This is a genomic window from Gemmobacter aquatilis, assembly GCF_900110025.1.
Classification (GTDB): Bacteria; Pseudomonadota; Alphaproteobacteria; order Rhodobacterales; family Rhodobacteraceae; genus Gemmobacter; species Gemmobacter aquatilis.
In genome coordinates, this window is sequence record NZ_FOCE01000003.1 from 1 (window position 1) to 53,371 (window position 53,371).

The following is a 53,371-nucleotide window of genomic DNA, read 5'->3' on the forward strand; positions in this document are numbered from 1 at the left end:
CGCGCGGTGGTGGACCGCATCATCACCAACCTCGGCGTGCTGGATGTGGTGGAGGGCGGACTGAAGATCGTCGAACTGGCAGATGGCGTCACCGACGCCGACCTGCGCGCCGCAACCGAAGCCACCATCGTCAACTGACACCTATGGCGCAGGGCAAATCGCCCTGCGCCTGCCGCACGCAAGTTGCGCGCCAGCGCACGACGGCCCGGCTTGCCAGCCACCCCTGCCCGACGCCAGATTAAAGGCCACGCAGAACAGGAGCGCCCCATGTCCACCCCCACCTTCGACATCACCCGCGAAACCACCGCCACCAAGGGCCGGTATGTCATCCGGCAGAATGGCGCCGAGGCTGAACTCACTTGGTCCATCGCCTCGCCGACGCTGGTGATCGCCGATCATACCAGCGTGCCCGACAGTTTCCGCGGCACTGGCGCGGGCCTCGCCCTCGTCACCCGGCTGATCGAAGACGCTCGCAAAGACGGTTTCAAGATCATGCCGCTCTGCCCCTTCGTGAATGCGCAACGCAAACGCCACCCCGAATGGGCCGATGTCTTCGCCGTGTGATTTCACTCTGGCCCAAATACTCCCGCCGGAGGCACGCGCAGCCACCGGCTGCGCCCGAGCTGATCCGGGCCCTGCCCGGTCAGCGAGACAAAGGCCTGCGCGCTGCGCGCGCTCCGCTTTCTTCACCCGCCGACGGACAGAACCTTGAACACGCAGGGGTCGGAGAACAACTCGGGCGGCGTCAGGCACAGGCCCTGCGCCACCTGCCAGGCCGCCAGCACCTTGGGCACATAATCGCGCGTCTCGGTATAGGGCGGTATGCCGTCATTGGCCTCCACCGCCCCCTCGCCCGCATTATAGGCCGCCAGCACCAGCAACGGATCGCGGTCGAAATGCTTCATCAGCCAGTCCAGATAGGCTACGCCCCCCTTGATGTTCTGGCCCGGCGCCATGGCATCGGTCACGCCAAAGCGCTCTGCCGTGGCCGGGATCAGCTGCATCAGCCCCTGCGCCCCGGCATGGCTGACCGCTTGCGGGCGCCCGGCACTTTCCACGCCGATCACCGCCAGCGCCAGCGCAGGCGACACTTCGGTGCCGATCGTGGCTTTCAGGATCTCTGTTCCATAGCTTTGCGCGATTTCCTGCATGTGCTGCAGCCGCGGCGCGGTGACCTGCGCCCCACCCGGCCCCTGCGCCAGCGCGGCCAGCGCCTGCGGCAGATGCCCCTGCAGATCCTTGCGGGCGGTGGGCACCACCTCCCAGAACCATGCGTAACTGGAACCTGATCCACCGGGCGAAGCGGGGGCAACCGGCCCGGCAGGTGCCGCAGCCACCGGCGGGGCCTGCTCGGCAACAGATTCGGCCTCTTTATCTCGATCTACTCTGGGCGAGGCCGCCAGACGCCGGGCCTGCTCTGCAGGGTCGATCTGCACCGTGATTCGCTTGCCTACGCCCCCCATGGGCGGTTTGACCCTCCGGAAGGTGAAATTTTCGAAGCCCTCGGCGGTCTGGGCGGCCACCGGCGCACCACCAGACAGAATCGCACCTGCGATCACCAGCCCCTGAACCACCCGCCTCATGCGGCAACCTGCCCGTTTTCTTGTTTATCTCGCCAGTCTCGCAAAAAAACGCGATCCGTGCCAGCAAAACGGCACCCAAAGCGGCATGGATCGTGACGGTTTTGCCCCATTCTTGCCCAAAACGACCCCACATGGCGCGCACGCCCCCGATCAGAGCGACCCTTTCTGATTTAGTTTACTTAAAAAACAGTGCTTTAGAAGAATATCGCTGATTTTCTGCAGATTGTTTTTCCGGCCTTATTGCCTCCCAACTCCCGCCACCATCAGGGGGCTATATACACACATGCCGCAACGAAATGCGGATCGGAACAGAGGCCGATCAAGACGCAGCGGGGCGGTGGAAACAGAGCAACACATGAAGCAAGGAACAGACATCATGAAACTCCTGAACATCTTCAAATCCTTCAAAAACGACGAATCGGGCGCCGTGACCGTTGACTGGGTCGTGCTGACCGCCGCCATCGTGGGCCTGGGTATCGTTGTCATCAACACCATCTCGCCGGCGATCGACTCGACCGCCTCGCAGATCGCCGCCGACCTCGACTCCGCCGCGACCCGCTGATCCGGTCTGTCTCCGGACATCCGAGACCTGAAAAGCTGCGGCTCTCCGAAGGGGGCCGCAGCTTAATCCAGTTGAAAGGCGTCTGTTGAAGCGCCGTTTTGGCAGGTGCGCCCATTTGTGGGCAGGAAAGGACATGCGCAGTGAAGCAGGACATTCTGGCCTTCATTGCCGACGATCAGGGCGCCGTGACGGTGGATATGGTCATCCTCGTTGCCGGTATCGTGGTCCTGTCGCTTGGCGTCTTTTCCATCGTCACCGAAACGACCTTGGAAGCCGCAGCAGGGCGCATCAACGATCTGATCGTGAGCCTGTTGCCAAGCTGAACGCCTGGCGCAAATTCGGAAAGGGATATGATGCGGACGGTTTTCATTGCGTTTCTGGCGCTTGGCCTGGCACTGGCAGGGTTTGCCGTCCACATGGCCCAGAACTATATCGGCCAGACTCAGGCAAAGCTGGTTCAGGAACAGAAACTGCGCGCCAAGACCGGGCCACTGGTCGAGGTCTATGCGGTCAACAAGCCGCTGAACTATGGCGACCCGCTGACCAAGGATGACCTGCAACTGGTCTATCTGCAGGAAAGCGCCTTGCCCGAAGGCGTGTTCAAATCCGAGGAAGAGGTTTTCCCCGAGGGCGTGGACAAACCCCGCTTCGTGCTGCGCCAGATCGAGAAATTCGAGCCGGTGCTGGCGGTGAAAGTCACCGCGCCGGGTGAAGCCGCAGGCCTGACCGGGATGCTGGCCGAGGGTGAGCGCGCCTTTACCATCAAGTTCGACGACACGTCCGGGGCTTCGCGCTATCTGCAGCCGGGCAATCGGGTCGATGTCTACTGGACCGGCCGCACCGATGCCGGCATGGAAGTGACCCAGTTGATCGAAACATCCTTGTCGATCATCGCGGTGGATCGCCCTGATCCGAAAAATGCCGACGAAAAGCCCAACATGAATTCGGCCCCCAAGGCGATGACCGTTGCCGCTTCCCCCGCGCAGGTGGCACGGCTGGCGCAGGGCCAGGCGACCGGGCAGCTTTCCGTCTCGCTGGTGGCCCATAACGAGGCTGCGGCCGCAACGGATGTGATCGAGGTCGATGGCAACTCGCTGCTCGGGATCGTGACCCAGACGGCGGCGCCGGTCGAAACGCAGAAGGTATGTACCATCCGCACCCGCAAGGGCGCCGAGGTGGTCGAGATCCCGATCCCCTGCACGAACTGACATCCCGGCCTGCAAAAGCGCATCCCCGATCTGGGGGTGCGCGCTATCCTTTTCGCTAGGGCTAGGGCGCGCTGCGACTTATTCACAGGAACAACGCGCGGCAAGGTTTTGATTCTTGCAATAAAATGCCAGTTCCGGCATTTTGATCATCAATACGGGCGAAAAGACCCGCTTGTGAGGCGTGATCGGAGAGGCCGGTCACATGCAGTTGCGTGAAATCTTCGTGGCGGGTGTGTTGGGGCTGGCCCTCAATACAACCTGCCTGACGGCTGCGGGGGCACAGACCCTGCGGGTGATGGAAGGTGTCGCGCAGGCGCCGCTGAACGTGCCGATGAACCGTGCGGTGGTGGTTGAAAGCGACACACCCTTTGCCGAGCTTTCCATTGCCAATCCGGGCATCGCCGACATCTCTACCCTGTCCGACAAGTCGATCTATGTGCTGGGCAAGGCCCCGGGGCGTACCACGCTGACGCTGCTGGGCGCAGATGGCAGGCTGATCTCGAACGTCGAGGTGCAGGTTGCCCCTGACGTGGCCGAATTCAAGGAACGCCTGCGCCAGATCCTGCCGGGTGAGACGATCGAAGTGCGCACCGCCAATGACGGCATCGTGCTGTCGGGCACCGTCAGCTCCACCGCTAAACTGGACCGGGCGCTGGATCTGGCCGAACGCTATGCGCCTGAACGCGTGTCGAACCTGATGAGCGTGGGTGGCAATCAGCAGGTGATGCTGAAGGTCCGCTTTGCCGAGATGCAGCGTTCCGTCGCAAAGGATCTGTCGTCGTCGCTGGCGATTTCGGGGGGTGACTCGATCGGGGTGAATGCCGAAACCGGCACATGGCTGAACGGCGACAACGGGTTGAGCAATACCACCATCACACCGCGTGACGGAGTGCAAGGCGCCATGGCGCTTGGCTTCACCGCCGGTTCGCTGCAATTCGGCGTGCTGCTGGAGGCGCTGGAATCGAAGGGCGTGGTACGCACCTTGGCCGAACCGAACCTGACGGCCCTGTCCGGGCAGGAGGCGAAGTTTCTCGCCGGTGGCGAATATCCGATCCCGGTCTCGGACGATAACGGCATTACCATCGAATACAAACCCTTCGGGGTCGAGCTGAACTTCACCCCGGTCGTGGTGGATGGCGACATCATCAACCTGACGATCAACGCCGCCGTGTCGTCGATCGACAGCAATATCTCGGTCCAGACGGCGGGCATCAACGTCAATGCCTTCCAGCGCCGCGAAACCTCGACCACGGTCGAGATGCGCGACGGTGAAAGCTTTGCCATCGCCGGCCTGCTGCAGGACGATTTTCAGGATCTCAACAGCCAGATCCCGTGGCTGGGCGATGTGCCAGTGCTGGGCGCCCTGTTCCGCAGCGCGGATTTCAAGCGCGAGCAGTCGGAGCTTGTGATCATCGTCACCCCGCATCTGGTGACGCCGACAAAGGGTCAGGCCCTTGCGCTTCCCACCGACCGCGTGCGCATCCCGACCGAGAAGGAGTTGTTCCTGTTCGGCAAGGTGCAGGGCGGCAACGGCGCGGCCGGCGAAGTGGCCCGGCAGGATTTCAGTGGCCCCTATGGCTATGTGATGGAGTGAGTCCCATGCAGGGCCAGATGCGCGTTCTTCTGCTTGCCGCAATGGTGGTCTCCCTCGCCGCCTGCGCCAGTGGCAACCGGGAAGCCGGGGCAAATGTCGATGACGGCACCTTCGGCAATGCCACGATGAACAACACGCTCGTCCAGACGGGCACCATGGATTATCGTATGGCTCTGGGGCAGCGCTTTGCGGGCGAAGTGCCCTCGACAATCACATTCCCGTTCAACTCGTCGCAGCTAACCGCCGAGGCGCGCGCCGCGCTGGACCATCAGGCCAACTGGATGCGGCAATTCCCCGAACTGCGCTTCTCGGTCTATGGCCATACCGATTTGGTCGGCTCCAATGCCTATAACAAATCTCTGGGTCTGCGCCGCGCGCAGACAGCGGTGGCCTATCTGGGCAGCCGTGGGATTTCGCGGTCGCGGCTTGATGCGCTTGTTTCCTATGGCGAAACCCGCCCTGTTGTGGTCACCCAGGCGCCCGAGCAGCAGAACCGCCGCACCGTGACTGAGGTCGCAGGCTTCGTAAAGGGCAGTGCGGCGCCGCTGAATGGCAAGTATGCCGCGATCATCTGGCGCAATTACATCGCACTTGGCCAGCGCCCGCACCCGTCGAACCACGTCGTGCAGACCGAGCTTTCGGACAGCAATTAAGACGAAAACGGCGCATTCAACCGGAAACTCGCCGTTTCCAATCTAGAAAAAGTCCCAGAAACTCGGGTTTTTAGCCCCAATATCGCCAAGTTTGGCAGGCAGTTTCGCTTCAATAGAACCAACCGCGCGGAGAATCCCGCGCAGGAGGGGGAAGTGCGAAACGGGCCATCCGCGACGCTGCCTTCCCCTCCGACAAGGAAGGACATGAGGCGATGACGAGTGTGGCAAATCTTCAGCCTGAACCGGCCCCGATCCTGGCCTGCACCATCTCGCGGGATGTGCAGAATTTCGACCTGCTGATCGAGGATATGGAACAGGAACTGGGCGAGAACTGGGGTGACCTGTCGTTCGAGGATGCCACCCTGTTCTTCGAGCAACCGGATGCCGCCGCGCTGCAATTCGTTGCCGTGGCAGTAGACAACGAAGACGAAGCCGATCTGACCCGGATTTCCGACATCATCCGGGTCGCGAAGGATCGCGGCGTGCGTGTGATCCTGATCGCCGATCAGGTCAGCCCCGCCGCCCTGCATCAACTGCTGCGACTGGGAGCGGATGATTTTGTGCCCTATCCGCTGCCAAATGGCGCGCTGCACGAAGCGATCGAGCGTACGCGCAAACCGGCAGAGCCGCAGCCCGTGCCTGCCCCGGACAATACGCTGCCCGAGGCGATCCATACCCCTGCCTTCAAGGCCAAGGGCGACCGTGACGGTGTGCTGCTGCCGGTTCATGGGCTGGCCGGAGGGGTCGGGGCTTCGACTTTCGCTGCGAATCTTGCATGGGAATTGGCCAATGCCGAGAAATCCAACCCGCCGCGCGTCTGCCTGATTGATCTGGATCTGCAGTTTGGCTCGATTTCCACCTATCTGGACCTGCCGCGCCGCGAAGCGGTGTTCGAGTTGCTGCAAGATACCGAACATGCCGACAGCGACAGCTTCCTGCAGGCGATGCTGACCTTCAACGACCGGCTGCACGTCTTCACGGCCCCTGCGGACATGCTGCCGCTGGACCTGATCGGGCCGGATGACGTGTCCCGGCTGCTGACCATGGCGCAGGCGAATTTCGATTTTGTGGTGATCGACATGCCGAAGACCATCGTTTCTTGGACGGAAACGGTGCTGACGCGAGCGCATGTCTACTTTGCCCTGATGGAGCTGGACCTGCGCTCGGCCCAGAATGTGCTGCGGCTGGTGCGGGCGCTGAAGGCCGAAAACCTGCCGCATGAACGGCTGCGCTACGTCCTGAACCGCGCCCCGCGCTTTACCGACCTGACGGCGAAAAGCCGGGTGAAGCGGATGGCCGAAAGCCTCGATATCGCGATCGAGGTGCAGTTGCCCGACGGCGGCGCACAGGTGACACAGGCCAATGACCACGGCCTGCCCATCGCGGAAACCGCAGCCAAGAACCCGTTGCGCAAGGAAATCGCGAAACTGGCGAAATCGCTGTTCGACGTGAACAAGGCGGCAGAGGCGGCCCGAAGTTAAGATCCGGGACGATTTGGGTGTGATTGGGGTGTGAGAGATGTTTTCCAGATTCAAGAAACCTGAGGCGACCGGCACAGGCGCCGCGCCGATGGCTGCCGTAGGCGCGGCTACGACGATTCCGAAAACCGCAGGCGGCGCCACAACCAAGGCCCCCGCCCCCGGTCTGATGCCTGCACGCCCGGCGCCCAAAGCCCCGGCGGATGCTGCGGCTGCCGACAAGGAACGCAAACGCAAATCCAAACTGCAGGAACTGAAGGTCGAACTGCACAAGCGCCTGCTGGAAAACCTGAACCTTGCCGCGCTGGAAAAAGCCTCCGAAGCCAATCTGAAAGCTGAAATCGCCCTGATCAGCGCCGAGGCGCTGGACGAGATGTCGGTCGCCCTGAACGCCCAGGACCGCCTGACCCTCAACCAGGAGCTTTATGACGAGGTGATGGGCCTCGGCCCGCTGGAGCCGCTGCTGAAAGACGAGACGATCAACGATATTCTGGTGAACGGGCCACAGCGCATCTTTGTCGAACGCGGCGGCAAGCTGGAACTGACCGACATCACCTTCAAGGATGAACGCCATCTGCTGCGCATCATCGACAAGATCGTGAGCGCCGTGGGACGGCGGGTGGACGAATCTAACCCCTATTGCGACGCACGTCTTGCCGATGGCTCGCGCTTCAACTGCATGGTGCCGCCGGTGGCGGTGGATGGCTCGCTCGTCTCGATCCGCAAGTTCAAGAAGGAAAAGCTGGGTATCAACGATCTGGTGCGCTTCGGCGCCTTCACCGAGGAAATGGCGCTGTATCTGGAAGCCGCCGTTTCGACGCGGCTGAACATCATCGTGTCAGGCGGTACGGGTTCGGGGAAAACCACGACGCTGAACGCGCTGTCCTCGTTCATCGACAATGCCGAACGGGTGCTGACCATCGAGGATACGGCGGAACTTCAACTGCAACAGGTGCATGTGGGCCGGATGGAAAGCCGCCCCGCCAACGTCGAGGGCAAGGGGGCCGTGACGCAGCGCGACTGCCTGCGCAACGCCCTGCGGATGCGCCCCGACCGGATCATCGTGGGCGAAACCCGCGGCGAAGAGGTGATCGACATGCTGCAGGCCATGAACACAGGCCATGACGGTTCGATGACCACGATCCACGCCAACAACGCCCGCGACGGCATCAGCCGTCTGGAAAACATGGTCGCCATGGCCGGGATCGAGATGCCGCTGAAAGCCGTGCGCAGCCAGATCGCCAGCGCCGTCAACCTGATCGTGCAGGCCTCGCGCCTGCAGGACGGCTCGCGTCGCATGACCTCCATCACCGAAATCACCGGGATGGAAGGCGAGGTGATCTCGATGCAGGAAGTGTTTCGCTATGAACGCCTTGGCCTTGCGCCAGATGGCAAGATCATCGGCCGCTTCAACGCGACCGGCGTGCGCTCACATTACACCGAACGGTTCAAGCAGTGGGGCTTCCACCTGCCGCCGTCGATCTACGAACCCATCGTCTGAGGTCTGAAGATGAGCATCGATCCCGCAATCATCGTCTATGTCCTGATCTTCGTCGCCGTGCTGGCGCTGGTCGAAGGCCTCTATCTGACCGTCTTTGGCAAGTCGATCAGCCTCAACAGCCGCATGACCCGCCGCCTTGCGCTGCTGGAAAAGAACAACAACCGCGAGGAAGTTCTGGCCCAGCTCCGCAAGGAGATGAGCCAGCACATGAATGCCCGCTCGATCCCGATCTATTCGATTCTGGCCGACAAGGCGCAGAAGGCCAATATCGCCTTTTCGCCGGTGCAGCTGATCGGGATCATGGTCCTGCTGTCGGGCTTCGCCTATGTGGGCCTGGCCTTCGGCACCCCGGCCGCCCCGCCGGTGCGGGCCCTTCTGGCTGTGGTCATGGGGGTTGGTGGCGTCTACATGTGGGTGAACAAGAAGGCCAAGAAGCGCGTCTCGCTGATGGAAGAACAGCTTCCCGACGCGGTGGAGCTGATGGTGCGCTCGCTGCGCGTGGGGCATCCGTTTTCGTCGGCCCTGTCGATCGTGGCCAAGGAAGTGCCCGATCCGCTGGGCACCGAATTCGGCATGATCGGCGACGAGGCCGCCTATGGCCGCGACGTGGCCGAAAGCCTGAAAGCCTTTGCCGAACGGATGGACAATCAGGATCTGCGCTTTCTGGCGGTGGCGGTAACCATTCAACAACAGTCCGGCGGGAACCTGGCCGAAATTCTCGAAGGCCTGGCCAAGGTGATCCGCTCGCGCTTCAAACTGTTCCGCCGCGTCAAGGCGATCACGGCCGAGGCGAAATGGTCGGGGATGTTCCTGTCCTCGTTCCCGGTTCTGGCGCTGCTGATGATCCTGATGCTGAAGCCCGACTATTTTGACGAGGTGAAGGAAACCTCGGCCTTCGTGCCGGCTGCGCTGATCGTCGGCGTGTTTCTGGTCGTTAACGTCATCTTCATGAAGATGATGGTCAATATCAAGGTTTGAGGGGATCGCCATGTTCGACACCGTGACCCAGATGCTGCAAGACCGTCTCGGCCCGCTGGGGCCGACGCTGGTGCTAATGGTGCTGGCGGTCATCCTGATGGCCGCAACCTTGCCGCAACTGCTCAGGAAACAGGTCGATCCGCTGACAAAGCTGAAACAGCAGCGCACCTCCGGACTTGGGACTTCCCAAACCCTGCGCAATGGCGGCGGCGTTGACAAGCTGGAGAAATACGCGGCTTTTCTGGAGCCGCAGGACAAGGAGCAGATGTCGGCGGCGCGGCTGAAGATGATGCGCGCGGGCTACAAGGCCAAAAACGCCGTGCGGATGTTCCACTTTGCGCAGTTCTCGCTGGGCATCGGGATGCTGGTCTTGGGTCTGGCCTATACCATGCTGCTGAAATCGCAGCGCGGCGAAATGCCGACCCAGACGCTGATCCTCTACACCATCATCCCGGCAGCGGCGGGCTATTACCTGCCCACCTATTGGGTGCAGCGCCGCCTGCAGATGCGCCAGGCCGAGATCATTCAGGGCTTCGCAGATGCGCTGGACCTGATGCTGGTCTGCGTCGAGGCGGGCCAGTCGCTGGACCAGTGCATCAACCGCGTCGCCAAGGAAATGCGCGCGGGCTACCCGGCGCTGGCCGACGAATTTGAAACCGTCGCGCAGGAAGTGAAGGCGGGCAAGGAAAGGGTGCAGGTGCTGAAAGACATGGCCGAACGGGTCGGCGTGCCGGATGTGGCCTCTTTCGTCACCACGCTGGTGCAATCGGCCACCTTCGGCACCTCGATCGCCGAGGCGCTGCGGGTCTATTCGGCGGAAATGCGTGACAAGCGCGTGATGCGGGCCGAAGAGAAAGCGAACGTCTTGCCGACGAAGCTGACACTGGGCACAATGATGTTCACCCTGCCGCCGCTGATGATCATCCTGATCGGCCCGTCCATCCATGGCATTGCGACGCATCTCGGCGGCGGGGGCTAAGACCGGAGCCGACTTGAAGACCACCCTGCCGCTGATCGCCAGCCTTGCCTTTCTCGCCGCCTGTCAACTGACGGGCGGCGCGAGCACATTGGCCGCCCATGAAAACCGCGCGCCCCCCGCCAATGCCCGCGCGCAGGGGGTGGACGGGCTGCTGGTCGGCCATCGTCTGATGGCCGCGGGCGAGCCGGAACTGGCCTTGAAGGCCTATTACCGCGCCGCTGCCGAACAGGGCATCGACGCCGATGTGCTGTCTGCCGTCGGCAGCGCCAATCTGGCGCTGGGGCGCTTGGGTCAGGCCGAACAGATGCTGCGCCGATCATTGGAGATGGACCCGGCTTTCGTGCCCGCCCTGAACAATCTGGGCGTGGTGCTGATGGAGCGGGGCAATGTCTCCGAAGCGCGGGTGATCTTTCAGCAGGCCTATGCGCTGGACAGTGGCAACACGGACTCCATCCGCGAAAATCTCAAGCGCGCGATAGCCATGATCGAGAATCCCGGCTATTCTGCACCTCCCGAGGACGTTCAGAGTTTCGAGCTGGTACGGCGCGGGCAGGAAGACGATTTTGTCGTGCTGTCAGCGCTCTGATCCGGCCGAGCACGGACCGAGCAGAACAAAAGGACGCGAAATGCGCCACCCTGTCTTTGCCGCCCTGTGCCTGACCGGCACGGCGCTTCTTTCCGCCTGCGGGCGCGACACCGATGCCGAGGTGGAAAAGGTCATCAAGGATGTGAACGTCATTGATGAAAGCAACCTCAGCGACATCATGCTGACGGTGGGCGATCCGAACGAGGCGGTCACCTATTTTGCCAACACCCTGAAACAGAACCCCGATCGGCCCGATCTGCGGCGCGGGCTGGCAAAATCGCTGGTGCGGGCCAACCGGCCACAGGACGCGGCCGAGGTCTGGGGCGCGCTAGTCAATTCCGGTCAGGGCACCAACGAGGATCGCGTGGGCTTTGCCGATGCGCTGATCCGTTCCAATAACTGGGCGCAGGCCGAGGCAGAGCTGAACAAGATCCCGCCCACGCACGAAACCTATGAACGGTATCGGCTGGAAGCTATGGTCGCCGACAGCCGGAAAAATTGGAAAAAGGCCGACAGTTTTTATGAAATCGCGGCGGGGCTGACCACGAAACCCGCCAATGTCATCAACAACTGGGGCTATTCCAAGCTGACGCGCGGCGAATATGCCGGGGCGGAAAAGCTGTTCACCGAGGCGCTGTCTTATGATTCCACGCTGTTCACCGCCAAGAACAACCTAGTTCTGGCGCGCGGGGCGCAGCGGAAATATGACATGCCGGTGATCCCGATGACCCAGACGGAACGGGCCGAACTGCTGTATACGCTGGGTCTGGCCGCCGTGAAACAGGGCGATGTGAATGTCGGGCGCGGCTTGCTCGAACAGGCGGTGGAAACCCATCCGCAGTATTTCGAGGCGGCGGCCCGCAGTCTGGAAGCCCTTGAAGGCCGGGTAAAAAACTGATGATCGCGCTGTCTTCTGCCCTGTGGTTCCTGCCCGTCTGCCTGCCGATTGCGATCTGGGTGGCGTGGTCGGACATGAAGTTCATGAAGATCCCCAACAAGGCGGTGATCGCCATGGCGGTTGCCTATGCGGTGGTGGGCCTGCTGGCCTTTCCGCTGCAGGCCTGGCTTTGGGGCTGGGCGGTGCTGGGCATCGTGCTGCTTGCCGGTTTCGTTGCCAATGCGGCGGGTCTGGTCGGGGCGGGCGACGCGAAATTCGCCGCCGCCATGGCGCCGGTGTTTTCCACGGGCGATCTGCGCCTGATACTTGCGTTGTTCGCCGCCTGCCTGCTGGGTGCCTTTGCCACGCATCGGCTGGCCCGGCTGATCCCTCCGGTCCGCCGCGCCACCGCCGATTGGGAAAGCTGGACGCGCAAGGATTTCCCGATGGGGCTGGCGCTGGCGGGGACGCTGATTTTCTATCTTTTCGCCCCAATTCTGGCCCAATAAGCTGTTTTTCTGCGGTTTGAGAAACCGGCGCCCCTGCGCCGTGTCCTGCCTATGAGGTGCCGCAGATGAACGCCCCACTCTCTCCGACTGTGGCCAAGGTGGCCGCCCCGGTTTCGCCGCGCTCGCTGGCGGAAACCGGGCTGTCGATCGTGATGATGCGCGACATCCTGTTGAAAACAATGTTCCGCACCAATATCGACCTCGTGTCGGATCTGGCCCGCGCGGTCTGCCTGCCGGTGCCGATCACGCAGGAGATCATCGACCTCGCCCGCGGTCAGCGGCTGATCGAGGCGACCGGCACGCTGCACGCCAATTCCGGCAACGAGATGGGCTATCAGCTGACCGAGGGCGGCAAAGCGCGGGCGCTGGATGCGCTGGCGCAATCGGAATATTACGGCGCGATGCCCGTGCCACTGGCAGACTATGCCGCGCAGGTGAAGCGGCAGTCGGTGCGCAACATGAAGCTGGCGCGCGACGAGCTGATGAAGGGCATGGGCCATCTGATCCTGCCCGACGATCTGATCGGCAACCTTGGCCCGGCGGTGAGTTCGGGGCGTTCGATTCTGATGTATGGCCCGCCGGGCAACGGAAAATCATCCATTTCCAATGGCATACGCGATGCTTTGGGCGACAAGATCTATATTCCGCGCGCAGTGGAATATTCCGGCCAGGTGATCACGGTCTATGACCCCATCGTCCATTCGCTGGCGGAGGAGGCGGTGGACGACCCCAACAGCCTGCGCCGCACCTCCAACCGGTTTGATCAGCGCTATGTGCTGTGCCAGCGGCCTTCGGTGATCACCGGGGGGGAATTGACGCTGGACATGCTGGATCTGACCTACAACCCGGTGGCGCGGACCTATCAGGCGCCGTTGCAGATGAAATCCAACGGCGGGATTTTCATCGTGGACGACCTTGGCCGCCAGTCGGAACCGCCGCAAAAGCTGGTCAACCGCTGGATCGTGCCGCTGGAAGAAAGTCGAGATATCCTGCAATTACAATCGGGTGAGAAGTTCACGGTGCCGTTTGACACGCTGGTTATCTTTTCGACCAACTTCCATCCGAACGAGATTTTCGACGGCGCGGCGCTGCGGCGGATCTTTTTCAAGATCAAGATCGACGGGCCAAGCCAGGAAAACTTTCTGAAGATCTTCGCGATGATCGCGCGCAAGAAGAAGATGCCGCTGGACGAGAAGGCGATGATCCATCTGTTGAAGGTCAAGTATCCGACAATCAACAACAATTTCGCCAACTACCAGCCGGTTTTCCTGATCGATCAGATGATCGCCATCTGTGAATTCGAGGGGATTCCCTATCAGATGAGCCCTGCCTTGATCGATCGGGCCTGGGCCAACATGTTCGTCAAGGATGAGGCGATCGCCAAGTAAGGCGGCGGGTTTTCGGGGGGGTGACATCGGGCGGCGTTGCGTACACCGGCTGTACACCCCCTGTGCTGCGGATTTCTGGCTGAAGGTGAGCATGCGCGGTGTCCCCTCACCCTGCCCTCTCCCCCATGGGGAGAGGGTGGTGTTGCGCGGGGGTGGTGGGGGCTGGCACCCTCTCCATGCCGACGCCCCCTCACCCAACCCTCTCCCCTCGGGGGAGAGGGTTGGGTGAGGGGGCGGGGCGGTCAGGCGAAGAACCGCGCGCCCTGCTCGGTCACCATCGCGTCAAGGCGCTGGTCGGTGGGTTCGATCGGCACCTCGGGCAGCTCCTGCGCGGCGAAGGCAAAGCCGATGGCCAGGGTCGGGCGGCGGGCGCGCAGGCCTTCCAGCGTGCGGTCGTAGAAGCCGCCGCCATAGCCGAGTCGGAAGCCGCGGCTGTCCCAACCGACAAGGGGCACGATCAGCACCTCGGGTTCGATCCACTCGCCGCTGGCCGGGATGAAGGCGCCGAACTCGCCTTCGACCATGGCGCAGCCCGGCGTCCATTGGCGAAAGCGCAGCGGCTGGCCCTTGCCCATGATGACCGGCACGCAGACCGGGCCGCGATGGGCGGCCATGGCGGGCAGCGGGTCGATTTCGGTGCGCATCGGCATGTAGCCGGCCAGCGGCTTGCCAGCATGGGGGGCAAGATGGGCGGCCAGCAGATCGGCGGCGGCACCCTGCCCGGCGGCAAAGGCCGATCTGCGGGCGGCGAAGGCAGCCTTGCGGGCGGCGGATTTCAGATCGGTCAGGGTCATAGCAGCAACATCGTGGCAAAGCCGAGGAAGGCGAGATAGCCCAGAACATCGGTGAGGGTGGTGACAAAGGTGCCCGAGGCCAGCGCGGGATCGAGGCCAAGGCGGTTGAGGCCCAGCGGCACCAGCACGCCGCCCAGCGCCGCCACGACCTGATTGGAGATCATCGCCATGCCCAGCACTAGGCCCAGCGTGACATCGCCGAAGATCAGGAAGGCGGCCAGGCTGAGGATCAGCGCCAGCGCCAGCCCGTTCAGCAGCCCCGCCCCCAATTCGCGCCGCACCACGCGGCGGGCGTTGGAGGAGGTGAGGTCGCGCGTCGCCAAGGCCCGCACCGACACGGCCAGCGATTGCGTGCCCGCGATGCCGCCGGTGGAGGCGACGATGGGCATGAGCGCGGCGAGGGTGACCAGCGTGGCGATGGTGCCTTCGAACAAGGAGATGACGAGGGCGGAAATCGAGGCGGTGAACAGGTTGATGATCAGCCAGGGCAGGCGTGAGCGCGCGGTGGCGATGGAGCCATCGGCGGGGCTGCTGTCATCGCCCACCCCGGCAAGGCGCAGCATGTCTTCCTCGTGTTCCTCGTCCAGCACGTTCATCGCGTCGTCGATGGTGATGACGCCGACAAGGCGGTCGTTCTCGTCCACCACCGGGCAGGAAATCAGGTGATACTGGTTGAAGATATAGGCGACTTCGGCTTCTTCCTCGGTCGCCTGCACGGTGCGGAAACTGTCTTCCTTCAACTCGCGCAGCGCCACATCGCGGCGGGTGGCCAGCATCCGGCCCAGCGTCACATAGCCCTGCGGCTTCATCCGCGGATCGACCAGGATCACATGATAGAACTGGTCGGGCAGATCGTCGGAGTTGCGCAGGAAATCAATGGTTTCGCCGACCGTCCAGTGTTCGGGGGCAACCACCACCTCGCGCTGCATCAGGCGGCCCGCCGAATATTCGGGATAGCCCATCGCCTGTTCGACGGCGACGCGGTCCGCCGCCTCCAGCGCGCCGAGGATCATCGCCTGTTGCGGGCCTTCGAGGTCTTCGAGGATGTCCACCACATCGTCGGTTTCCAGCTCGCGCACGGCTTCGGTCAGCACGTCGCGCGGCAGGGCGTCGATCACCTCTTCGCGGATGGATTCGTCGATTTCCGACAGGATCTCGCCGTCGATCTCGCCGGAATAGAGCCGCAGGAAATCGCGCCGGTCGGCGGGGCCGATCTGTTCCAGCAGGTCGGCGATGTCGGCGGCATGCAGCGGTTCCAGCAGTTCGGTCAGGCGGGGGGCATCGCCCGCCTCGACCGCATCGAGAATCGCGGCAACGCGGCGCGGGTCCAGCGCCTCTTCATCTTCCGCTTGCTGAACTGCCTTCGGTTCCGCCATTTTGCCTCCGCCGCGATTGCGCCGACCTTATGCGAAGCAGTTTCAAAGAAACAGGGTGATGCAGGAAATTTACCCGCGCGCGCAAAGGCCCTAGGTTGGGCGGGGTATAACCGGGGGTGCGCATGGCCGATCTTCTTCTGGGGCAGGTTCTGTCCTTCACCGCCGATCCGTTTTTCGCGGGGCCGGAGGCAGCGCGGCTGGACGAGGCGGTGCTGCTGGAGGCCGGGCGGATCGTGGCGGTGGGCGGGGCTGCGGCGTTGCGGCAGGCGCATCCGGCGGCGCGGGTGACGGATTACGGCGCCCGGCTGATTTCGGCGGGGTTTGTCGATGCGCATGTGCATTACCCGCAGACGGCGATCATCGCCAGTTGGGGCAAGCGGCTGATCGACTGGCTGAACAGCTATACCTTCCCCGAGGAGATGCGCTTTGCCGATGCGGGTTATGCGGCCGAGGTGGCGGGGCGCTATCTGGATCTGACGGCGGCCCATGGCACGACTTCGGTCTGTTCCTATTGCACGATCCATCCGGGGTCTGTCGATGCACTGATGGCGGCGGCGGCGGCGCGGGGGCAGCGGATCTGGGCGGGCAAGACCTGCATGGACCGCAACGCGCCCGACGGGCTGCGCGATACGGCGCAGACGGCCTATGACGACAGTGCGGCGCTGCTGGGCAAATGGCATGGCGTGGGGCGGCTGTCCTATGTGATCACGCCGCGATTCTCGCCGACCTCCACCCCGGAGCAGCTGGAGGCGATGGGGGCGCTGTGGGCAGAGAACCCCGATTGTCTGATGCAGACGCATCTGAGCGAGCAGTTGGACGAGATCGCCTGGGTGAAGGGGCTATTTCCGCAGGCGCGGGATTATCTGGAGACCTATGAGGCCTTCGGGTTGCTGGGGAAAGGCGGGCTGTATGGCCATGCGATCCATCTGGAAGAGCGCGAAAAGGCGCGGCTGCGCGAGGTAGATGCGAGCCTGATCCATTGCCCGACCTCCAACACCTTCATCGGGTCGGGGTTGTTCGACATGGGCGGGCTGAAGGCGGCGGGGCATCGGATCGGGTTGGCGACGGATACCGGGGGCGGGTCATCGTTTTCGATGCTGCGCACCATGGCTGCCGCCTATGAGGTGGGGCAGTTGCGCGGGCGGGCGCTGCATCCGGCGGAACTGTGGTGGCTGGCGACGCAAGGATCGGCGCAGAGCCTGCATGCGGGGCATCAGATCGGCAATATCGCGCCGGGGATGGAGGCGGATCTGGTGGTGATTGACCTTGCTTCCACCCCCGCCATCGCGCAGGCCACGGCGCGGGCAGAGACGCTGTGGCAGGCGGTGTTCCCGACGATCATGCTGGGCGATGACCGGGCGATTGCGGCGGTGTGGATCGGCGGGCGGGAAATGCAGAAGGCCGGGGGGTGAGCCCCGGCCTTCGCCATTCCGTTCCGCTGCGGGATCAGACCAGCAGCAGCGCGTTGCCGATGATCTGGAAATCCGCCACCGTGAAGCTGCCGGTCAGATCGACGTGGAAGTCGGCGCCCGCCGTACCGTCAAGGCCAAGGTGGATGCTGGTCACGCCGCCCGATTGCGACACGCTCAGCTCGCCGCCCATCAGGGTGGAGCCGTCGCCCGCGACAATCGTGCCAGTCAGCCCGACGCCGTTCAGCTTGATCATGTCGCCCGCTGCCGCATCGGTGATGCGGTCGCGCCCGGCATTGCCCACGTCGAAGATGAACTGGTCGGCCCCCGTGCCGCCGGTCAGGAAGTCGTTCCCGGCCCCGCCATTCAGGAAGTCGGTCCCGGCCCGACCGTTCAGGCTGTCGGTCTGATCGAAACCATAGACACGGTCGCTGCGCGCGCTGCCGAGGAAGTTGAACCGCTCGATATTGGCCATGTCGGCGGTATAGCTGCCATCGGAGGCCTGCAACCGGGTCCAGCCATTGCCCCAGTAGAACATCCGCACCCCGGCAGCGGCCAGAGAGGCATCCAGCGTCAGCGTATCGGTATCGGCCCCGCCATCGGCGCTTTCCACCAGACCCCGGCCCAGATGGATCACATCATCGCCAACGCCGGTGGAGAGCGCATCATTGCCGCTGGCCGCCGAAAGGTTGATGAAGTCGGCACCGCTGCCGGTGGCCAGCTGGATATTCTCGACCAGAGACAGCGTTGTACCGATGCCGGTCACCGTGCCATTGCCGGTACTGCTGAGCACGAGGCTGATATCGTCGGCAAAGGTCACATGGCTGCCGTTCCAGGTATCGTTGCCATCGCCGCCGAGGATCTTGTCCTTCCCGGCCGCGCCATACAGCATGTCATTGCCCGCGCCGCCATTCAGCACATCGTTCAGGTCGCCACCGCCCAAGGTGTCATTGGCAGAGCCGCCCTTGAGCGAGAAGCGGTCGAAGTTGATCCAGGTCAGATCTGCGCTGCCATCGGCCATGCTGTAGCGATACCAGCCGTTTCCAGCATAGACATTCGAGACCGAGGTGGTGGCGGTGTGGTAATCCAGCACAAGCAGGTCGATCTCGGCGCCGCCATCGGCGGTATCATGGCCCAAGCCCCCGCTGAACACGTCATTGCCGCCGTTCATCTGCACCCAGTCATCGCCATTGACGGTGGTGATCTTGTCATTGTCATTGCCGGTGATCAGGCTGACCCGTTCGATCCCTTTCACCGTCAGGCCGATGCCGGCCCCTTGTGCCTTGGTCTGGCTGGCCTTGGCCGAAAAGACCAACTTGCCCATGTCGATCAGGTCGGCGCTCCACAGGTCATTGCCCGTCAGGCCGTCGATGATGCCGGTGCCCTTGCCGCCCACCAGCGTATCGTCGCCGCTGCCGCCCACCAGCGTATCGCCAAGATTGCCGCCGACGAGATAGTCGTTCCCGGCGCCGCCCGCCAGGCGGAACTGTTCAAAGCCGATATAGGTGAGCCGGTCGCCGCTTTGCGCGGAATATTGATACCAGCCGTTGCTGACATAGCTGTTGGTGATGTGGAACCGCGGGTCGGTGATGGCGGACCAGTTCATCTCCAGCACATCGGTATCGCCCAAGCCACCGTCGGCACTGTCAACGCCGCGCCCGGTGATCACGAGATCGCGCCCGTCACCCGTGGCGAAGGTATCGTTGAACACACCGATCTGTGCAGCCACGGTATCGGCGGCATTGCCGCCGACATAGTTGATCCGCTCGATCCCCGAAAGCGTGGCGCCGGTATTGGTGGTCTGGGTCATCAGGTTGATGGTGGTGGCGCTGCCCCGGGCCGAGGTGTTGACATTCCACAGGTCCACGCCTGCATCGCCTGCCACCTTGTCGATGCCGGCGCCGCCATCCAGCGTGTCATTGCCGGTGCCGCCGATCAGCACATCATTCAGTGCGCCGCCGCCCAGCCAGTCGTCACCCGCGCCGCCGGTCAGCGAGTATTGTTCAAAGTTGATGAAATCGGTGCGCGCCAGCCCAGCCGCATCATAGCGATACCAGCCATTGCCAATATAGCTAAGCCGGATATCGGCATTGGTGTCGGTGATCGCCGACCAATCCATCACCAGCCGGTCGGTTCCTTCCTGTGCGTTGAGCACATCGAACCCCCGGCCCGCCGCCACCGTATCATTGCCACCGCCGGTATTGAGCACATCATTGCCCACCACCGCCGAGGTGTCGATGACATCATTGCCCAAGGCGGTGTTGAGGATGACCCGCTCGATCCCGGTCAGCACGGTATTGGACCCGCTGACCGTGGCATTGCCCGCCGCCGTCAGGGTCAGCCGGAAGGTGCCGCCCAGCGCCGCATAATCTGCAACCCATGTGTCATGCCCGTCGCCACCCGCCACGATGTCGGGGCCGCGCCCGCTTTCGATGCGGTCATTGCCGCGCCCGCCGATCAGCGTATCGGCCAAGGCCCCGCCGACCAGCAGATCGTCGCCGTCGCCGCCGGTCAGCCGGAAAATCTCGAAATTGATGAAATCCACACCGCTGAGAAAGTCATCGCTGTAGCGATACCAGCCCCACCCCGCATAGGTATAGGTCACGTCAGACCCGAGCGTGCCGTAGTTGACCACCAGCGTATCGGTGCCTTCGCCCCCGTCTACACTGTAAAACCCGGTCGGGCCGACCGTGACTGTATTGTTTCCGCCATCTGTCGGAATTCCGGTGATGCTCATGATGCTCCCTCCCATGGCAAAAGATGGAATCACCATGACACCCATAATGCAGACGCGCTTTGATTTATGCCAAAGCGCGAATATCTGGATGTGATAAAATTATAGGCGGATTTTGTCTCGCCATCCGGCGCTGCGAAGGTCAGTCTTCCAGCAGGCCCCAGCCATCGGGGGTGAAATCGAAGGTCAGGGCGATTTCGGTGGCACGTTTTTCATGCTGCCAGATGGTGTCCGCCGTGACCGTCACCGGCCCGATCATCGCATCCAGCAGTTCGGCCTCGTCATCGCGGCTGGTGCGGAAGCCTGCGGCCTCCAGCGCCTTCTGCACGCCATCCCAATCGGCATCGACCTCTTCAGGGTAGAATTGATAGGTGATGACGGCGACGGCGGGGGCATCGGCGGCGAAGGCCTCGAAGCTTTCGAAGGTTTCGGCGCGTTGGGCTTTGTAGTCGTGGCTCATGGGGTCCTCCCGGCGGTTTTGAGGGTGATGCCCCAGCCTCGCCGGGCGCGCAAGGGTCAGAGCCCGGCGAGGCGGGCGGCCAGCCGGTTCTGCCGTTCGATCACCAGGGGCAGGTCGATGGTGGTGATCTGCCCGCCCTGCACCACCAGCCGCCCCTCGACGAACAGGTCGCGCACCCGGGTCGGGCCGCAGAGCAGCAGGGCCGCGACCGGATCCCAGGCCCCTGCCGCCTCGATCCCGCGCAGGTCCCAGATCGCCAGATCGGCGCGTTTGCCGGGTTCAAGGCTGCCGCAATCGGGCCGGCCCAGCACCTGCGCGCCCCCCCGCGTGGCAATCTCCAGCGCCTCGCGCACGCTCATCGCATCGGCGCCGTTGGCCACGCGCTGCAACAGCATGGCCTGCCGCGCCTCGGCCAGCAGATTGCCCGCGTCGTTGGAGGCGGAGCCATCGACCCCCAGCGCCACCTTCACCCCCCGGTCGCGCATCTGCCGCACCGGCGCGATGCCGGACCCGAGCCGACAGTTGGAACAGGGGCAATGCGCCACCCCGGTGCCAGAGCGCGCGAACAGGTCCATCTCGGCCCCGTCCAGTTTCACGCAATGGGCGTGCCAGACATCGGCGCCGGTCCAGCCCAGATCTTCGGCATATTGGCCGGGGCGGCAGCCGAACTGTGCGAGGCTATAGGCGATGTCCTCGTCATTCTCGGCCAGATGGGTGTGCAGCATGACGCCCTTGTCACGCGCCAGCAGCGCCGCCTCGCGCATCAGATCGCGGCTGACGGAAAACGGCGAACAAGGGGCCAAGCCCACCCGGACCATCGCGCCCTCGTCCGGGTCGTGGAAGGCATCGACCACGCGGAGGCAATCCTCCAGGATCGCAGCCTCCCGCTCCACCAGACTGTCGGGCGGCAGGCCCCCGGCGCTTTCGCCGATGCTCATCGCGCCGCGGGTGGGGTGAAAGCGCAGCCCCACTTCGGCCGCCGCCGCAATCGTATCATCCAGCCGCGCGCCGTTGGGATAGAGATACAGATGATCCGAGGTCAGCGTGCAGCCCGACAGCGCCAGTTCCGCCAGCCCGATCTGGGCGGAGACGAACATCTCCTCCGGTCCGAAGCGGCCCCAGATCGGGTAAAGCGTCTTCAGCCAGCCGAACAGCAGTGCGTCCTGCCCGCCCGGCACCGCGCGGGTCAGCGTCTGGTACAGGTGGTGATGGGTGTTCACCAGACCGGGCGTAACCACACAGCCCGCCGCCTCGACCACGCGGCCCGTGGTCTGCAGCCCCTGCCCCACCGCCGCGATCACCCCGCCACGGATCAGCACATCGCCGCCCGCAATCTCGCGCCGTGCCGCGTCCATGGTCACCACCACCGCCGCGCCCCGGATCAGAATTTCAGTCATGCCAAGCCCCATGTTCCACCCCCCTTCGGTGGAACCCAAGGGCGCAGGACAGAAGGGGGAAGGACTCCCGCGCCACGTCCAGCCTAGCGCAGCGCGCCGCAGCGCGGCAAGCCCGCCCTGCCCTTCTTCTTTGCGAAAATACTCCCGGGGGTCCGGGGGCAGGCAGCCCCCGGCGGCACCGCCAGCGCCCTCGGGCCTGATGTGGGCACCCGGCCCGAACCCGCCATGGCAATGCCGCCCGAGGGGGCTCGATGCCCCCGAGGGCGGCGCCCCCGGGCGGGATCAGCCCGCCAGCACCACCAGCGCCGCCGCGTGAATCCCGGGATTTGCGGCCGCCAGCACCCGCCCGCCCTGATGCGCGGGGGCGCCGGTCCAATCCGTCACCACACCGCCCGCCGCTTCGATCACCGCGATGGGCGCCTGCACATCATAGGCCTGCAACCCGGCCTCGACCACGAGGTCGATATGCCCGGCCGCCAGCAACGCATAGGCATAGCAATCGGTGCCGTAGCGCGTCAGCCGGCACTGCTTTGCCAGGCGGTGAAACGCGGCGCCTTCCTCGGGCGTGCCGACCTCGGGGAAGGTGGACAGGATCAGCGCCTCGGCCAGCGGGCGCGGGGCGCGGGTGCGCAAGGGGCGCGTCCAATGCGGGCCTGCCATGCGGGCGATGCCGAAGCCGCCCTCGAACCGCTCGCCGATATAGGGCTGATCGATCAGGCCATAAAGGGGGCCGCTGTCATCCGCGACCGAGATCAGCACGCCCCAAGTGGGGGTGCCCGCCAGAAACGACCGCGTGCCATCCACCGGGTCCAGCACCCAGGTCAGCCCGCTGCTGCCCGCCTGCTGCCCCATTTCTTCGCCCAGGATCGCATCGTCGGGCCGCCGCCGCGCCAGAATCTCGCGCATCCGCAGTTCGGACTGCCGGTCGGCGATGGTGACCGGATCGAAGCGTTCGGTTTCCTTGGTGTCTGCCGTCAGATCGGGCGCACGAAAATGCGCGAGAGTCGCCTCTCGCGCGGCATCTGCCAGTTCATGCGCCACCGAAATCAGTTCGCGCTGCAGTTCTGCCGAAACCTGTGCCATGGCCTGCCCCTTGCTGTTTCCCTTCGGCGCTAGCGCGTCCGGCACAACAGGTCAAGCGGCGCGGGCGCTGATGCGCGCTGCGCCTTGGCCCCCCGGTTTTCCCTGTTCAGGCGGCGTCGCTCAGCACGCGGGCCAGATCGAACAGACGGCGGCGTTGCGCCTCGGGGATCGCGTAATAGGACCGCACCAGTTCCAGCGCTTCCTTGTCGGCCAGAATATCGCCGGTGACCGGCGAGGGCGCCTCGCGGGCTTCGTCAATGCCCTCGAAGAAGAAACCGATGTTCACGCCCAGCGTTTCAGCGATGTCCCACAGGCGGGAGGCGCTCACGCGGTTCATGCCGGTTTCATATTTCTGGATCTGCTGGAACTTGATGCCCACCCGATCCGCCAGCTGTTGTTGCGTCATCCCCACCATCCAGCGGCGGTGACGGATTCGCTTGCCAACATGTGCATCAACGGGGTGCTTCATGTTCTTACTCCTCTTATATACCCAACTATACCCAACCGTCCCGTTCGGGGATCGGCCCGCGCAGCCTTAACGGGAAATCTCACCAAATGACTCTTGCATTTTTCACTTCGCGTGTGAACCGGCAACCTGTCTTTTTGTATAGTTCATAGTTATACAAATGTGGAATTTCGCGAGGACAGGGCCGGTTGCACGGCGGCGCGGGCACTCATCCCCTGCGTTCATCGGCGCCCCGCCCTGCTATGGCACGGAAAACGCGGGCAAAGAGCGGCGCGCGCGCGAATCACACAAAGGGATGACTGGACAGCGGCGGCCCGCCCGCTAGTGTCGCCGCAGCCGCGATGAACAGAGGAGGGCAGACATGCAGGCGTTTCAGGTCAGCGAAATCGGCACCCCGCCTGCCTTTGTGGCGCAGACTCTGCCAGATCCGGGGGTAGGAGAGATTCGGGTGGCAGTGGCGGCCTGCGGGTTGAACTTCGCCGATCTGCTGATGATCGAGGGCAAGTATCAGGATACGCCCACCGCCCCCTTCACGCTGGGGATGGAGCTTGCGGGCACGGTAACGGCGGTCGGCCCCGGGGTCAGCGGCTTTGCGCCGGGCGACCGGGTGGCGGCCTTCACCGGGCAGGGCGGCCTTGCCCCCGCGGCGAATGTCGCGGCAAGCCGGTGCCTGAAGCTGCCCGAGGGGATGGATTTCGTGCAGGCCGCCGCGTTCCAGATCGCCTATGGCACCTCGCATCTGGCGCTGGATTACAAGGCGCGGCTGCAACCGGGGGAAACTCTGTTCGTCACCGGGGCTGCGGGCGGTGTGGGGTTGACGGCGGTCGAGATCGGCAAGCGGATGGGGGCGCGGGTCATCGCCTCGGTGCGCGGGGCCGAGAAGATGGCGGCGGCGCGGGCGGCGGGCGCGGACGAGGTGATTGACAGCGCGGCGCCGGATCTGCGCGGCGCGCTGAAGGCGTTGGGCGGGGTGGATGTGGTCTATGACACCGTCGGCGGCGATGCCTTCCTGGACGCGCTGCGCGCCACCCGGCCCGAGGGGCGGCTGCTGACCATCGGCTTTGCGGGCGGCGGCGTGCCGCAGATTCCGGCCAATCTGCTGCTGGTCAAGAACCTGAGCGTGATCGGGCTGTATTGGGGCGGCTATCTGCGCTTCAACCCCACGGTGCTGACCGCCAGCCTTGCCACGCTGGCGGCGTGGATCGCCGCGGGGGCGCTGAAGCCGCATGTCAGCAATGTCTTCCCGCTGGCCGAAGCCGAGGCGGCGCTGGCCTGCCTGCGCGAGCGGCGGTCCACCGGCAAGGTGGTGGTGGTGACGGGCTGAGCCTGCGAGCTCAGAGGTCGGTGGCCACGGCGAACACCGTGTCGATCATCGCCTGCGTGCCGCGCGAAAATTCCAGCGGGCAGCCATAGGGGGTGCCGTCGCGCAGGCTGCGCCCGAACGCCTCGACCTGCAGGACATATTGGTTCACGGCAGGGAAGCGGAAGATTTCGGCTTGCGCGCCCGTGCGGTGCAGTTCCACCCGCGCCTCGCCGAACAGCCCGGCGTTGAAGGGTGCTGTCAGCCGGATCAGGCCGGTTTCGCCCTGGAACACCACCTCTTGCCGGGGGAACAGCCGCATCGAGGTCATGGCGGAATAGGTGAAGCGGCCGGTCGGCCCGTCCATCTCGCCCGTCACCTGCGCCCAGGTGTCCACCCCGTTTTCGCGCCGCAGCCGCGCCTGCAGCGCCACGGGCTCTGCCCCCGTCGCAAAGCGGACCGATCCATAGGTGTAGACGCCAATGTCGCGGATGCCGCCGCCGCCGGTTTCGGGGCGGTTGCGGATATTGCCCGGCTCGGCGCGGTTGTCATAGCTGAAGGCGGTATCGACATGATCGACCTGCCCGATCGCGCCTGCGGCGATCAGGGCGCGGGTCTTGAGCCATTGCGGGTGATGCACGATCATATAGGCCTCGGCCACCAGCAGGCCCGAGGCGTCGCGGGCGGCGATGAGCTGATCGAACGCGGCGGCCTGCATCGCCATGGGCTTTTCGGTCAGCACATGTTTACCCGCCGCAATCGCCTTCAGCGACCAGTCCAGATGCAGGTGGTTGGGCAGGGGGATATAGACGGCGTCGATGGTGGGATCGGCCAGCAGCGCGTCGTAGCTGTCATGGAGGGTCAGGCCGGGGCAGAACGCGCGGAAGGCCGCGGTTTTTTCAGGGCTGGAGGTGGCCAGCGCCGCCAGTTCGGCGCCGCGCGCCGCGTGGATTGCCGGCCCCATATGGTCCAGCGCGAATTTCGCAGCGCCCAGAATTCCCCAACGCACGGTCATGTCCGCCCTCCCCTTGGTTGACGGCGCGACGCTAGGATGGGCGGGGCCGGGATGCAACGGAAATGATTGCGCTAACGGGTGGGGCTGCCCCCTCACCCTGCCCTCTCCCCCTCACCCTACCCTCTCCCCCGGGGGGAGAGGGTGGCGTGGCGCTGTTTCATCGACCGAGGTGCCTTGCCCCGCGCGGCAGCCCTCCGGGCTGGGTGGAAAACAGCGTCAGGCGATGCGGCGCAGGCGCAGATAGGTCATCAACCCCAGCGGCGGCAGGGCGTCTTCTTCCACCAGGTGCAGCCGCGCATCGCCCAGCACGCGGGCGCGGGCGAAATCGCTGTGCCAGCCCAGCAGATCGGACAGCGGCGCGAACAGCCGTTCCAGCCGCGCCAGCGCGCCCGAGCCTTCGGCGGCGAAATGGTTGACGATCAGCACATGGCCGCCGATCCGGCAGACGCGCGCCATTTCGGACAGCACCCGCTCCGGCTCTGGCACCACCGACATGATGTGCATGGCGCAGACGGTGTCGAAGCTTTCATCGGCAAAGGCGAGGCTGCGGGCATCCATCTGGCGCAGTTCCGCCACCTGGGTCAGCTTCTGCTCGGCCACCTTTTCGCGCGCCTTGGCCAGCATCTCGTCCGAGAAATCGACGCCGGTCACCTGCATGTGCGGCGCGTAGAATTGCAGCGCAAGGCCGGTGCCCACACCCACTTCCAGCGCCGTGCCCCCCACCCGGTTGGCAAAGCCCGTCGCCCGGCGGCGCCCGGCATGGGTCATCGCGCCGAATGTATGGTCATAGACCGGCGCCCAGCGGGCATAACTTTTGGCGACGGCCTCAATGTCCATCAGGCAAGTCCTCTTCCACTTCCAGATCAGCAGGTTTCGGGGCGCGTCGGAACAGGCTCACCACCACGATGGACGCATAGACCAGATCCAGGGCGACCAGCGTCGCCCAAGGATAGGCCAGCAGCGCCGCGACCAGCGCGGCAAAGCCGACAAAGACGTAGCGCACATATTCGGCCTGAAAGCTGAGCTTCTTGAACGAGGGCGTGCGGAATCGCCCGATCATCATGGCGCCGACAAAGGCCAAGTAAAGCGCAATCAGCCCGTCATTGAACGGCTGCGGCTTGTCCAGCGCGAAGGCCACGAACATCGGCAGAAAGGCCAGCAGGGCGCCTGCAGGCGAGGGCACGCCCTGAAAGCCCGATTTCTCGGCCCCCTTGTCGATCGCCCGGTTGCCGATGTTGAAGCGCGCCAGCCGCAACAGGCAGGAGACGACATAGATCAGCACCGCGATCCACCCGGCCGAGCGCATGTCCTGCAAGGCCCAAAGCCAGATGATCAGCCCCGGCGCCACGCCGAAGTTGACGAAATCGCACAGGCTGTCCAGTTCGGCGCCGATCTGGCTTTCGCTGCGCAACAGGCGGGCCAGACGCCCGTCCAGCCCGTCCATGATCGCGGCCAGCAGGATCAGCAGCAGCGCTGCGTGAAACTCCCCCTCCACCGCGAAGCGGATCGCCGTCACCCCGGCGCAGAGCGCGCCGACGGTGAGCATGTTCGGCAAGATGCCTGCCAGCGACAGGCGGCGTCCAGGCGGGGATGCAGGCTCCATGGCTTACACCATCTTTGCAAAGCGCTGCGGCAGATCGCGGCCCAGTTCGGCCATGACGGTTTCGCCCGCGACCATGTTCTGGCCCAGCGCCACCAGCGGCACCACGCCTTCGGGCAGATAGACATCGACGCGGCTGCCGAAGCGGATCAGGCCAAAACGCTCGCCGGTTTTCAGCCCCTGCCCTTCGGTGGCGAAGGGCACGATGCGGCGGGCCACAAGGCCCGCGATCTGCACCACGGCGATCTGGCGGCCATCGGCCAGTTCGAGGCACAGCGAATTGCGTTCGTTATCGACCGAGGCCTTGTCGAGCGAGGCATTGAGGAATTTGCCGGGGCGATACGCCATCTTCACCAGCCGACCGGCGATCGGCGCGCGGTTCACATGGCAGTTCCAGACCGACATGAACACCGACACGCGCAGCAGCGCCTCGGGCCCCATGCCCAGTTCGGCGGGCGGCACGGCGCGTTCGATCAGCGACACCACACCATCGGCGGGCGAGACCATCAGCCCCTCGCCCTGCGGCACGGCGCGTTTGGGGTCGCGGAAGAAGTAATAGCACCAGACGGTCAGGCCAACGCCCACCCAACCCAGCGGCTCCCAGATCCAGAACAGGATCAGCGTCGCCAGCGCGAAGGCCCCGACGAATTTGTAGCCCTCCGGGTGCATCGGTTTGAGGAAAGTGCCCAGCATGGTCATGGTCGGTCGTCCTTCTGTATCCGTTGCGCCAGAGGTAACCAGAGCCCCCCGAAGGTTCAACCGAACCGGCAACAGAATACGACGCTTTGGACAGCATAAGCGACGCCAAGTAAAGAGGCTGCGCAGATTTCCTCTGCGCAGCCCCGAATTTCACCCCTGTTGCGGCGGCGGGCCGCTCAGGCCGAGGTCAGACAGACGCCAACATGCCCTTGGCCTGCGCCAGTTCGCGCATCTTCAGTTGCAGCTTTTCGAAGGCACGCACCTCGATCTGGCGGATGCGTTCGCGGGACACGCCATAGGATTCGGACAGCTCTTCCAGCGTCACCGGCTCGTCGGCCAGACGGCGCTGCACGAGGATGTCTTTTTCGCGGTCGTTCAGCACGCTCATCGCCTGCACCAGCAGTTCGCGCCTTGCGTCCAGCTCGTCCTTTTCGGCATAGGCGCCGGCCTGATCGCTGTCTTCATCCTCCAGCCAGTCCTGCCATTGGGTGGAGCCGTCGCCATCGCTGCCCACCGTGGCATTGAGCGAGGCATCCGCCCCGGCCAGACGGCGGTTCATGTCGATCACCTCGGTTTCAGTGACCGACAGATCCTTGGCGATTCGGGCCACGTTTTCGGGGCGCAGGTCGCCCTCTTCCAGCGCGCCCAGTTTGGCCTTGGCCTTGCGCAGGTTGAAGAACAGCTTCTTCTGCGCCGAGGTGGTGCCCAGTTTCACCAGGCTCCACGAGCGCAGGATGTATTCCTGAATCGCGGCGCGGATCCACCACATGGCATAGGTCGCGAGGCGGAAGCCCTTTTCGGGATCGAAGCGCTTGACCGCCTGCATCAGCCCGACATTCGCCTCGGAGATCACCTCGGCCTGTGGCAGGCCGTAGCCGCGATAGCCCATGGCGATCTTGGCGGCGAGCCGCAGATGCGAGGTGACGAGCCGGTGCGCCGAGGCCGAATCCTGATGATCGACCCAGGCCTTGGCGAGCATGTATTCCTCTTCCGGCTCCAGCAGGGGAAACTTGCGGATCTCCTGCATGTAGCGGTTCAGGCCCTGTTCCGGGCTTGGTGCGGGAAGATTGGTATAGGTGCTCATTCTCTGCTCCCTCTGCCCGTCGCGTTTCCGGGGCACGTCAAACTAGGTATCGCATGGTAACGCCGCAAGTCGTGATACGGTTTCCATACAGATTTTAACGCCAGATGGTCGCGCTCCGTCGCGGATACGAGCTTTGTGTCAGAACGCTCACGCAACTGTGTGGTGGCGCTAACGGGTATGCAGGGGAATTGGCCGCCCCCGACCGGGCAAGGCCCGGATCGCGGGCGGCCAGCCTCCGGCGGGGATATTTTTGCCAAGATGAAGGCAGAGGGCGCGGGTCTGGGCAGTCACCCTGGCGCAAATGCGCGGGCGACATCACTGCCCGCGCCGGGGGCCGCGGGATTAGCCTGCGTTGCGCAGGGCTTCGACCAGAGCGGCCATGTCGGCGGGCAGCGGCGCCTCGAATTGCAGCTCTTCCCCGGTGACCGGATGGGTGAAGCCGAGGGTTGCGGCGTGCAGGGCCTGACGCGGGAAGGTATTGGCCAGTTCGGCGGCGGCTTCGCCCACCGCCTTGGGGGCGACGCGGCGCTTGCCGCCATAGGTCTGATCGCCGATCAGCCCATGCCCGGCATGGGCCATATGCACGCGGATCTGATGGGTGCGGCCGGTTTCCAGCCAGCAATCCACCAGGCTCGCCACCGGGGGCAGGCCGTATTCCTCGACCACGCGGGCGCGGGTGATGGCGTGGCGACCTTCGTTCCACACCACCGCCTGGCGCTGCCGGTCGGTGCGGTGGCGGGCCAGATGGGTGGCGATGCGCAGGATGCCGCCCGTCTCGAAGCTGACGCCTTTCACCCCGCGCAGGCGCGGATCGGCGGCAGAGGGCGAGCCGTGGACCAGCGCGACATAGTGGCGGTTGACGGTGTGCTTTTCGAACTGCGCGGCCAGCCCGTGATGCGCCCGGTCGCTTTTCGCCACGACCAGCAGGCCCGAGGTGTCCTTGTCGATCCGGTGGACGATGCCGGGCCGTTTGGCCCCGCCCACGCCCGACAGCGTATCGCCGCAATGGAACAGCAGCGCATTGACCAGCGTGCCGGTATAAGACCCCGGCGCCGGGTGGACGACCATGCCCACCGGCTTGTTCACCACGATCAGGTCGCCGTCTTCCCAGATCACATCCAGCGGGATGTTTTCCGGCAGGGTCTGCAGGTCTTCCTCGGCCAGAATGACCAGTTCGAACCGTTCGCCTTCGGTGACACGGGTCTTGGGGTCGGTGACGGGCACGCCACCCTTCAGCACCTTGCCTTCGGCGATCATCTTCATCAGGCGCGAGCGCGACAGTGCCGCTTCCTCTGGCACCTCGCGCACGAGCGCCTTATCAAGACGGTCAGGCGGGTCTTCGCCGATCACCACATGCAAGAGCCCCTCGGGCGCGTCGTCATCATCATCGGAGGGCAGTTGCGGCATGGAAGATACTCCCGAACAGATCGAGCTGCCGCCCGGCCTGCGCTGGCTGAAGACATTGGTCACCGTGTTGATGGTGACGCTGATTTTGGGTGTCATAACGATCGTCGGGCTGCTTGTCACCCGCTTGCCGGGGGCGGCGCCCAAGCTGGTGCTGCCCGAGGCGCTGGCGCTGCCGGAGGGCGCCGTGCCGCAGGCGATCACCCAAGGCGCAGGCTGGATCGGGGTGGTGACCACCGACAGCCGGATGTTCATCTTCACCCCCACGGGTCGGCTGGTGCAGGAAATCACCGTCACCCTGCCGCAGGAGTAGACCATGGACCTGATGGAGCAAAGCGCCAGCACCCTGTCGCGGCTGATTGCCAGCCGCCAGCTTTCGCCGGTGGAGCTGATGCAGGCGCATCTGGCGCGGGTGGCGGCGGCGAACGGGGCAGTGAATGCGGTGGTGTCGCCCCGCGACCCGGACATGTTGCTGGCCGAGGCGCGGGCGGCAGAGGCCGAAGTGACAAAGACCGGGCCGCAGGGCTGGCTGCATGGCATCCCGATGGCGCTGAAGGATCTGGTGGCGGTCAAGGGGCTGCGCAGCACCTATGGCTCGCCGCTGTTTGCCGATTTCGTGCCGGCGGCGGATGATCTGGTGGCGGCGCGGCTGCGCGCGGCGGGGGCGATCTTTACCGGCAAGACCAATACGCCGGAATGGGGCCATGGCAGCCACAGCTTCAACCCGGTGTTCGGCGCGACGCGCAACCCCTATGACCTGACACGCAGCGCGGGCGGATCGTCGGGCGGGGCGGCGGCGGCACTGGCGGCGCGCATGGTGCCGGTGGCCGACGGATCGGACATGATGGGCAGCCTGCGCAACCCGGCGGCCTTCTGCAATGTCTATGGCTTTCGCCCGACCTGGGGCTTGGTGCCCTCGGATGCCGTGGGGGATACGTTTCTGGCGACCATGGCGACCGAAGGGCCGATGGCGCGGGATGTGGAAGACCTTGCCCGGCTGCTGGAGGTGTTGGCGGGCGAGAATCCCGAAGTGCCGTTCGGCCGCCCCGCCGCGCCCTATGCCGCACGGCTGGACACCGACCTGCGCGGCAAGCGCATCGGCTGGCTGGGCGATTGGGGCGGCGCCTATCCGGTGGAACCGGGCATCCTCGACCTGTGCGAAAGCGGCTTGCAGGTGCTGGCCGATCAGGGCGCGATCATCGCGCCGCTGGCGCCGCCCTTCCCCGCCGAAAAGCTGTGGCAGGCCTGGATCACCCTGCGCGCCATGCTGAACGCAGGCACGAAGGGCGCCTTGCGCGACGATCCGGCGAAATGGGCGCAGTTGAAGCCGGAAACGCAATGGGAGATCGAACAGGGCATGGGCCTGTCGGCGGCGGCGGTGCATGCGGCCAGCGTCCTCCGGTCGCGCTGGTATGCGCGGGCGGCCAAGCTGTTCCGCCAGTATGACGCGCTGGTGATGCCTGCGGCGCAGGTCTGGCCGTTTCCGGTGGAATGGCGCTGGCCACAGGCGATCAACGGGCAGGCGATGGACACCTATCACCGCTGGATGGAGATCGTGGTGCCGGTCAGCCTGATCGGCCTGCCGTCGCTGGCGGTGCCTTGCGGGTTCGGGCCGCAGGGGTTGCCTATGGGGATGCAGATCATCGGACCCAGCGGGGCGGATGCGCAGGTGCTGGCGATGGGCCAGCAGTATCACCGCGCCACCGGCTGGCCGCAGAAGCGCCCGCCGCTGCTGTAAGCGCGGCGCTTGCCTCGGGTCGCGGCGCGGCCTATCCAGCGGGGATGCGCTTGCAGATCACCCTGCCCCTGTATCGCGCGCTGATGCGCGTGGCCCTGCCTGTGATGGCGGCGACCACGGCGCTGCGCCAAGGGCGGGGGCGGCTGCCTGCGGGCGCGCTGGCCGAACGGCTGGGATCGGCGCCGGGCGGGGCGGCGGGGCCGGTGGTCTGGCTGCACGGCGCCTCGAATGGCGAGCTGACCTCGGCGCGCTGGCTGATCGAGCGGCTGCTGGCGGCGCGGCCCGATCTGCATCTGGTGATCACCACCAACAGCGCCAGCGGGCGGGCGATGGTGGCGGGCTGGGGCATGGCGCGCGTCAGCGCCCGGCTGGCCCCCTATGATCTGCCGGGCGCGGTGCGGCGGTTCCGGGCGCGCTGGCGCCCCCGCGCGCTGATCGTGCTGGAAAACGAGCTGTGGCCGGAGCGTATTCGCCAGATGGCAGGTGATGGGCCGGTGGTGATGCTGGGCGCGCGGCTGTCTGCCGGATCGGCGCGCAACTGGCAGCGGGTGGCGCCCGCGCTGATCGGCGCCACGCTGGCGCGGCTGGCGCTGGTCTCGGCGCAGGATGGGCAATCCGAGGCGCGGCTGGTGGGGCTGGGCCTGCCGCAAGACCGGCTGGGGCCAAGGCTGATGCTGAAATCGCGGGCCGCGGCGGCGGCTGTGGCGGCGGCGCCGTTTGTGCCGCCCTGCCCGCGCGACCGGATCCTGCTGGCCGCCTCGACCCATGAGGGCGAGGAGGCGGTGGTGCTGGAGGCGTTTGCGCAGGCGCGGGCGGCCTTCGATCTGCTGATCCTTGCGCCGCGTCATCCGCGCCGGGGGGCCGAGGTGGCGGGGCTGATCGCCGTGCGCGGGCTGGGCTTCGCCACGCGGTCGACGGGTGAGGTGCCGGGGCCGGGTGTGGCGGTCTATCTGGCGGATACGCTGGGCGAGATGGCGCATTGGTATGCGATGGCCGGGGCGACGGTGGTCGGCGGCACCTATGGCCCGGCGGGCGGGCATACGCCGTTTGAACCGGCGGCCTTCGGCTCTGCCCTGCTGCACGGGCCGTCGGTCGCCAATTTCGCCGAAGTGTTTGCTGCGCTGGATGCGGCGGGGGCGGCGCTGCCTGCCGCCGATGCGGGGGCATTGGCCGCCGCCTTGCGCGGGCTGGGCGGGGCAGCGCAGGCGCGGCTGGCGGCGGCGGCGCGGGTGGTGCTGACCGAGGACGGCGATGCCGAGGCGCTGCTGTCGCGGCTGATCGCGCTGTTGCCTCAGGCCAGCGGATAGGCGGCGAGGCTTTCGTAGCGCGGCCCTTTGCCACCGGAATGTGAGGCGTAAAGCCGGATGTCGGGCACCAGCCACGGCCCGGCATGGAAGCCCTGTTCCGCCACCACCGCCTGTTCCAGCCGCAAGGCGGCCTCGGGGTCGGGCGGCGGAAAGCGGCCCAGCGTCACATGCGGTGCAAAATCCCGGGCGGCGACCGGCACGCCAGCGGCGACGGCGATGCGCGCCACCTTGGCTTGCAGATGGATCAAGGCCGGGTTGGCGGCCACCCCCGCCCAGGCGATGCGCGGTTTGGCACCGCCGAACAGGCCCACCCCGCGCAACTCCAGCGCGAAGGGGGCGATCACCAGCGCCTCCAGCCCCTCATGCACGGCTTCCAGCACCGGGTCGGGCTGTTCGCCCAGGAACGCGAGCGTCAGGTGGAAATCCTCGGGTTCGGTGCGGCGCGGCAGGGGCAGCAGGAATTGCAGCAGGCGCAGCCGCGCGGTCACCTCCTCGGGCATCGCTATGCCGACAAACGCCCGGATCATCGGGCCTCCAGCAGCGCCAGACGCTGGCGCAAGACGGGGCGGATGGCGCCTTCGCGCGGGGCGTCGAGCAGCGTTGTATACATATGGTCACCGGGCAAGGGGCGGCTGCCGCCGTTCCAGTGTAGCCCGCGCAGCACCGCCTCGGCCTCGGGCGGCAGGCGGTCGGGCAGTGGTTGCCCCGACAGCAGACCCCAGACCGCCGTCCAGCAGCGCGCCACCGACCACGGGTTGTAGCCGCCGCCGCCCGTCACGATCAGCCGGGGCGCCAGATCGCGCAGGCCCGCCACCACCGCCAGATGCGCCCGGTTGGACAGCGCCAGCCGCGCCAGCGGGTCTTCCTCCAGCGCGTCGGACCCGCATTGCAGGACGATTGCCTCAGGCCGGTGCGCCGCCACGCGGGGCAGGATCAGCCGATCCAGCACCAGCCGCATTTCGCTGTCGTTGAAGCCGCGCGGCACCGGCAGGTTGAAGCCATTGCCCCCCGCCGTATCCTGCACCCCGCCGGTGAAGGGCCAGCGCGCCTCTTCATGGACCGAAATCATCAGCACATCGGGTTGGCCCGCGAAGGCCACCTCGACCCCGTCGGAATGATGCGCGTCGATGTCGACATAGGCGATGCGGCGCAGCCCGGCGCGGCGCAGCGCCAGAATGCCCAGAACCACATCGTTCAGATAGCAGAACCCCGCCGCCCGCCCCTGCATCCCGTGATGGGTGCCCGCGCCGGGCACATGCACCACACCGCGATCCACCGAGGCCAGCGCCTCGCCCGCCCAGATCATCGCCCCGGCGCCGGTGGCGGGGCGGCGGAACATCTCGGGGTATAACGGGTTGGACAGGGTGCCCAGACCGAAGCGGTCGCGCCAGTCTGCGGGCAGGGCCAGACCGTCGCGCGCCAGCGCCTCGGCTTCCTGCAAGGCCGCGATATAGTCGGCATCGTGCCACAGCGTCAGCGCCGCCGCCTTGGCGCGCGGGCTGGCGCGAAAGCGCTGCGGCGGCAGCCAGCCCAGCGCGCGGGCCAGATCCATCACCGCCGACACGCGCGGCACGCGCAAAGGATGCAGCCCGCCATAGGACGAGCCGCGATAGATGTCGGAGCCAAGCATCACCGGGCCCAGTGGCGTCGGCCGTGGCCGGAGGGCGGTTGCGCCGGTCACGCCAGCGCAGCCTCGACCGCCGAGAGGATCGGGCGCGACAGCGGGGCCACCGGCGCCCCCCATGTGCCGCGCGGCAGCCCGTCGCGGCCCAGCAACACCTTGTTGAAGTTCCAGCCGGGGGTGAAGCCATGCGTATCGGCCATCCAGCGATAGAACGGGTGCGCCTGCGGCCCTTTCACCCGGGTGATGCCGGTCATCCGCAGCGTCAGATCGAAATTCGCCTCGCAATAGTCTTTGACCGCCGCCTCATCCGCCAGTTCCTGCCGGAAATCATCGGAGGGCACGGCCAGCACGACAAGCCCCTGCGCGGCATAGCGATCCTGCAGATCCTGCAGCGCGTCGAATTGCGGGGCGAAACCGCACAGCGAGGCGGTGTTGACCACCAGCACCGGCTGGCCGCGCCAGGCGCCCAGATCGAAGCTGCCGCCGTCGATATTGTCAAAGCGGAAGGCCGGCACCTGCCCGGCCCGCGCCGCCCCTGTGAGGGCGAGTGTCCCCGCCCCCGCCAGCATCCCGCGCCGCGTCATCTGCATGAACCGCCCTTTCCTTGAAACTTGTGAACCCCAGATGATGAAATAATGCGCCAGCCCGTGCCGTCAAACCTGCGGAAAGCCGCTTTCGGCACAAGGTTTTTGCAATTTGCCGGATCGTGCCTATTTCGTGACAAGGATCAAGGCGCTATCCTTGCAAAAACCAGAAACGACCCGCAGGCAGGACAGGCACGCAGCACCCATGACGATCAAGGCCGATCTCTTTGCACCGCTTGCGGTCGAGGCAGAATTGCGCACCCAATATGGGGCGCTGTGCTGGCGTGACGGCAAGGAAGGGCTTGAGGTGCTGTTGATCACCAGCCGCGAGACCGGGCGCTGGGTCATCCCCAAGGGCTGGCCGATCAAGAACCTGCCGCCCGAACACTCTGCCGCGCGCGAGGCGTGGGAGGAGGCGGGGGTCGAAGGCCGCGCCGATCCGCATTGTCTGGGGCTGTATTCCTACGACAAGGCCCTGGGCAAGCTGCCCGGCCCGCGCGCCAGTGTTCCCTGCCTCGTCGCCGTCTATCCGCTGAAGGTCGATGCGCTGGCCAACCGCTTTCCCGAAGCCGGGCAGCGCAAGCGCAAGTGGTTTTCGCCGCGCAAGGCCGCCCGCAAGGTGGCAGAGCCGGAATTGCAGGCCTTGCTGGCCCATCTGCCCCGCCATCTGGCAGAACCGCCGACCGCCGCTTGATTTCCCGGCGCAAGCGGGCCATCTGTCAGACAGAAGCCCGTCATCCGTCGGTTACATCGCATGATCCGCTATTCGCTCCACTGTGCCCAAGGCCATGATTTCGAGAGCTGGTTCGCCTCGTCGGCGGCGTTCGACGCTCTGCAGGCGCGCGGGCTGGTGTCTTGCGCGATCTGTGGCGGAACCGAGGTGGAAAAGGCGCTGATGGCGCCGCAGGTGGCGCTCAAGGGCACCGGGGCGGAGCGTCCGCTGTCCACCCCCGCCCATCCCGCCGAAGCGGCACTGGCCGCCCTGCGCCGCGAGATCGAGGCGAATTCGGAATATGTCGGCGTGAATTTCGTGACCGAGGCGCGGCGCATCCATGCCGGCAATGCCCCCGAACGCGCGATCCACGGCGAGGCCAAACCCGACGAGGCGCGCAAGCTGATCGAAGACGGCGTGCCGGTGGCCCCCCTGCCCTTCCTGCCGGGGCGGAAAGCCAACTGATGCGGCGGATGCTGATCACCGGCGCGGGGCGCGGCATCGGGCTGGCGCTGGCCCGGCTGGCCACCGCGCAGGGCTGGGAGGTGATCGGCACCACACGCGGCACGCCGCCAGACCTGCCCGCCATCCGCTGGGAACGGCTGGAGGTGACCGAAGCCGCGTCGCATCTCGCCTTGGCGCGGCGGTTGGGCGGGCTGCCGCTGGAGGCGGTGATCTGCAATGCGGGGGTGCTGCGCGACCGGGGGCAGAGCCTGGAAACCGGCTATCCGCCGGACCTGTGGGCCGAAAGTTTCGCGGTCAATGTCACTGGCACATTCCTGACGGTGCAGACACTGCTGCCCAACCTGCACGCCGCGCGGGGCAAGGTGATGATCCTGTCGTCGCAGATGGGGTCCACCACGCGGGCGCCGGGGGGCAGCTATGCCTACCGGGCGTCCAAGGCGGCGGTGCTGAACCTTGGCCGCAATCTGGCGACCGACCTGTGCGGCGAGGGGATCGCCGTCGGCATCTATCACCCCGGCTGGGTACAGACCGACATGGGCGGGCGCGGCGCCGAGATCAGCGCAGGCGAGGCCGCGCGGGGGTTGATGGAGCGGCTGGCCGCGCTGACCCCGATGACCGCAGGCTGTTTTGAAACCTGGGACGGGCGCCCCCACCCCTATTGAGCGCAGCCGGGCCGCGAGGGCGCCCCGGCCAAAGCGGCGTCAGATCTGCTTTTCGGGCAGGTTCACCACCAGCCCGTCCAGCGCATCGCTCACCTTGATCTGGCAGGTCAGCCGCGAGCGGACCGGATCGGGCTGCCAGGCGAAATCCAGCATGTCCTCTTCCATCGCGTCTTTCTTCGGCAGTTTTTCCACCCAGTCGGCCGCGACATAGACGTGGCAGGTGGAACAGGCGCAGGCGCCGCCGCAATCGGCCTCGATCCCCGGCACGCCATTGTCGCGCGCGCCTTCCATCACCGTCAGGCCATTGGCCACGTCGATGACATGCTCTGTGCCATTGAATTCAACATAGGTGATCTTCGCCATGTGCCGGGCCTTATGAAATCCATCGCTGACCCGAGACATAGGGCAGAACATCTGCCATTGCCAGTGGGTGCCGCACTGCCGCAGGCCCTTTCGCAGCAGCTAAATTGCCGCTATCCTTGGCTTTCGCAGGCCGCAGACCGGCCCGGCAGGATCAGGGCGGAACCGGCAGTCAGGATGATCAGACCCATCGCAATCAGTGCGGCGCTGTTGCTGGCCGCCTGCCAGTCCGGCCCGGTGCCCGAGGCGCCTGCAACCGCCGATCTGGGGCGCGAGATCCGCCGCGCCGCCACCCCCGACGCGCCGCCCCCCGCCAACAGGCCGGGCGAATGCTGGGCGACCGACGTGACCCCCGCGATCATCGAGACGGAAACCGAACAGGTGCTGGTCACCCCCGAGCTCCGCGATGCGCAGGGCCGGGTGCTGCGCCCGGCCAGCTATCACAGTGAAGCCCGGCAACGCATCGTGCGCGACCGCACGGCGGTGCATTTCCGCACCCCCTGCCCCGAAGAACTGTCGGTCAGCTTCATCGCCTCGGTGCAGCGGGCGCTGAAGGCGCGGGGCTATTACCTGCAGCCCGTCACCGGCGCGCTGGACGAGGCCACCCGCGACGCGATCCGCCGGTTTCAGGAACCGCTGGGGCTCGACAGCCCGGTGCTGTCGCTGAAGGCGGCGCGGGCGCTGGGGCTGGTGGCGACCGATCTGAAGGATCTTTGACCGATGACGACCGACCGTCAGGCCGCCTACGAGGCCGAAGTGCTGCGCCATTGGGCGGGGCAAAGCGATGGGGCGCATGATCTGGCGCATCTGCGCCGGGTCTGGCGCAATTGCCAGAAGATCGCGCGGGCCGAAGGCGGCGCCGATCTGGAGGTGCTGCTGGCCGCCGCGATGTTCCATGACGTGGTGAACCTGCCGAAGAACGCGCCCAACCGGGCCGAAGCCTCGCGCCTGTCGGCCGAGGTGGCGGTGGCCTATCTGGCGGGCACCGATTTCCCGCCGCAAAAGCTGCCCGCCGTGGCCCATGCGATCACCGCGCACAGCTTTTCCGCCGGTGTGCCCCCCGAGACGCCGGAGGCGCGCATCCTGCAGGATGCCGACCGGCTGGAGGCGCTGGGGGCGCTGGGTCTGGCGCGGATGTTCTATGTGGCGGGCGCGCTGGGGGGCGGGCTGTTCGACCCAGAAGACCCGCTGGCGCAGCGCCGCGCGCTGGACGACCGCGCCTTCGCGCTGGACCATCTGGAAGTGAAACTGTTCCCGGTGGCCGAGGCGATGCAGACCGCCGAAGGGCGCGAGCTGGCGCAGCAAGGGGCCGAGTGGATGGAGGCGTTCCGCGCGCGCCTGCTGCGCGAGATCGGCTAGGCCCCAGCGCTTCGGGATCAGTCCTTCGGAATCGGGCGGCTGCGGCCTTCGGCATCAATGGCGACGAAGGTGAAGATCGCATCGGTGACCTTGGTACAGTCGGTGCCATAGCGCGGGCGGCGCCAGGCCTCGACATGGATGCGCATCGAGGTGCGGCCGGTGGCGACCAGATCGGCGTAAAGCGACACCTCGTCGCCGACCTTGACCGGCTTGTGGAAGGTCATGCCATCCACCGCGATGGTGGCCGCCCGGCCCTTGCCGATGCGCCCGGCCAGATTGCCCGCCGCCAGATCCATCTGCGCCATCAGCCAGCCGCCGAAAATATCGCCCGAAGGGTTGGTGTCGGCGGGCATGGCAATGGTGCGGATCACCGGTTCTTGCGCGGGCGGGGTATCGGGGGGCTGCGTCATCCTGCGTCCTCTGACTTCGCCCGGCGGGCATGGCCAACCGATCATGCGGCGCTGCAGCATCAGACGCAAGCGGCCTTGCGGCAAAATGGCACAGGCTCATCAAAAGGACGGGCACATCAAAAGAACAGGGCGCCCGTCCGGGCGCCCTGCGTGATCGGCGGTGCAAGAGCGGCGGTTCAATCCACCGACAGCGCCACGAAGCGCGGGTCGCCGCCGCGGCGGATCAGCAGCAGCACGGATTTGCGCCCCGCCTCTTTCGCCTCGGCCACGCGATCCTGCAGATCCTTCAGCGTGGCTATCTTCTGTTGCCCCGCCTCGGTGATCAGATCCCCTTCGCGCAGGCCCTTGGTATAGGCCTCGGACATGGCATCCACCTTGGAAATCAGCAGGCCCTCGGCCCCGACGGGCAGGCCCAGTTCCGCAATGTCTTCCTCGGTCACCGGGGCGACGGTCAGGCCCAGCACCTCGGCCATGGCGGGCGCTTCGGGCTTGGCGTCGGGGGTGGCGGCATCCTCTGCGGCCTCGGCCTCTTCGCGGCGGCCCAGCGTCACCGACAGGGTTTCGCTTTTGCCTTCGCGCAGCACGATCACCTTCACCGCCTCGCCCACCGGGGCGTCGGCGACACGGCGGGTCAGATCGCGGACATCCTTGATCTCCTTGCCGTCAAAGCTGGTGATCACATCACCCGCCATCATGCCCGACTCTTTGGCCGGGCCTTCCGGCACATCGGTGATCAGCGCGCCCTTGGCGGTGCCCAGACCCATGGCTTCGGCCACATCGGGCGTCACGTCCTGAATGCGCACGCCCAGCCAGCCGCGACGGGTTTCGCCGAACTGGCGCAGTTGATCGACGACCTTGGTAACGACATTCGACGCCATCGAGAAGCCGATGCCGATCGAGCCGCCGGTGGGCGACAGGATCGCGGTATTCACCCCGATCACCTGACCATCCATGTTGAACAGCGGCCCGCCCGAGTTGCCCTTGTTGATCGCCGCATCGGTCTGCAGGTAATCGTCATAAGTGCCGCTGAGCGCGCGGTTGCGGGCCGAGACGATGCCCGAAGACACCGAGAAGCCCTGCCCCAGCGGGTTGCCCATCGCCAGAACCCAATCGCCGACCCGCATCAGATCGCTGTCGCCGAAGCTGACGAAGGGCAGCGGTTTCGGGCTTTCCACCTTCAGCACCGCAATATCGGTCTTGGGATCGGTGCCCACCAGTTTCGCGGGCAGGGTATCGCCGGAAAAGAACTCGACCGAGATCTCGTCGGCGCCTTCGATGACGTGATTGTTGGTGACGATATAGCCGTCTTCCGAAATCACGAAGCCCGAGCCCAGCGCCTCGGACCGGCGCGGCTCGCCATTGCCGTCCTTGTCCTGGAACTGATCGAAGAAATCCTGGAAGGGCGAGCCTTCCGGCAGTTGCGGCATGTCTTCGGTCGAGGCCTCGACCACCGCCGAGGTGGTGATGTTCACCACCGAGGGGCTGATTTGTGCCGCCAGATCGGCAAAGCTTTCGGGCGCCGCCCGCGCCTCGAGCAACCCGGCCGGCCCGAGGGCAAGGGCAAGCCCCAGCAGTGCCGCCCCCATCAGCCGCAGGCCGCGCTGCCGCGCCGCCATCATCGGCCCCGTCTCAATGGAAATCGCTTTCGCTTGCACCGCAAGAACTCCTTTCGGTCGCATCTCTCCCGCCCGGATCGTTTCGGGCCCATTCACACCCAACAGGTAAGCGTTCGTCTGCGCAATGCAAACCCTGTCGCGGCGCGTCAAGAGCATGTGATTCAATGTTTCATTTGTCGTGAGCCCATCATCGGATCGCCCAGCCGGGCGGCCTGTCAAACGGAACCGCGCCCCGAAGGGCGCGGTGTGGTTTCTTTGGCGTGCCTGCGGCACGTGGCCTCCGGCGGGGATATTTTTGCCAAGATGAAAGCAGTGTCAGTCTTGCGGCGCGGCCAGTGCCGGGACTGGCGGCTGTTCGCTGCGCAGATAGGTGAAGAAGGTGCTGTCAGGCGACATCACGATCGAGGAATTGCCCGCCGTCAGCGCCCGGTCATACGCGGTGAGCGAGCGGGTGAAGGCGAAGAATTCCGGGTCGCGCCCGAACGCCTCGGCGTAGATCGCGTTGCGCTGCGCATCGGCTTCGCCGCGGATCACCTCGGCCTGTTTGCGCGCCTCGGACGTGACCTCGACCACCGTGCGGTCGGCGGTGGCGCGGACGCGGCTGGCCGCCTCGTTGCCACGTGCGATTTCATCCGCCGCCTCGCGTTCGCGTTCCGCCCGCATCCGGGCGAAGGTGGCGGCGAGGTTCTGATCCGGCAGATCGGTGCGGGTCAGGCGCACGTCGATCACATCGACGCCAAGGCTGGCCGCCTCGCGCCGGGCGATGTCGCGGATCTTGTTCATCAGGCCGGTGCGGTCTTCCGACAGCACGGCGCCCGAGGGAACCGACCCCAGAACCTCGCGGATGGCGGCGTTGATGATCCGGTCCAGCCGCGATTGTGCGGCATCGGTGCCGCCGGGGCCGACCGCCTCGCGGAAATCGACGAGGTTCACGATGCGCCAGCGGGCAAAGGCATCGACCACGAGGCGGCGGTCATCCAGCGGCGTGACTTCAAGCGGTTGCGTCGGCAGGCCGAGGATCCGGTCCTCGTAGCGCACGACTTCCTGGATCAGCGGGATCTTGAAGCCGAGGCCGGGCGTATTGATTTCCTGCCGGACCTGACCGAATTGCAGCACCAGCACTTTTTCACGCTCGTCCACGACGAAGACGGAAGACAGCGCCAGGGCACCGAGCAGGAAGACGCCCGGCAGGATGAAGGCAGCTTTTGCCATGTCAGTTCCCCCCCTTCACGGTGGCTGCGGTCGCGCCGCCCGGGCGGGCCAGCTCGTTCAGCGGCAGGAAGGGCACGACACCCTGCCCGCCTTCGCCCGCGTTCACACCGTCGAGGATGACCTTGTTCATCCGGCCCAGCACCCCTTCCATGGTTTCCAGATACATGCGCTTGCGCGTCACATCCGGCGCCTTGATGTATTCGTTGTAGACGGCAAGGAACCGGCTCGCCTCGCCCTGTGCGGCGTTGACGACCTGGGCGCGATAGGCCTCGGCCCCTTCGACCAGTTGCGCGGCTTCACCGCGTGACCCTGCCGTTACCTTGTTGGCATAGGCATCAGCCTCTTTTTCCAGCCGGTCACGTTCCTGCTGGGCGGCCTGCACTTCGCGGAAGGCCCCGATCACCTCGCTTGGCGGGTCGGCCCGGTCGAAGTTCACGCGCACCACGTTGATGCCGGCCTGATAGCTGTCCAGCGTGCCCTGCACCGCCGCGCGCAGATCCGACGCGATCACGCCGCGGTCGCGGTTCAGCACCGGCGCCAGTTCCGAGCGCGCAATGATGTCGCGCATCGCCGATTCCGCCACAGCGCGAATCGTATCTGCCGGATCTTTCAGGTTGAACAGATAGGCCGCCGGATCGGACACGTTCCAGACCACCTGGAATTCGATGTCCACGATGTTCTGGTCGCGCGTCAGCATCAGCCCGCTATCGTTGGACCCCACGGCGCCCATGCCGATATCGGCGGTGCGTTCGCCGGTGACCTGCACGATTTCGGCGCTGACCAGTGGCCAGGGCGCGAAATTCAGGCCGGGATTGCCGATGGCGGAAAACTCGCCCAGAAACAGCTCGACCGAGCGTTCTTCGGGTTTCACCGTGTAAAAGGACATGAAGCCCCAGAGCGCCACGGCCGCCAGTGCCCCCAGGGCCAGCCCCTGTTTCGACAGGATCGGCCCCATCGCGCCGCCCCCGCCACCAGGGCCACCGCCGCCGCCGCCCGAACGGCCACGACCGCCCATCAGGACACGCAGCTGTTCCTGCCCTTTTTTCACGATTTCGTCGATTTCCGGGATTTGCGGACCTTCGCCGCCGGGCCTGCGCGGGCCCCGTCCGTCATTCCGCCCGTCGTTGCGGTTATCGCGGTTGTCACCGCCGCCGCCGCCGCCCCAAGGCCCCCCATTCGCCATCGACTTTTCCCTATCCAGTTCCTTTTCAAGCTAACTGGGCATTTTGGCGCGAAAATCAAGCCCGAACGATACAGGCGGGGCGTGAAGCCGCAGGCCGGGGGTCGGGCAGGCGCGCCCGTTTGCGGGCAGGTGTTAGGCGGGCGGGCCTTTCGGCCGTCAGCCCGCAATGCCTGTGGCCCCCACGGCCTTCAGCGCCATGTCGGCATAGATTGCCTCCACCTCGGCGCGGCCAAGGCGCCCGCCTTCGCGATACCAGTTCGTCACCCCCGTCAGCATGGCAATCAGGGCGAGCGTGGCCAGCTTGGTATCGGGGATGGTGAAGGCACCCGCCGCGCGACCGTCGCGCAGAATCGCCTCCAGCCGGTCTTCATACTGGCGGCGCAGCGCCTCGATGGCCGCGAAATTGGCCGGTTCCAGATTGCGCAGCTCCATATAGGCGATGAACACGGCATCGGGCCGCTCGATATGATAGCCGATGTGGAAGCGGGCGAATTGCGCCAGCCGCGCCTCGGGGCCGGGGGCTTCGGGCAAGGCGGCGCAAGCCGCCAACAGCCCTTCCAGATGGGCGCGCATCAGATCGGCCAGCAGGCTTTGCTTGTCGGGCGTGTAAAGATACAGCGCCCCGGCCTGCACCCCCACCTCGGCGGCGATCTGGCGCATCGACACGGCGGCATAGCCGTGGCGGGCGAAAAGGTGTTCTGCCGCGGCACGGATGCGCGGGCCGGTGATTTCGGAATGGGATCCCGTTTTGCGTGCCATGGCGCCATGGTAACTGACCAGCCGTTCAATTCAACCCCGGCCAGTCTTGGCCCCGCCGCCGCTTGCGGTTGCCGTGCGCCCCGCTTTGCCGCTATGCTGCCGCCAGTTCCGCGCCCCCGGCGCCGCATGTGACCGAGGCCCGATGTTCCCCCTGCGCCCCCTTTTGCCTTGCCTGCTGGCGCTGGCCGCCTGCGCCCCGATGCCGCGCATCGATACGCCCGAGGCGGTCGGGCGCGGCGCGCCGCCGGTGATCCTGCCGCTGGACGATCTGCTGCGGCAGGCCCAGCCCGGCCTTGCCGCCGCAGCGCTTGCCTCGGAATCCAGCCTCAACGCCCGTGCGGCGGCGCTGCGCGCCCGCGCCGCCCTGATGCGCGGCCCGGTGAACGACCCCGAAACCCGCGCGCGCCTGCTGTTGGCCGCCGCAGGGTAGGCCGCGCGCGATTGCACCGCGCGATGTGACAGGCTACAGCAACGACCGAGCAAATACGGAGATTATCATGGTTGCGCCTCTGCGTCTCGGGCTCGCCGGTCTTGGCACCGTCGGCATCGGAGTGGTGAAGATTGTCCAGACCCACGCGGACCTTCTTGCCATGCGCACCGGCCGCCCGGTGGTGATCACCGCCGTTTCCGCGCGCGACCGCACGAAGAACCGCGACGCCGATCTGTCGGGCTATGCCTGGGAAACCGATCCGGTGGCGCTGGCGCAGCGCGACGATGTGGATGTGTTCATCGAGGTGATGGGCGGCCATGACGGCCCGGCCAAGGCCGCAACCGAAGCCGCGATTGCCGCAGGCAAGGATGTGGTCAGTGCCAACAAGGCGTTGCTGGCCCATCACGGTCAGGCGCTGGCCGAGGCCGCCGAGGCGGCAGGCCGTCTGATCCGGTTCGAGGCGGCGGTGGCGGGCGGCATCCCCGTCATCAAGGCGCTGACCGAAGGGCTTTCCGCCAACCGCATCAAGCGGGTGATGGGCGTGATGAACGGCAGCTGCAACTATATCCTGACCCGGATGCAATCCGAAGGCCTGCCCTATGCGGTGGTGTTCGAGGAAGCCCGGCAACTGGGCTATCTGGAGGCCGATCCCAACCTTGACGTGGGGGGGATCGACGCGGGCCACAAGCTGAGCCTGCTGGCCGCCATCGCCTTCGGCACCAAGGTGAATTTCGACGCGGTCGAGCTGGAAGGCATCGGCGCCGTCAGCATCGACGATATCCGCCATGCCGATCAGATGGGCTATCGCATCAAGCTGCTGGGTGTGGCGCAGATGTCGGGGCGCGGACTGGAACAGCGCATGACCCCCTGCCTCGTGCCGAAGAAAAGCCCGCTGGGGCAATTGCAGGGCGGCACCAATATGGTGGTTCTGGAAGGCGACAGCGTCGGCCAGATCGTGCTGCGCGGCCCCGGCGCGGGCGAAGGCCCGACCGCCAGCGCCGTGATGGCCGATGTGATGGACATCGCGCGCGGCCTGCGCCTGCCGACCTTCGGCCAGCCCGCCGCCACGCTGGCCGATGCCGTGCCCGCGCGCTCTGCCACGCCCGCCCCCTATTACATGCGGATGACCCTGCTGGACAAACCCGGCGCGCTGGCAAAGATCGCCACCTGTCTGGGCGAGGCCGGGATCTCCATCGACCAGATGCGCCAGATCAACCAGCCGGGCGCCGAGGATGACAATGCCGTGGTGCTGTTCGTCACCCACAAGGCAGCACCCGCCGATGTGGCCCATGCGATGGGCCGCTTTGGCGCGACCGGCGTGCTGATCGGCGATCCGGTCGCGATCCGCATCGAAGAGGTCTGAGCCGATGTTCAGCCATGTCACGCTCGGGATTTCGGATTTCGGGCGGGCGCTTGGCTTCTGGCGCCCTGTCATGGCCGCCCTTGGCCATGCCGAACGCTTTGTCGATCCGGCAAAGCCCTGGGCGGCATGGCAGCCCGCAGCGGGCGGGCGCCCACTGTTCATGATCATGCAGCCGTTTGACGGCAAGGCCCCCGCCCCCGGCAATGGCGCGATGGTGGCCTTTGCGGCACCCGACCGCGCGACGGTGCGCGCCGCCCATGCGGCAGCCCTGGCCCATGGCGGCACCTGCGACGGCCCGCCCGGCCTGCGCCCGCAGTACCACCCCGATTACTACGGCGCCTATCTGCGCGACCCCGATGGTAACAAGCTGTGCCTGGTCTGCCACCTGCCCGAAGCTGTGGCAGGCTGACGGCGCTTTGCCGACCCGAACCGCTTTGGCTCGGGACGTTTGCGCAAGCGGCCTTGCCGAGGCCGCGCCCCGCCGTTACCACAGGGCAAACCGCCTTCACCGAACGGGGATTTCAAGATGGCTGATGCCAAGCAATTTCAGGATCGTATGCTCTCGCTGGGTCTGGCCCGCGTGTCCGAGGCTGCGGCCCTGGCCAGCGCCACGCTGATCGGGCGCGGCGATGAAAAGGCCGCCGATCAGGCCGCCGTCAACGCCATGCGCGACCAGCTCAACCTGCTCGACATCGCCGGCGTGGTGGTGATCGGCGAGGGCGAGCGCGACGAGGCGCCGATGCTCTATATCGGCGAGGAAGTCGGCACCGGCAACGGCCCCGCCGTTGACATCGCGCTGGACCCGCTGGAAGGCACCACGCTGACCGCGAAAGACATGCCCAACGCGCTGACCGTGATCGCCATGGCGCCGCGCGGCACCCTGCTGCACGCGCCGGATGTGTATATGGAGAAACTGGCGATCGGGCCGGGCTATGCCGTCGATACCGTCACGCTGGACATGAGCCCTGCCGAACGCGTGGCCGCACTGGCCAAGGCCAAGGGCTGCACCCCCGCCGACATCACCGTCTGCATTCTGGAACGCCCGCGCCACGAGGATCTGATTGCCGAAGTCCGCTCCACCGGCGCCGCGATCCGGCTGATCACCGATGGTGACGTGGCCGGCGTGATCCATTGCGCAGAATCGGAAATCACCGGGATCGACATGTATATGGGCTCGGGCGGCGCCCCCGAAGGCGTGCTGGCGGCCTCGGCGCTGAAATGCATGGGCGGCCAGATGTATGGCAAGCTGCTGTTCCGCAACGATGACGAGCGCGGCCGCGCCGCCAAGGCCGGGATCACCGACCTGAACCGCATCTATACCCGCGACGAACTGGTCACCTCGGACGTGATCTTTGCTGCCACCGGCGTCACCCATGGCAACATCCTGAACGGCATCAAGCGTGAACCGGGCTGGGTGACCACCGAAACGCTGCTGATGCGGTCGAAAACCGGCTCGGTGCGGCGGATGACCTATCGCAGCCCGGTGAAATAAGCCCGGCACATCGCGAAATAAGCCCGGCACATCGCGATTGCAAAAGGCCCCCGGCGACGGGGGCCTTTTTGCTTAGTCGCGCCCTTGCAGGATCATCTGGGTCTGCGTCACCAGCGCCGCGATCTTGCCATCGGCCCGGGTGATCGTCGTCTGCCAGACCATGGTCTTGCGCCCCTTGTGCAGGGGCAGTGAGACCGCCCGCGCCAGCTCGCCGATCGCCACGGGGCGGAAGAAGTTGGTCTTGCTTTCCACCGTCACCGTGCCCTCGCCCGGTTTCAGGTTCAGAAACGTCGCCGTGCCGCCCAGATTGTCGGCCAGTGCCATCACCGCGCCGCCATGCAACATGCCATTGCGATTGGCCAGTTGCGGCGTGACCGGCAGTTCCGCCTCCACCCGGTCGGGGTCGGCGAAGACGATCCGCACCCCCAGCAATTGCGCGAAAGGCGGCTGCGCCTGTGCGATCTCGTCGTAAGTCATCCCCGCCCCCGATTTGCCTAAACTGCCGCAGACATGAAAACGCCCGCCGTTCCCGGCGGGCGCCCAAACTGTTGCGCGGTCTCAGCGCCGCCGGTCGCGCCGTGCGCTCATCGGCTGGAAGGCCACGCCCACATGCGCGTCGCAATAGGGCTTGCCCGCCTGGCTCGGCAAGCCGCAGAACCAGAAATCATCTGTCGCCGGATCACCGATCGGCCATTTGCAGGTCCGCTCGGTCAGTTCCATCAGCGTCAGCCGCTTGGCACGCTTTTCCACCTCGCGCACCGAGGCCAGCGCTTCGGGGCTGATCTCGTTGGCCGAGGGCTGCGGCGGCAGCGGCTGGCCCGCCGGAATGATCGCCTTGCGCACCGGCAGCGGCGTCACCGACGTGGCAGCGGCAGGCGCGGCCTGCGGCGGCACGGCGACGCGCGGCTCGGGGACGGCCCGCGGCGGTTCGGCGCGCGGCGCTGCGGCCACCGGCTCGGGGGCCGGTTTCGGCGGCTCGACACGCGGCGCGGCAGTCTCTGCCACGACCTCTTCTTCCTCTTCCTTGCCGCCCGCGCCGCCCACACGGTTCGACAGGCCCAGACGATGTACCTTGCCGATCACCGCATTGCGCGTCACACCGCCCAGTTCCTTGGCGATCTGGCTCGCGCTCTGGCCATCGGCCCACATCTTCTTGAGCGTCTCGACGCGCTCGTCGGTCCAGGACATGCTGTTCTCCGGCTTGGATTGCCCGCAGCCACCAGGCCGCGCAGGGTCAGAGGCCATTTTATCCGCCGCCCCCCGCAGTTACAAGCGCCCTGCACAGAAAGCCGCAATCCACCTTCATCCTGGCCCAAATACTCCCGCCGGAGGCTCGCCCCGCAGGGGCGCCCTGCTGGCGCTCGCCCGCAGGGCTCACGCCAGCCGGAACACCTTGTCGCGCGCCGTGGCGCCCCGGATCAGCGTCAGCCGCGACTTCGCCACCCCCAGCGCCTCGGCCAGCAACTCCACCACCGCGCGGTTGGCCCGGCCATCTTCGGGCACCACCGTCACCAGCACCTTGATCGCCGCGCCCTCCACCACCAGCCCATTGCGCGACGCGCGCGGCGTCACCCGCACCGCGATTTCGGCCCCCGGCACGGCAAGCGCACTCAGATCAGGAAGGGCGATCTTGGCCATCGGATCAGGCGCGCAGCCCGGTTTCCTTCAGCAGTCCCATACGCTTGGCCTCGTAATAATAGCCGCGCGAATACCAGCTGACTGCCCGGTCCTCGTTCTTGCGCGCCACCAGCCAGGCGCCACGCAGATATTTCACCCCGTATTTCAGGTTGGTTTCCGCATCCAGCAGGCTTTCGGGCGATCCGCGATGCCCCATCGTATGGGCCGTGGCCGCCTGGATCTGCATCAGGCCAAGGTAAGGCCCATGCCGCGCCGCCGGGTTATAGTTGCTTTCGCGCTTTACCACCCGATGCACCAGCCGTTCCGGAATGTCGTAATGTTCCGCATATTTGCGGATCAGCCGCTGCACCTCGTCCGATCCGGCGGGCGGCTTTTCCTCCGGCGCGCTTTTCTTGCCGCCGCCACAGGCCGCCAAAGGCAGGATCAGCGCAAGGCCAAGGGCGGCGCGGCGGGTGAGGTCGGTCATGGCAAGGCTCCGGTTCTGGGTCTGCCCCCTGATACCGCCTTGCCTGCCGCACGAAAAGCCCCCGGCTACCGCACCCGCTTTCTGCGCCTCCCGGCCTTCCCCCGCCCGCCCGCACCCCCTATCTTGCGCCCGAAGCGCCGCAACCTGCGGCACCCGAAGGACAAACCGATGCTGCAACCCAACCCCGCCGCCCTCGACTTCCTGCTCGCCCGCCGCTCGCGCCCGGCCAAGACGCTGCAGCTGCCGGTGCCCACCGCCGAACAGCTTGCCCCGATCCTCACCGCCGCGCTGCGCGTGCCCGATCATGGCAAGCTGGAACCCTGGCGCCTGCTGGTGCTGACCAAACCCGCCATGGCCCGGCTGGCCGACATGGCCGAGGCCCGGGCCCGCGCGACGGGCGGCGATGACCAGCGCATCGCCAAGGGGCGCGGCCAGTTCGATCAGGGCCATCTGGCCGTGGTGGTGATCTCCAGCCCCAAGGCGCAGGACAAGGTGCCGGACATCGAACAGACCCTGTCGGCCGGGGCCGTCTGCCTTGGCCTTGTCAACGCGGCCGAGGCGGCGGGCTGGGGCGCCTGCTGGCTGACCGGCTGGGTCAGCCATGACCGCGGCTTTGCCGAACCGGCCTTCGACCTTGCGCCGCAGGAACGCGTGGCGGGCATCGTACATATCGGCACCGAAGGCCCCACCCCGCCCGAACGCCCGCGCCCGGATGTGGCCGCCCTCACCCGCTGGCTGACCGCATGATGATCTTTTCCGATTTCGCCAAGGCCCTTGGCCAGATCCACGATCCGCGCTTTCTGCGGGTCGTGGCGCTGGGGGTCGGGCTGGCACTGGCGCTGCTGATCGGCGTCACCGTCGGCACCTTCACCCTGATCGGCTGGCTGGTGCCCGCCACGGTGGAACTGCCCTTCCTCGGCCCGGTTGGCGGGGTCGATCTGGCGGCCTCCATCGGGTCGGTTCTGGTGATGATGGGGCTGTCGGTCTTTCTGATGATGCCGGTCGCCGCGCTGTTTTCCGGGCTGTTTCTGGAAAGCGTCACCGACGCGGTAGAGGATCGGCATTATCCCACCCTGCCGCCCGCGCAGCCGGTGCCCCTGTCCGACAGCCTGATCGACGCGGCCAATCTGTTCGGCCTGCTGATCTTCGCCAACGCCTTGGCGCTGCTGCTTTATCCCTTTGTCGGTCCGCTGATCCCGGTGGTGTTCTGGGCGCTGAACGGCTTCCTGCTGGGGCGCGAATATTTCACGCTGGTCGCCATGCGCCGCCTTGGCCGCCAGGGCGCCCGCGCGCTACGCGCCCGCCATACCGCCACGATCTGGATTGCGGGCACGCTGATGGCCGCCCCGCTGTCGATCCCGGTGCTGAACCTCGTGGTGCCGGTGCTGGGCGTCGCCACCTTCACCCACCTGTTCCACCGCCTGAACCGGGGCTGACAGGCCACACAAGCACAACACCCCCTCTCCCCTTGGGGGAGAGGGCAGGGTGAGGGGGATACCGCGAAGTGAGGGGATGCCCCCACCCCCAAGCACAACGCGCTCCCTCCCCCTGCAGGGGGAGGGTTGGGGAGGGGGTCAGCCCGCCCCGCTCACTCGCCGGTCGCCGTCTCCGGCCCGAGAATGTTGTTGAAGTCGATGTCGCGCAGCGTCACCACGCCGCTGGTGATGAACCACACCAGCCCCACCCAGATCACCAGCGCGATCAGGGTGGTGATCTTCGCCTTCTTGCCCACCAGATGGTCGGACGGCGCCGATTTCGGCGTGCCCGGCACCACCTCGCCCGCCTGCGCCTGCGAGGTGAAGCGGATCGGCAGCACCATGAAGAACACCATGAACCAGGTGATGGCGAACAGGATCAGCGCGGCGGTGATTGTCATGGCTCAGACCTGCTCCAGTTCCACGAGACAGCCGTTGAAATCCTTCGGATGCAGGAACAGCACCGGCTTGCCATGCGCCCCGATCTTCGGCTCGCCCGAGCCCAGCACCCGCGCGCCCGAGGCTTTCAGCTTGTCGCGCGCCGCCAGAATGTCGTCCACCTCATAGCAGATATGGTGGATGCCCCCGGCCGGATTCTTTTCCAGAAACCCGGCGATGGGGGAATTTTCGCCCAGCGGATACAGCAGTTCGATCTTGGTATTGGGCAGTTCGATGAAAACGACCGTCACGCCATGGTCCGGCTCGTCCTGCGGCGGGTTCACCTGCGCGCCCAGCGTGTTGCGGTATTGCGCGGCGGCAGCCTCCAGATCCGGCACCGCGATTGCCACATGGTTCAGACGTCCGATCATCCTGCGCTCTCCTTGCCAAGCTTGCGGGGCGGGCCATGCCCCATGCGATTTCCTCTGTGCGGGCTTATGCGGTGCGCCCCCGCGCCGTGCAAGCGCGGCGTGCAACCTGCGACGATTTCGCGGCGATGCGGGTGGAAATTTACCGGATGTTAGCGGGTTTGGGTTGAGATGACGGCAACCCAAGGGAAAGGAGTCGCCATGCCCGCCCCCGCCGCGCCGCTTGGCGCCATGCCCGTGCAGCTTCCCGCCAGCCTTGCCGGTGGCACCCGCCCGCTGGCCGGGCTGACGCTGCTGGTGGTCGAAGACAGCCGCTTCACCTGCGATGCGCTGCGCCTGCTCTGCCAGCGGTCCGGCGCAAGGTTGCGGCGGGCTGATTCGCTGGCGGGCGCGCGGGCGCATCTGCGGCTGTATCGGCCCGATCTGATCCTTGTCGATCTCGGCCTGCCCGATGGGCGGGGCGAGGATTTGCTGGCTGAACTGGCCGCCCGCACCGTCCGCCCGGTGCTGCTGGGCCTCAGCGGCGATAGCGGGGCGGCCCCGCGGGCGCTGGCCGCAGGGGCCGACGGGTTTGTGGAAAAGCCCCTGCCCGGCCTGGCCGGTTTCCAGCAGCTGCTTCTGGGTCATCTCGGCGGCCATGGCCCACCGCTGGCCGACAGCGAGGACGAGACGTTGGCCCCGCCCGATCCGCTGGCGCTGCATGAAGACCTGCGCCACGCCGCCGCCCTGATCGGGCGGCGCGACCCCGCCTTTGTCGCCGGTTTCGTGCAGGGCATCGCCCGCATCGCCCAGGATCACCCGCTGGAGGAGGCGGCGCGCGATCTGTTGCAGCGGGGCAGCGGGGCGGCAGAACGGCTCGGCGCGCTGCTGGACCGCCGGCTTGCCCCGGGCAGTGCGCCGCTCATCGCCCCGCCCGATGCCCCGCCTGATGCCCCACCCTGCCCGCTTACAGCAACGGATCGCTGCCCGCCCGCACCAGCCCGGTCAGATCGG

The 53,371-nt window shown here is 66.1% G+C and carries 61 protein-coding genes and 1 pseudogene (2 of these 62 running past the window's edge); 32 read left to right on the top strand and 30 right to left on the bottom strand.

The genetic code is table 11. The features are described 5' to 3' along the window. Both BMX43_RS20140 and BMX43_RS06895 read left to right on the top strand, forming a co-directional pair. Nucleotides 1-138: pseudogene (locus BMX43_RS20140) on the top strand (succinyl-CoA--3-ketoacid-CoA transferase); the annotation flags it as partial. A gap of 129 nt (nucleotides 139-267) precedes the next feature. Beyond that, a complete protein-coding gene (locus BMX43_RS06895) occupies nucleotides 268-564 on the top strand; it encodes a GNAT family N-acetyltransferase (protein ID WP_091299190.1) in 297 nt (98 codons plus the stop codon). Between the two features lie 122 nt (nucleotides 565-686). On the opposite strand, the gene BMX43_RS06900 is transcribed toward BMX43_RS06895, so the two are convergent. Next, nucleotides 687-1,583, bottom strand: a complete 897-nt coding sequence (locus tag BMX43_RS06900; RefSeq protein ID WP_091299193.1) for a lytic transglycosylase domain-containing protein — start codon at nucleotides 1,581-1,583, stop codon at nucleotides 687-689. A gap of 376 nt (nucleotides 1,584-1,959) precedes the next feature. On the opposite strand from BMX43_RS06900, the gene BMX43_RS06905 reads away from it, so the two are divergent. From BMX43_RS06905 to BMX43_RS06965, 13 genes are all read left to right on the top strand, one after another. Beyond that, nucleotides 1,960-2,145 carry a Flp family type IVb pilin gene (locus BMX43_RS06905; protein ID WP_091299196.1) on the top strand — a complete coding sequence of 62 codons (186 nt, stop codon included), beginning with the start codon at nucleotides 1,960-1,962 and terminating at the stop codon, nucleotides 2,143-2,145. Between the two features lie 140 nt (nucleotides 2,146-2,285). After that, nucleotides 2,286-2,468, top strand: a complete 183-nt coding sequence (locus BMX43_RS06910; protein WP_091299198.1) for a hypothetical protein — start codon at nucleotides 2,286-2,288, stop codon at nucleotides 2,466-2,468. A 30-nt stretch (nucleotides 2,469-2,498) separates the two neighbouring features. Beyond that, a complete protein-coding gene (cpaB, locus tag BMX43_RS06915; protein ID WP_091300117.1) occupies nucleotides 2,499-3,353 on the top strand; it encodes a Flp pilus assembly protein CpaB in 855 nt (284 codons plus the stop codon). 202 nt (nucleotides 3,354-3,555) lie between these two features. Continuing rightward, on the top strand, nucleotides 3,556-4,947 hold the full coding sequence (locus BMX43_RS06920) for a type II and III secretion system protein family protein (protein WP_091299202.1): 1,392 nt from the start codon (nucleotides 3,556-3,558) through the stop codon (nucleotides 4,945-4,947). A 17-nt stretch (nucleotides 4,948-4,964) separates the two neighbouring features. Continuing rightward, nucleotides 4,965-5,600: an OmpA family protein gene (locus BMX43_RS06925; protein ID WP_245749401.1), complete on the top strand. Its 636-nt coding sequence runs from the start codon at nucleotides 4,965-4,967 to the stop codon at nucleotides 5,598-5,600. A gap of 212 nt (nucleotides 5,601-5,812) precedes the next feature. Beyond that, entirely contained in the window at nucleotides 5,813-7,081 is a 1,269-nt protein-coding gene (locus tag BMX43_RS06930) for a CpaE/TadZ family protein (protein ID WP_091299210.1), read from the top strand. Nucleotides 7,082-7,118: 37 nt separating this feature from the next. Further along, nucleotides 7,119-8,579, top strand: coding sequence for a TadA family conjugal transfer-associated ATPase (locus BMX43_RS06935; RefSeq protein ID WP_091299213.1), 1,461 nt, complete (start codon nucleotides 7,119-7,121; stop codon nucleotides 8,577-8,579). 9 nt (nucleotides 8,580-8,588) lie between these two features. Next, nucleotides 8,589-9,557 carry a type II secretion system F family protein gene (locus BMX43_RS06940; protein ID WP_091299217.1) on the top strand — a complete coding sequence of 323 codons (969 nt, stop codon included), beginning with the start codon at nucleotides 8,589-8,591 and terminating at the stop codon, nucleotides 9,555-9,557. A 10-nt stretch (nucleotides 9,558-9,567) separates the two neighbouring features. After that, nucleotides 9,568-10,536, top strand: coding sequence for a type II secretion system F family protein (locus BMX43_RS06945; RefSeq protein ID WP_091299221.1), 969 nt, complete (start codon nucleotides 9,568-9,570; stop codon nucleotides 10,534-10,536). Between the two features lie 13 nt (nucleotides 10,537-10,549). Further along, the gene (locus BMX43_RS06950) at nucleotides 10,550-11,122 is read left to right on the top strand and encodes a tetratricopeptide repeat protein (RefSeq protein ID WP_245749402.1); all 573 of its coding nucleotides are present in this window, start codon (nucleotides 10,550-10,552) and stop codon (nucleotides 11,120-11,122) included. 40 nt (nucleotides 11,123-11,162) lie between these two features. After that, nucleotides 11,163-12,020, top strand: coding sequence for a tetratricopeptide repeat protein (locus tag BMX43_RS06955; RefSeq protein WP_091299228.1), 858 nt, complete (start codon nucleotides 11,163-11,165; stop codon nucleotides 12,018-12,020). After that, nucleotides 12,020-12,508: a prepilin peptidase gene (locus tag BMX43_RS06960; protein WP_091299231.1), complete on the top strand. Its 489-nt coding sequence runs from the start codon at nucleotides 12,020-12,022 to the stop codon at nucleotides 12,506-12,508. The genes BMX43_RS06955 and BMX43_RS06960 overlap by 1 nt, the downstream gene beginning before the upstream one ends. 65 nt (nucleotides 12,509-12,573) lie before the next feature. Then, a complete protein-coding gene (locus tag BMX43_RS06965; protein WP_091299235.1) occupies nucleotides 12,574-13,896 on the top strand; it encodes a P-loop NTPase family protein in 1,323 nt (440 codons plus the stop codon). A gap of 242 nt (nucleotides 13,897-14,138) precedes the next feature. On the opposite strand, the gene BMX43_RS06970 is transcribed toward BMX43_RS06965, so the two are convergent. Both BMX43_RS06970 and mgtE read right to left on the bottom strand, forming a co-directional pair. Further along, nucleotides 14,139-14,690: a 5-formyltetrahydrofolate cyclo-ligase gene (locus BMX43_RS06970; protein ID WP_091299239.1), complete on the bottom strand. Its 552-nt coding sequence runs from the start codon at nucleotides 14,688-14,690 to the stop codon at nucleotides 14,139-14,141. Then, nucleotides 14,687-16,066, bottom strand: a complete 1,380-nt coding sequence (gene mgtE, locus BMX43_RS06975) for a magnesium transporter (RefSeq protein ID WP_091299243.1) — start codon at nucleotides 16,064-16,066, stop codon at nucleotides 14,687-14,689. The genes BMX43_RS06970 and mgtE overlap by 4 nt, the downstream gene beginning before the upstream one ends. Nucleotides 16,067-16,188: 122 nt before the next feature. On the opposite strand from mgtE, the gene guaD reads away from it, so the two are divergent. After that, nucleotides 16,189-17,478 (top strand): guanine deaminase, encoded by a 1,290-nt coding sequence (gene guaD, locus BMX43_RS06980; protein WP_091299246.1) that lies wholly within the window; start codon nucleotides 16,189-16,191, stop codon nucleotides 17,476-17,478. A 34-nt stretch (nucleotides 17,479-17,512) separates the two neighbouring features. Here guaD and BMX43_RS19780 read toward each other — a convergent pair whose 3' ends face one another. The 5 genes from BMX43_RS19780 to BMX43_RS07005 all read right to left on the bottom strand — a co-directional run bounded on the left by BMX43_RS19780 (nucleotide 17,513) and on the right by BMX43_RS07005 (nucleotide 23,618). Continuing rightward, complete coding sequence (locus tag BMX43_RS19780) at nucleotides 17,513-20,212, bottom strand: beta strand repeat-containing protein (protein WP_175482046.1); 2,700 nt, start codon at nucleotides 20,210-20,212, stop codon at nucleotides 17,513-17,515. 139 nt (nucleotides 20,213-20,351) lie between these two features. Next, nucleotides 20,352-20,669, bottom strand: coding sequence for a ribonuclease E inhibitor RraB (locus tag BMX43_RS06990; RefSeq protein ID WP_091299249.1), 318 nt, complete (start codon nucleotides 20,667-20,669; stop codon nucleotides 20,352-20,354). Between the two features lie 56 nt (nucleotides 20,670-20,725). Beyond that, on the bottom strand, nucleotides 20,726-22,066 hold the full coding sequence (locus BMX43_RS06995; protein WP_091300123.1) for an 8-oxoguanine deaminase: 1,341 nt from the start codon (nucleotides 22,064-22,066) through the stop codon (nucleotides 20,726-20,728). Between the two features lie 282 nt (nucleotides 22,067-22,348). Next, nucleotides 22,349-23,149, bottom strand: a complete 801-nt coding sequence (locus BMX43_RS07000; RefSeq protein ID WP_091299252.1) for an inositol monophosphatase family protein — start codon at nucleotides 23,147-23,149, stop codon at nucleotides 22,349-22,351. A 106-nt stretch (nucleotides 23,150-23,255) separates the two neighbouring features. Then, the gene (locus BMX43_RS07005; protein ID WP_091299254.1) at nucleotides 23,256-23,618 is read right to left on the bottom strand and encodes a helix-turn-helix domain-containing protein; all 363 of its coding nucleotides are present in this window, start codon (nucleotides 23,616-23,618) and stop codon (nucleotides 23,256-23,258) included. A 358-nt stretch (nucleotides 23,619-23,976) separates the two neighbouring features. On the opposite strand from BMX43_RS07005, the gene BMX43_RS07010 reads away from it, so the two are divergent. Next, nucleotides 23,977-24,939 carry an NADPH:quinone oxidoreductase family protein gene (locus tag BMX43_RS07010; protein ID WP_091299257.1) on the top strand — a complete coding sequence of 321 codons (963 nt, stop codon included), beginning with the start codon at nucleotides 23,977-23,979 and terminating at the stop codon, nucleotides 24,937-24,939. A 10-nt stretch (nucleotides 24,940-24,949) separates the two neighbouring features. Here the strand turns inward: BMX43_RS07010 and BMX43_RS07015 are convergent, their stop codons facing one another. From BMX43_RS07015 to BMX43_RS07040, 6 genes are all read right to left on the bottom strand, one after another. Beyond that, nucleotides 24,950-25,930 (bottom strand): Gfo/Idh/MocA family protein, encoded by a 981-nt coding sequence (locus BMX43_RS07015; RefSeq protein ID WP_091299260.1) that lies wholly within the window; start codon nucleotides 25,928-25,930, stop codon nucleotides 24,950-24,952. A 216-nt stretch (nucleotides 25,931-26,146) separates the two neighbouring features. Next, nucleotides 26,147-26,767, bottom strand: a complete 621-nt coding sequence (locus BMX43_RS07020; RefSeq protein ID WP_091299262.1) for a class I SAM-dependent methyltransferase — start codon at nucleotides 26,765-26,767, stop codon at nucleotides 26,147-26,149. Then, on the bottom strand, nucleotides 26,757-27,533 hold the full coding sequence (locus tag BMX43_RS07025) for a CDP-alcohol phosphatidyltransferase family protein (protein WP_091299266.1): 777 nt from the start codon (nucleotides 27,531-27,533) through the stop codon (nucleotides 26,757-26,759). The genes BMX43_RS07020 and BMX43_RS07025 overlap by 11 nt, the downstream gene beginning before the upstream one ends. A 3-nt stretch (nucleotides 27,534-27,536) precedes the next feature. Then, nucleotides 27,537-28,229 (bottom strand): phosphatidylserine decarboxylase, encoded by a 693-nt coding sequence (locus BMX43_RS07030; protein ID WP_091299268.1) that lies wholly within the window; start codon nucleotides 28,227-28,229, stop codon nucleotides 27,537-27,539. Nucleotides 28,230-28,416: 187 nt separating this feature from the next. After that, nucleotides 28,417-29,313 carry an RNA polymerase sigma factor RpoH gene (rpoH, locus tag BMX43_RS07035; protein WP_091299271.1) on the bottom strand — a complete coding sequence of 299 codons (897 nt, stop codon included), beginning with the start codon at nucleotides 29,311-29,313 and terminating at the stop codon, nucleotides 28,417-28,419. A gap of 342 nt (nucleotides 29,314-29,655) precedes the next feature. Further along, on the bottom strand, nucleotides 29,656-30,720 hold the full coding sequence (locus BMX43_RS07040) for an RluA family pseudouridine synthase (RefSeq protein WP_091299273.1): 1,065 nt from the start codon (nucleotides 30,718-30,720) through the stop codon (nucleotides 29,656-29,658). Between BMX43_RS07040 and BMX43_RS07045 the strand changes: the two genes are divergently transcribed. From BMX43_RS07045 to BMX43_RS07055, 3 genes are read left to right on the top strand one after another with little or no spacing between them, the layout of a single operon-like run. Continuing rightward, the gene (locus BMX43_RS07045; protein WP_091299276.1) at nucleotides 30,719-31,030 is read left to right on the top strand and encodes a DUF6476 family protein; all 312 of its coding nucleotides are present in this window, start codon (nucleotides 30,719-30,721) and stop codon (nucleotides 31,028-31,030) included. The two genes, BMX43_RS07040 and BMX43_RS07045, sit on opposite strands and share 2 nt — an antisense overlap. Nucleotides 31,031-31,033: 3 nt before the next feature. Continuing rightward, nucleotides 31,034-32,455 (top strand): amidase, encoded by a 1,422-nt coding sequence (locus BMX43_RS07050; protein ID WP_091299279.1) that lies wholly within the window; start codon nucleotides 31,034-31,036, stop codon nucleotides 32,453-32,455. Nucleotides 32,456-32,499: 44 nt separating this feature from the next. Next, complete coding sequence (locus BMX43_RS07055; RefSeq protein WP_425431784.1) at nucleotides 32,500-33,762, top strand: 3-deoxy-D-manno-octulosonic acid transferase; 1,263 nt, start codon at nucleotides 32,500-32,502, stop codon at nucleotides 33,760-33,762. Here BMX43_RS07055 and thpR read toward each other — a convergent pair. From thpR to BMX43_RS07070, 3 genes are read right to left on the bottom strand one after another with little or no spacing between them, the layout of a single operon-like run. Next, on the bottom strand, nucleotides 33,747-34,289 hold the full coding sequence (gene thpR / locus BMX43_RS07060) for an RNA 2',3'-cyclic phosphodiesterase (RefSeq protein WP_091299283.1): 543 nt from the start codon (nucleotides 34,287-34,289) through the stop codon (nucleotides 33,747-33,749). The two genes, BMX43_RS07055 and thpR, sit on opposite strands and share 16 nt — an antisense overlap. Beyond that, entirely contained in the window at nucleotides 34,286-35,392 is a 1,107-nt protein-coding gene (locus BMX43_RS07065) for an arginase family protein (RefSeq protein ID WP_245749404.1), read from the bottom strand. The genes thpR and BMX43_RS07065 overlap by 4 nt, the downstream gene beginning before the upstream one ends. A 47-nt stretch (nucleotides 35,393-35,439) precedes the next feature. Next, entirely contained in the window at nucleotides 35,440-35,970 is a 531-nt protein-coding gene (locus BMX43_RS07070) for a glutathione peroxidase (protein WP_425431792.1), read from the bottom strand. Nucleotides 35,971-36,175: 205 nt separating this feature from the next. Here BMX43_RS07070 and BMX43_RS07075 point away from each other — a divergent pair, with 205 nt between their 5' ends. The 3 genes from BMX43_RS07075 to BMX43_RS07085 are packed head-to-tail and all read left to right on the top strand — an operon-like array spanning nucleotide 36,176 to nucleotide 37,809. Beyond that, nucleotides 36,176-36,664, top strand: coding sequence for an NUDIX hydrolase (locus BMX43_RS07075; RefSeq protein ID WP_091299289.1), 489 nt, complete (start codon nucleotides 36,176-36,178; stop codon nucleotides 36,662-36,664). A gap of 60 nt (nucleotides 36,665-36,724) precedes the next feature. Then, a complete protein-coding gene (locus BMX43_RS07080; RefSeq protein ID WP_091299292.1) occupies nucleotides 36,725-37,147 on the top strand; it encodes a DUF1178 family protein in 423 nt (140 codons plus the stop codon). After that, the gene (locus BMX43_RS07085) at nucleotides 37,147-37,809 is read left to right on the top strand and encodes an SDR family NAD(P)-dependent oxidoreductase (protein ID WP_091299294.1); all 663 of its coding nucleotides are present in this window, start codon (nucleotides 37,147-37,149) and stop codon (nucleotides 37,807-37,809) included. Before BMX43_RS07080 ends, BMX43_RS07085 begins: the two co-directional genes overlap by 1 nt. A gap of 39 nt (nucleotides 37,810-37,848) precedes the next feature. On the opposite strand, the gene BMX43_RS07090 is transcribed toward BMX43_RS07085, so the two are convergent. Then, the gene (locus tag BMX43_RS07090; RefSeq protein ID WP_091299298.1) at nucleotides 37,849-38,172 is read right to left on the bottom strand and encodes a 2Fe-2S iron-sulfur cluster-binding protein; all 324 of its coding nucleotides are present in this window, start codon (nucleotides 38,170-38,172) and stop codon (nucleotides 37,849-37,851) included. A 174-nt stretch (nucleotides 38,173-38,346) separates the two neighbouring features. Here BMX43_RS07090 and BMX43_RS07095 point away from each other — a divergent pair, with 174 nt between their 5' ends. Both BMX43_RS07095 and BMX43_RS07100 read left to right on the top strand, forming a co-directional pair. Continuing rightward, nucleotides 38,347-38,886, top strand: coding sequence for a peptidoglycan-binding domain-containing protein (locus tag BMX43_RS07095; RefSeq protein ID WP_091299301.1), 540 nt, complete (start codon nucleotides 38,347-38,349; stop codon nucleotides 38,884-38,886). Nucleotides 38,887-38,889: 3 nt separating this feature from the next. Next, the gene (locus tag BMX43_RS07100) at nucleotides 38,890-39,528 is read left to right on the top strand and encodes an HD domain-containing protein (RefSeq protein WP_091299306.1); all 639 of its coding nucleotides are present in this window, start codon (nucleotides 38,890-38,892) and stop codon (nucleotides 39,526-39,528) included. Nucleotides 39,529-39,545: 17 nt separating this feature from the next. On the opposite strand, the gene BMX43_RS07105 is transcribed toward BMX43_RS07100, so the two are convergent. The 5 genes from BMX43_RS07105 to BMX43_RS07125 all read right to left on the bottom strand — a co-directional run bounded on the left by BMX43_RS07105 (nucleotide 39,546) and on the right by BMX43_RS07125 (nucleotide 44,708). Continuing rightward, complete coding sequence (locus BMX43_RS07105) at nucleotides 39,546-39,938, bottom strand: acyl-CoA thioesterase (protein ID WP_091299310.1); 393 nt, start codon at nucleotides 39,936-39,938, stop codon at nucleotides 39,546-39,548. A gap of 176 nt (nucleotides 39,939-40,114) precedes the next feature. Continuing rightward, nucleotides 40,115-41,593, bottom strand: coding sequence for a Do family serine endopeptidase (locus BMX43_RS07110; RefSeq protein ID WP_425431785.1), 1,479 nt, complete (start codon nucleotides 41,591-41,593; stop codon nucleotides 40,115-40,117). A 276-nt stretch (nucleotides 41,594-41,869) separates the two neighbouring features. Continuing rightward, nucleotides 41,870-42,766, bottom strand: a complete 897-nt coding sequence (gene hflC, locus BMX43_RS07115) for a protease modulator HflC (RefSeq protein WP_091299317.1) — start codon at nucleotides 42,764-42,766, stop codon at nucleotides 41,870-41,872. Between the two features lies 1 nt (nucleotide 42,767). Next, nucleotides 42,768-43,949, bottom strand: a complete 1,182-nt coding sequence (gene hflK, locus BMX43_RS07120; RefSeq protein ID WP_091299320.1) for an FtsH protease activity modulator HflK — start codon at nucleotides 43,947-43,949, stop codon at nucleotides 42,768-42,770. Nucleotides 43,950-44,105: 156 nt separating this feature from the next. Further along, entirely contained in the window at nucleotides 44,106-44,708 is a 603-nt protein-coding gene (locus tag BMX43_RS07125; RefSeq protein ID WP_091299324.1) for a TetR/AcrR family transcriptional regulator, read from the bottom strand. 142 nt (nucleotides 44,709-44,850) lie between these two features. On the opposite strand from BMX43_RS07125, the gene BMX43_RS07130 reads away from it, so the two are divergent. From BMX43_RS07130 to glpX, 4 genes are all read left to right on the top strand, one after another. Then, nucleotides 44,851-45,138 (top strand): hypothetical protein, encoded by a 288-nt coding sequence (locus tag BMX43_RS07130; protein ID WP_091299327.1) that lies wholly within the window; start codon nucleotides 44,851-44,853, stop codon nucleotides 45,136-45,138. Nucleotides 45,139-45,205: 67 nt separating this feature from the next. After that, complete coding sequence (locus tag BMX43_RS07135) at nucleotides 45,206-46,501, top strand: homoserine dehydrogenase (RefSeq protein WP_091299330.1); 1,296 nt, start codon at nucleotides 45,206-45,208, stop codon at nucleotides 46,499-46,501. Nucleotides 46,502-46,505: 4 nt separating this feature from the next. Beyond that, nucleotides 46,506-46,910 (top strand): VOC family protein, encoded by a 405-nt coding sequence (locus BMX43_RS07140; protein ID WP_091299333.1) that lies wholly within the window; start codon nucleotides 46,506-46,508, stop codon nucleotides 46,908-46,910. A gap of 117 nt (nucleotides 46,911-47,027) precedes the next feature. Continuing rightward, nucleotides 47,028-47,993 carry a class II fructose-bisphosphatase gene (glpX, locus tag BMX43_RS07145; protein WP_091299336.1) on the top strand — a complete coding sequence of 322 codons (966 nt, stop codon included), beginning with the start codon at nucleotides 47,028-47,030 and terminating at the stop codon, nucleotides 47,991-47,993. Nucleotides 47,994-48,065: 72 nt separating this feature from the next. Here the strand turns inward: glpX and BMX43_RS07150 are convergent, their stop codons facing one another. The 4 genes from BMX43_RS07150 to BMX43_RS07165 form a co-directional block, all read right to left on the bottom strand. Next, entirely contained in the window at nucleotides 48,066-48,470 is a 405-nt protein-coding gene (locus tag BMX43_RS07150) for a PaaI family thioesterase (RefSeq protein WP_091299339.1), read from the bottom strand. An 81-nt stretch (nucleotides 48,471-48,551) separates the two neighbouring features. Next, entirely contained in the window at nucleotides 48,552-49,181 is a 630-nt protein-coding gene (locus tag BMX43_RS07155; protein WP_091299342.1) for a GcrA family cell cycle regulator, read from the bottom strand. Between the two features lie 186 nt (nucleotides 49,182-49,367). Then, a complete protein-coding gene (locus BMX43_RS07160; protein ID WP_091299346.1) occupies nucleotides 49,368-49,631 on the bottom strand; it encodes a DUF167 domain-containing protein in 264 nt (87 codons plus the stop codon). A 4-nt stretch (nucleotides 49,632-49,635) separates the two neighbouring features. Further along, nucleotides 49,636-50,097 carry a transglycosylase SLT domain-containing protein gene (locus BMX43_RS07165; protein WP_091299349.1) on the bottom strand — a complete coding sequence of 154 codons (462 nt, stop codon included), beginning with the start codon at nucleotides 50,095-50,097 and terminating at the stop codon, nucleotides 49,636-49,638. Between the two features lie 168 nt (nucleotides 50,098-50,265). Here BMX43_RS07165 and BMX43_RS07170 point away from each other — a divergent pair, with 168 nt between their 5' ends. Continuing rightward, entirely contained in the window at nucleotides 50,266-50,844 is a 579-nt protein-coding gene (locus BMX43_RS07170; protein WP_091300134.1) for a nitroreductase family protein, read from the top strand. A gap of 2 nt (nucleotides 50,845-50,846) precedes the next feature. Next, entirely contained in the window at nucleotides 50,847-51,533 is a 687-nt protein-coding gene (locus tag BMX43_RS07175; RefSeq protein ID WP_091300140.1) for an EI24 domain-containing protein, read from the top strand. Between the two features lie 152 nt (nucleotides 51,534-51,685). On the opposite strand, the gene BMX43_RS07180 is transcribed toward BMX43_RS07175, so the two are convergent. Beyond that, complete coding sequence (locus BMX43_RS07180; RefSeq protein ID WP_091299352.1) at nucleotides 51,686-51,973, bottom strand: DUF1467 family protein; 288 nt, start codon at nucleotides 51,971-51,973, stop codon at nucleotides 51,686-51,688. Nucleotides 51,974-51,976: 3 nt separating this feature from the next. Further along, on the bottom strand, nucleotides 51,977-52,381 hold the full coding sequence (gene mce / locus BMX43_RS07185; RefSeq protein ID WP_091299356.1) for a methylmalonyl-CoA epimerase: 405 nt from the start codon (nucleotides 52,379-52,381) through the stop codon (nucleotides 51,977-51,979). Between the two features lie 198 nt (nucleotides 52,382-52,579). Between mce and BMX43_RS07190 the strand changes: the two genes are divergently transcribed. Then, nucleotides 52,580-53,371: the 5' portion of a response regulator gene (locus BMX43_RS07190; RefSeq protein ID WP_245749406.1), read on the top strand. The gene runs 33 nt beyond the window's last position; the window shows 792 of its 825 coding nt (coding positions 1-792); it begins with the start codon at nucleotides 52,580-52,582; its stop codon lies off the right edge, out of view. After that, nucleotides 53,325-53,371: the end of a GNAT family N-acetyltransferase gene (locus BMX43_RS07195; protein WP_091299359.1), read on the bottom strand. Its footprint extends 664 nt past the window's final position; only the last 47 of its 711 coding nucleotides appear in the window; its start codon lies beyond the right edge, outside the window; it ends in the stop codon at nucleotides 53,325-53,327. The two genes, BMX43_RS07190 and BMX43_RS07195, sit on opposite strands and share 80 nt — an antisense overlap.

Excerpts from the sequence above, each read along its gene's own strand:
- BMX43_RS06895 (WP_091299190.1), top strand. The coding sequence starts at position 268 with ATGTCCACCCCCACCTTCGACATCACCCGCGAAACCACCGCCACCAAG.
- BMX43_RS06900 (WP_091299193.1), bottom strand. The coding sequence starts at position 1,583 with ATGAGGCGGGTGGTTCAGGGGCTGGTGATCGCAGGTGCGATTCTGTCT.
- BMX43_RS06905 (WP_091299196.1), top strand. The coding sequence starts at position 1,960 with ATGAAACTCCTGAACATCTTCAAATCCTTCAAAAACGACGAATCGGGC.
- cpaB (WP_091300117.1), top strand. The coding sequence starts at position 2,499 with ATGCGGACGGTTTTCATTGCGTTTCTGGCGCTTGGCCTGGCACTGGCA.
- BMX43_RS06920 (WP_091299202.1), top strand. The coding sequence starts at position 3,556 with ATGCAGTTGCGTGAAATCTTCGTGGCGGGTGTGTTGGGGCTGGCCCTC.
- BMX43_RS06925 (WP_245749401.1), top strand. The coding sequence starts at position 4,965 with ATGCGCGTTCTTCTGCTTGCCGCAATGGTGGTCTCCCTCGCCGCCTGC.
- BMX43_RS06930 (WP_091299210.1), top strand. The coding sequence starts at position 5,813 with ATGACGAGTGTGGCAAATCTTCAGCCTGAACCGGCCCCGATCCTGGCC.
- BMX43_RS06935 (WP_091299213.1), top strand. The coding sequence starts at position 7,119 with ATGTTTTCCAGATTCAAGAAACCTGAGGCGACCGGCACAGGCGCCGCG.
- BMX43_RS06940 (WP_091299217.1), top strand. The coding sequence starts at position 8,589 with ATGAGCATCGATCCCGCAATCATCGTCTATGTCCTGATCTTCGTCGCC.
- BMX43_RS06945 (WP_091299221.1), top strand. The coding sequence starts at position 9,568 with ATGTTCGACACCGTGACCCAGATGCTGCAAGACCGTCTCGGCCCGCTG.
- BMX43_RS06955 (WP_091299228.1), top strand. The coding sequence starts at position 11,163 with ATGCGCCACCCTGTCTTTGCCGCCCTGTGCCTGACCGGCACGGCGCTT.
- BMX43_RS06960 (WP_091299231.1), top strand. The coding sequence starts at position 12,020 with ATGATCGCGCTGTCTTCTGCCCTGTGGTTCCTGCCCGTCTGCCTGCCG.
- BMX43_RS06965 (WP_091299235.1), top strand. The coding sequence starts at position 12,574 with ATGAACGCCCCACTCTCTCCGACTGTGGCCAAGGTGGCCGCCCCGGTT.
- BMX43_RS06970 (WP_091299239.1), bottom strand. The coding sequence starts at position 14,690 with ATGACCCTGACCGATCTGAAATCCGCCGCCCGCAAGGCTGCCTTCGCC.
- mgtE (WP_091299243.1), bottom strand. The coding sequence starts at position 16,066 with ATGGCGGAACCGAAGGCAGTTCAGCAAGCGGAAGATGAAGAGGCGCTG.
- guaD (WP_091299246.1), top strand. The coding sequence starts at position 16,189 with ATGGCCGATCTTCTTCTGGGGCAGGTTCTGTCCTTCACCGCCGATCCG.
- BMX43_RS19780 (WP_175482046.1), bottom strand. The coding sequence starts at position 20,212 with ATGAGCATCACCGGAATTCCGACAGATGGCGGAAACAATACAGTCACG.
- BMX43_RS06990 (WP_091299249.1), bottom strand. The coding sequence starts at position 20,669 with ATGAGCCACGACTACAAAGCCCAACGCGCCGAAACCTTCGAAAGCTTC.
- BMX43_RS06995 (WP_091300123.1), bottom strand. The coding sequence starts at position 22,066 with ATGACTGAAATTCTGATCCGGGGCGCGGCGGTGGTGGTGACCATGGAC.
- BMX43_RS07000 (WP_091299252.1), bottom strand. The coding sequence starts at position 23,149 with ATGGCACAGGTTTCGGCAGAACTGCAGCGCGAACTGATTTCGGTGGCG.
- BMX43_RS07005 (WP_091299254.1), bottom strand. The coding sequence starts at position 23,618 with ATGAAGCACCCCGTTGATGCACATGTTGGCAAGCGAATCCGTCACCGC.
- BMX43_RS07010 (WP_091299257.1), top strand. The coding sequence starts at position 23,977 with ATGCAGGCGTTTCAGGTCAGCGAAATCGGCACCCCGCCTGCCTTTGTG.
- BMX43_RS07015 (WP_091299260.1), bottom strand. The coding sequence starts at position 25,930 with ATGACCGTGCGTTGGGGAATTCTGGGCGCTGCGAAATTCGCGCTGGAC.
- BMX43_RS07020 (WP_091299262.1), bottom strand. The coding sequence starts at position 26,767 with ATGGACATTGAGGCCGTCGCCAAAAGTTATGCCCGCTGGGCGCCGGTC.
- BMX43_RS07025 (WP_091299266.1), bottom strand. The coding sequence starts at position 27,533 with ATGGAGCCTGCATCCCCGCCTGGACGCCGCCTGTCGCTGGCAGGCATC.
- BMX43_RS07030 (WP_091299268.1), bottom strand. The coding sequence starts at position 28,229 with ATGACCATGCTGGGCACTTTCCTCAAACCGATGCACCCGGAGGGCTAC.
- rpoH (WP_091299271.1), bottom strand. The coding sequence starts at position 29,313 with ATGAGCACCTATACCAATCTTCCCGCACCAAGCCCGGAACAGGGCCTG.
- BMX43_RS07045 (WP_091299276.1), top strand. The coding sequence starts at position 30,719 with ATGGAAGATACTCCCGAACAGATCGAGCTGCCGCCCGGCCTGCGCTGG.
- BMX43_RS07040 (WP_091299273.1), bottom strand. The coding sequence starts at position 30,720 with ATGCCGCAACTGCCCTCCGATGATGATGACGACGCGCCCGAGGGGCTC.
- BMX43_RS07050 (WP_091299279.1), top strand. The coding sequence starts at position 31,034 with ATGGACCTGATGGAGCAAAGCGCCAGCACCCTGTCGCGGCTGATTGCC.
- BMX43_RS07055 (WP_425431784.1), top strand. The coding sequence starts at position 32,500 with ATGCGCTTGCAGATCACCCTGCCCCTGTATCGCGCGCTGATGCGCGTG.
- thpR (WP_091299283.1), bottom strand. The coding sequence starts at position 34,289 with ATGATCCGGGCGTTTGTCGGCATAGCGATGCCCGAGGAGGTGACCGCG.
- BMX43_RS07065 (WP_245749404.1), bottom strand. The coding sequence starts at position 35,392 with ATGCTTGGCTCCGACATCTATCGCGGCTCGTCCTATGGCGGGCTGCAT.
- BMX43_RS07070 (WP_425431792.1), bottom strand. The coding sequence starts at position 35,970 with ATGACGCGGCGCGGGATGCTGGCGGGGGCGGGGACACTCGCCCTCACA.
- BMX43_RS07075 (WP_091299289.1), top strand. The coding sequence starts at position 36,176 with ATGACGATCAAGGCCGATCTCTTTGCACCGCTTGCGGTCGAGGCAGAA.
- BMX43_RS07080 (WP_091299292.1), top strand. The coding sequence starts at position 36,725 with ATGATCCGCTATTCGCTCCACTGTGCCCAAGGCCATGATTTCGAGAGC.
- BMX43_RS07085 (WP_091299294.1), top strand. The coding sequence starts at position 37,147 with ATGCGGCGGATGCTGATCACCGGCGCGGGGCGCGGCATCGGGCTGGCG.
- BMX43_RS07090 (WP_091299298.1), bottom strand. The coding sequence starts at position 38,172 with ATGGCGAAGATCACCTATGTTGAATTCAATGGCACAGAGCATGTCATC.
- BMX43_RS07095 (WP_091299301.1), top strand. The coding sequence starts at position 38,347 with ATGATCAGACCCATCGCAATCAGTGCGGCGCTGTTGCTGGCCGCCTGC.
- BMX43_RS07100 (WP_091299306.1), top strand. The coding sequence starts at position 38,890 with ATGACGACCGACCGTCAGGCCGCCTACGAGGCCGAAGTGCTGCGCCAT.
- BMX43_RS07105 (WP_091299310.1), bottom strand. The coding sequence starts at position 39,938 with ATGACGCAGCCCCCCGATACCCCGCCCGCGCAAGAACCGGTGATCCGC.
- hflC (WP_091299317.1), bottom strand. The coding sequence starts at position 42,766 with ATGGCAAAAGCTGCCTTCATCCTGCCGGGCGTCTTCCTGCTCGGTGCC.
- hflK (WP_091299320.1), bottom strand. The coding sequence starts at position 43,949 with ATGGCGAATGGGGGGCCTTGGGGCGGCGGCGGCGGCGGTGACAACCGC.
- BMX43_RS07125 (WP_091299324.1), bottom strand. The coding sequence starts at position 44,708 with ATGGCACGCAAAACGGGATCCCATTCCGAAATCACCGGCCCGCGCATC.
- BMX43_RS07130 (WP_091299327.1), top strand. The coding sequence starts at position 44,851 with ATGTTCCCCCTGCGCCCCCTTTTGCCTTGCCTGCTGGCGCTGGCCGCC.
- BMX43_RS07135 (WP_091299330.1), top strand. The coding sequence starts at position 45,206 with ATGGTTGCGCCTCTGCGTCTCGGGCTCGCCGGTCTTGGCACCGTCGGC.
- BMX43_RS07140 (WP_091299333.1), top strand. The coding sequence starts at position 46,506 with ATGTTCAGCCATGTCACGCTCGGGATTTCGGATTTCGGGCGGGCGCTT.
- glpX (WP_091299336.1), top strand. The coding sequence starts at position 47,028 with ATGGCTGATGCCAAGCAATTTCAGGATCGTATGCTCTCGCTGGGTCTG.
- BMX43_RS07150 (WP_091299339.1), bottom strand. The coding sequence starts at position 48,470 with ATGACTTACGACGAGATCGCACAGGCGCAGCCGCCTTTCGCGCAATTG.
- BMX43_RS07155 (WP_091299342.1), bottom strand. The coding sequence starts at position 49,181 with ATGTCCTGGACCGACGAGCGCGTCGAGACGCTCAAGAAGATGTGGGCC.
- BMX43_RS07160 (WP_091299346.1), bottom strand. The coding sequence starts at position 49,631 with ATGGCCAAGATCGCCCTTCCTGATCTGAGTGCGCTTGCCGTGCCGGGG.
- BMX43_RS07165 (WP_091299349.1), bottom strand. The coding sequence starts at position 50,097 with ATGACCGACCTCACCCGCCGCGCCGCCCTTGGCCTTGCGCTGATCCTG.
- BMX43_RS07170 (WP_091300134.1), top strand. The coding sequence starts at position 50,266 with ATGCTGCAACCCAACCCCGCCGCCCTCGACTTCCTGCTCGCCCGCCGC.
- BMX43_RS07180 (WP_091299352.1), bottom strand. The coding sequence starts at position 51,973 with ATGACAATCACCGCCGCGCTGATCCTGTTCGCCATCACCTGGTTCATG.
- mce (WP_091299356.1), bottom strand. The coding sequence starts at position 52,381 with ATGATCGGACGTCTGAACCATGTGGCAATCGCGGTGCCGGATCTGGAG.